Source organism: Tenacibaculum profundi, assembly GCF_057162725.1.
The window spans coordinates 922,747-980,417 of sequence record NZ_CM169894.1 but is presented as its reverse complement, the minus strand read 5'-3'; the positions used below and the strand labels follow the sequence as shown (position 1 = coordinate 980,417).

Below are 57,671 nucleotides of genomic sequence, written 5' to 3'. Positions count from 1 at the left end.
TCGCGCTTGTTTTTTGTGGTACAGGAACAATAATTGTTAATGAGCAATACGGAGCTAATTTAGGTTTGTTTGGGATTGCCTCAGCTTTTGGATTAATTGTTTGTGCTATGATTTATATTTTTGGAAGTTTTTCGGGAGCACATATAAATCCCTCTGTAACGATAGCTTTGGCCGTAGGAAAATTAATTTCAAAAAAGAAAGCATTATTTTATATTATTGCCCAGTTAACAGGAGCCTTTTTAGCTAGCGGTGTGTTAACATGTATATTCTCTAAGAATACAACATTAGGAGCTACAATTCCATCAGGGGATTTACTTTTATCATTTGTTTTAGAGTTTATTTTAACATTTTTCTTGATGTTAACAATATTAGGAGTAACATCGAAAAAAGAATATTCTAGTGTTGCAGGGCTTATAATAGGTTTAGTAGTTACGGGTATAATCCTAATGGCAGGGCCAATTTCAGGAGGGGCATTTAATCCAGCGAGAAGTTTAGCGCCAGCCTTTTTTTCTGGAAATATGAGTGCTATTTGGATTTATATTACAGCACCAACATTAGGAGCAATTTTAGCAATGTTAACCTGGAAAGGATTAAATAAAATTAATTAATAATGAAAGCAGTGCAATTTAAAACTTATGGAGAAGTAACAAAAAGTGTTGTTATTAACGAAGTAGATAAGCCTATTATTAAAGAAGATGAAGTATTAATTGAAGTTTATGCTTCAAGTGTAAATCCATTAGATTTAAAGGTCTTGGAAGGTACTATGAAAGACCTAATTAAGCTTAAATTACCTTCAACTTTAGGATATGACGTTAGTGGTGTTATTATAGAGAAAGGAAAAAATGTTATTGATTTTAAAGTAGGTGACGAGGTATACTCAAAAGTAATTAAACAAGGGACTTTTTCAGAATTTGTTGCTGTAAAACAGTCTATTGTAGGGTTGAAACCTAAAAATATAACATTTGAAGAAGCTGCGAGCTTACCTTTGGTTGGTTTAACAGCCATACAGTCTTTGAAAAAAGGAAAGTTAAAAAAGGGAGAAAAGATTTTAATTCATGCTGGTTCTGGAGGAGTAGGATCTTTTGCAATTCAGTATGCCAAATTGCTTGGAGCTTATGTATATACAACTACAAGTACAAAAAATATAAAATGGGTAAAAGAACTAGGAGCGGATATAGTTATTGATTATCGTAAAGAGAATTATAGAGAAAAAGTGAAAGACGTTGACGTAGTTTTAGATACACTTGGAAATAGATATACAGAAGAAGCCTTTGATGTGGTCAAAGTGGGAGGCAAAGTAATAACACTTGTTGGTCCTGTTGATAAAGAAACAGCAAAAAACATGAAACTTGGTATGTTGATTCGATTATATTTAGCATGGAAAAGAAGAAAGATAACTAAACAAATTAAAATTAAATCAGCTTATTACAGCTTAGTGCTTATGAGAGCTAAAGTGGCGGAACTAAATGAAATTAAAGATTTAGTTGAATCAGAAAAAATAAAAGTAATAATCGATAGGGTATTTGAATTAAAAGATAGTTTAAAAGCACTTCTTTATGTTAAAAAAGGACATACTAAAGGAAAAGTAGTGATTAATTTTAAATCATAAAAAAATAATAAAGTAAATATTTATTAGCAATAAAAGCTAAAGGAACCTCGTTAATCATCAATTCCTCTTTAAAATTTTTTTACTAATTGAATAATATTGATTGTTTAAAAAAAGGCAAGTTATTTCTAAAAAAACTTTTTAGAGAAGGAATTTCAAAATAGTAAGATTAATGATTAATAATATTTACTCGATGAATGAGCAATGGTCCAAAGAAAAAGCTAAATTTTTTATGATGACTAAACAAGCTAATTTGTTAAATCAAAATATAGCAAATGCATCAATTTGGTATAATACTTTGTTTTCTAAAGGTTTAAATCCAGGTGATGAAAATTATAATTTTGACCAAGAAAGAGTTCTTCTTGAGCAGCAAGCAATGTTAAAGAAGCACTTTTTAGCAATGGCTGTTTTGGGAGTTCAAGGTGGGGAACAGTTTAATAAAATAAAGAAAAAAGAAAATTATCAACCTATTGAAAATTTTAAACAAGAAGGTGTTTCAGCAAATCTCGCTACTTTGGCTTCCATAGGGGGACGATTTAATTATCGTTCAAAAGATGGGTCAGCTAATGAATTTAATACTTTTTTAATGGGAACCGATGATTTAGATACACTAAGAAGTTATGAAAATACATTTGGGGGTAATTTACCTACAACTTATATGGGAGCTTATAAACGAATAGGGACGCATTCTGAATCTTTTGATGGAGGAGAAATTATAGAGTTAGATAGAGCTTTAGGAGGAGTAGATGCTACAGGAATTGATATTCCTATTGGAGGTATCGGTCAAAGTTTATTCGATATTAAGGGAAGACCTGTTGTTACTGGATATCAAGGAGTTTCTTTTGCCGACCGAAGAAGTAATACACTAGGTGATAAACAGAAAAAATATCAAACAGGACATGTTTTTCATCGATTTGCATCGAGTAAGGATGGATTAAGAGCTCAAATTCTAATTTCATTTGAAGCCAGTGCTCCTAACATGGATAATATTTTTGGAGGGTCGCACAAGGTATTTGCAACGATCAATAAAAAAATTTTTGGAGGAATTTCTAAAAGAACATTAACAGGTCAAGATAAAAGACATAAATTAGGAATGCCTAATAAGATTGGTGGCATTAAAGCTGATATAACTAAACAAAAAGTAGAAATTCTTAAAAAAATATATTCATTACTAGATTCTTTTAAAAAGTCTAGTAATATAAATTTTAACCAATTAGAAAAAAAATATTATCAGCGTATTTTAATTTCAGAAACAGTTTATGAACGCAATAATATTTTCAATGAACTATTAGAAAAGAAATTGGTAGAACATAGTTAATGAATTAATTGTTTGTTGTAAAATTAAATTAAATAACACTATTTTAAGTTTGAAATAACCCAAATTAAGCGGTTCTTTTTATTTGAGAATATAAAAAAACGTAACCATAGATATTATTTAATTATGATTTTAAATACAAAATAGTGTTATGTTGACTTATTTAATGCTTTTATAAAGGTTAGATTAATTTTTATATAAATACTAATTTTAAAAGAAGATGGCTTTATTGAGAAACTTGAATACAATTATATTAAATATAAATAACAATAAACCTATTCTATTCTTTTCTAATTAATTGTTGTGTAACTAATTATAAAATTTATTCTAAATAAGTAATTGATATAGTAAAGGCAAGAAAATTAATTTAAAAACTGCGCATTAATCTATTCTTTTGTAGTTATAAGTTTGGTTAATACGCAGAGTATTTAAATCAATATAAAACTCTAATTATCCATTAAGACGGTTAACTAGTACTTAGCAAATGTAGTAATTTTTTTGATAAAAAAGAAATTAGTTTTTTGAAAGAATATACCCATAACGAAAAAAAGACTATCTTAATGACAGTCTTTATTCCCTGATTGTTTTGAAACAATCATCCCTTTTAATTCCCTTGACACAAAATTATATAGATTTTAAATATTTTCATAGATTTAATCATAGTTATATGTTATGTTGTAATAAAAAAAACAAATTGTTGATAATTGTATTATTTTATTTTTTTCGTATTGATAATTTATTTTTTGAATCGTTTTATTGGTATTTGTTTAGTATTAGAGGAGAGGGGAAGGAATTATAAAAATTCGTTAAGATGAAATTAGGCGTGTATAATCTTGTTAATTACTAAGAATATTAAAAGTAGCTTTAAAATATTTTGATTACAAAACTGCTTATGTTGTTGAAATTTAAATATATATACTAAGTAGTTTATGTAAAAAAAGATCCCAAAGAAGGTTAAGAAAAATAAAAAACAACTTTATTATACATTTAACAGATAAATGTTTCTAATGAGATAGCACAGTGATTTCACAATGATTTTAATGTTTAGTTAATTTACTTAGTTTTTTATTTGTTTAGTATTGAGTTTTTTATATAATTTTGAAGCTTCAAAATTTAAGCTTTAGAGTTGAATAAGCCAATAATCATTTTATTTTTTATGTAAATTACACTAATTTCCGTTGTGTCATTATACAATAAAAATCAATTTAAAGTTAGATATGCATAATTGAATTGTCTGATACGATTGTAGAGAAGAATAATAATTTTATTGAGTTTCTTTAAGCTTAATTTTGTTGAACAAATAATTTTTAGATCTGTGTTAAAGACTTTGTCAAAGTAAAATACTAGTTGCTATTTTAATATAAGTCTACAAAGGTCTTAATTACAAAAAAACAAATATAACAAGTAAAACAAATATTATGGCAAATACACCAAATGAAGCACAAGCTATTATTAATAAATTTAATGATAGCGGTTTATTAGTTAGAACCGCTCAACTTAACAATGCACATTTAGAATTTCAAGATGCAGGAGCACCGGCTTCTGAATTTTCAGGAGTAAAAGAAAAAAGATACGGTCCAAAACGAAATTGGTCTTTGATTCATAATAGACTTATTGCTGCCCCATATAAAATGGTAAGCACGGCTGAAGAAGAAGAGGAACTAAAAGATCTTCAGGCTAAAGGTCCTGCTGGAAAAGCGATGCTTGATAAAAAGTTTAGAAGTATAGGTTTATTAGCTGCTCCAGATGCAATTGGAAATGATAGGTTTTTGAAATTCAGTGAAGCAGATGCCTCAAGTAGCTCTACTATGACTGGGCAAGAAAAAACTTTTTCACCGGATCAATTTAAGTCTCAAATGGAAGGGTTACGTAATACGTTGTTGCAAAAACAAAAAGATTACAAAGGAAGATTGGATAATAGTGAAATACAAACTGTTGGTTTTAATACAGATGCAGTTAAAGCTCTTTTATTTAAACCAGGAGGTTTTAAAGATTGGGCCGAAGCTAAACCTAAATTTCAAGAAGTAGTAAAAAAGATTACCACAACAAATGATTTACCTGGATTTACTCCTTCAACATTAAAAGAAATTCAGATTTTTACATATAAAATTAATGAAACAGAAAAAACAACGACGTTAGAATATTTAGATACTCTTAAGGCTTAAGTAAGTTATTTTTTAGTTTCGAATAGTATAAAAAACACCTTAATTTAAGGTGTTTTTTTATACCTATGTTTTAGTATATGTATTATAAATATGAACAAATATATTAATGTAATTGAAAAAATAATTTTTAGGGTTAAACAACCTTTTCTTGTTGATAATAGAATATTGAAAAGTAATTCTTCTTACGTCTTAATTATTATCATGTGTTTTTAAACCTAAAGTTAAAAAACATGATAACATAGATTATTTAAGGTTACAGCAGAAGTATGACGAAAGTATAAAGTTAAAAATGTCTGATATTACTCATTGGGGTAGTAATAGTGATTTTAGATTTTTTAAAAAAAAAGAAATATGTAAAGTTATGATCGAATTAGAAAATGAAAAAAAAGCAATTGTGCTAGACCTCTATCTTACTACTGATAATAATTGTGTTGATAGTATTGCGGAGAAAACAGGTTTACCTTCACGAAAGGTAAGTGAGATTATAAATAAATATTTAAGGAGAAATGATAAATAATAAAGATTAAAAGATACGTATTTATTACAATACTAATTATTTTTATGAAATTAAGGGCAGATGTATTCATGATTAGATATGTTTATTCTGAGATGATTATTGAATATTGTACTTGTTAATTAACGAGTTCATTTAAGAGTAATATTGATGGAAATTTATAGATAAGGTATATAGAACATTAATTTTTGTTTTTCTTATTTCCTCTAAAATTGGTTATTAGATCTATTGTGAATTATTTTTTGCTTGAAATTAAGAAGAAAGAATTATCGATATCAGAAGTATAAATTTTTTTGATACGGTTAACTTTTTTGTTACTAGGTATAAAGGTGTTATTTCAAACTTAAGTCCTTGTTATAATGAATATTTGTATAAAGTCAAAAATAATTAGTTTTCGGTAATATTATGGAATAAATAATTTTAGCAATCGGAATTACAAGAGACATCTAATACTTTTTATTTTTGTGTTAAAGTTTGGTTAAAAAAACAAAGAAGTGTTAAAAATTAAATTAGTTTTATTTTGAAATATTTTTAATTGTGGCTTTCAGCAAAGTGACAAAGTAAAATCTCAATTAAATTAAAAAATTGATGAAGAATAAAAACCTAAAATCATTGCATATTTTTTTAACAAATTCTCAAAAGCTTAAAATAGTTCTCTTAAGTATATTATATATTTTTTGTTTTACCTCTTGTAAAACAGAAAATAAGTCGAAGAATAAAAATAATTTTAATTTAGATAAAAAGATAGCCAATATATTAGATGTTTATGATCATGCCTATCTATCTGAAGAAAATGAATTAATCGGCGTTACATATTATAAAAAAAATAATGATAGATATGTTAAATTGAAACTAAAAGGAATTGATGAATTAAATCTTCCTCTTATTAGTGCTGGTGCTAAATCAGGTGAATATAAAAAAGATAATTATGTTTGGTACTGGAAAAGGCATGAGGGACAATATAAAGCTGAATTTAATGATGGTAGCAAAGAATTTAAACTACTAGAAATAGATGAAGATGTATATTCTAATAAAAAATATAAACTACCCACAATAAATATTAAAGAAGGTTATCAGGTAATACCTTCAACAGTTGTACGAGTTAATTCAAGAGGCGTTTGGCCTTCATTTGACGAAAAATTAGGAACTGTTGAAGTATTTGATGATAAAGGAAATTTATTATCTGTTGAAGTATTATGGGCTGACGAAAAGTGGATAAAAAATGGGCCTGATATGTATTCTTGTTTTTTACAATTTGATGTAAAAGAACCAACAAAAGGAAAAATTGTAATTTCTAATAATTATAGAGACAAGAAAGATAAGAAAAGTATTGAAATACCTGTAATTTTAATAAATATTTAGTGTTTATTACCTCAAGGCATTATTTTAGAAAGATTGCTTTTTTAAGTAAAATACATAGCATTGTGTATTTTTTAATTGTCAATACGAAAAGATAAAATATCCCAAAAAACTACAATCTAGATTCATAACACACGAATGAAGCGATATAAAAACTCGTTTTTAACTCTTATTTTAGTCTCTTCTTTTCTATAGAGTTGCCAACTTCACAAAAAATAAGTGAAAAACAAAAAAATCTGAGGCATATAGGGAATATTGAAAAAACGATCAGATTTAAGAATTAGATTTCAAAGTTTGTAAAGGAGATGATAAAGCCTTTCAATATTTTAATTTAGGATCAGTTTACAGCGAAAAAAAGTTAAAAATTTTAAACACTTTTCAATCAAATTTCCAACCAATTACTTCCAAAAAAGAAAATGGACTTATTGAATACGGTTTATTGTAAACTACTAGGGAAAAGCAGGAAGGCTTTGAATTTTGCAATCAAACCAGAACTACTAAAAAAGAGAGATTTATAAATTAAAAATTTCTCAACTTATTAGATAATTAAACGAATTAAAAAGCTGGTGAGTTCTTAAAAGAAATGAATTAGTAGTTGATTGTTATACGTATTTAATATTCAAATTTCCATCTCTAAGCACATTTGCACAACCAAATTGCAAAACGCATAAATATTATAGAGATACTCTAAAATACAAAGTTTGTTTAAAGACAATGGAAATTAAGCCTTATTACTAGTTTAGTGAAGAATATCAAAATATTTTAGATGAATCAATTGAGATCGATCCAACTTTTCAGTATGCTTATTGGTCAAAATCTATAGCTTACCTAAAAAGTGGAGATTTCATGACTTGGAAAAAGTTAATCGATAGAACGGTTCTTTAAAATTCAATAAAAAAATTAGGATTCAGAGATCAGTATCGCTACCAATTCTTTAGAGATTATAAAGGAGCAATCAAAGATAATATAGAGAAGTTAGATAGTTTAGTAGATTAGAATATTGGGTATTCTCAAAATGGAGTATACCATTTAAATATGTACAAAAACTTGTTTTATAATACTGTAAGAAAGGTGTGAAAGCTTTTTAAATTATAGAAAATTTAGGTAAATGATTATTTTACACCTTGGAGTTTTTTATTTGTAAATTAAAAAAAAAATAAAAAGTCTTTCAGATATTTATGGAATAATTAAAAAATAATAACTGGTTTGAAAATTACTATTATTCAGCTTGTAACCTGCAATAAATTAAACGATCTAGAGAAACACAATTCTTGTTTGATAAAAACAAAGTTGCTTTACACTGAAGAAAAAAAACCAGATTCATAGTTAATTCCAATGTATAAAATATACTTATAAGCTATATAAAATGAAATAAAAATGACAAGCTATATTAGTTCATAGCTTACTTTGTTTATTGATTTTTTTAGAAAAAAATCCTTACTTAAAAATTTAATATTATTGATTAAGCTAGTATTCAAGCCTCCTAATAAACTTACTCGAACAGGTAAAAAATTATTACATAGCATCTTAGTTAATAACTTTTTTTATTGTCAATATTTAAGTAGTTAACTTAGAAAATAAGAGTAGTTTTGCGGGCTTGGAAATTCATAAAAACTAAAATATGAAACAATGTAATTTGCTTTTAGGAGTTTTAATTAGTTGCTCTTTATTTTCTTGTTCAGAAGATGATTTAGTAACTGAAAAAGAGGCTTCTTTTATGAAATATGATATAGCAACTGAGCAAAAAACAACATTCTTAAGGAGCAGAAGAGAATCTAATATTATACGATTTGAAGATTCTGAGTTTAAAAAAGCTTTAATTGATGAAAGCGTAGATAAAAATGATGATGGAGAAATTCAAAAAAACGAAGCAGAAGCTATTACGGAATTATATGTAGATGATTATAAAATTAAATCTTTAAAAGGAATAGAGTTTTTTACAAACCTTTTAAAACTAGATTGTTCTGAGAATGAGTTAGTAAATTTAGATATTTCTAAAAATATAAAATTAGAACAGTTATTATGTAAACGAAATCAACTAATAGCATTGGATCTTTCGGAAAACAGATTTCTTTCTAGAGTAAAATGTCAAGGTAATAAATTAACTTGCATTCAGGTAGCTGATATGAATAAAGTAGATAGGAAGTGGAGAAAGGACAGGAGTGCTTATTGGAATACAAATTGTAATGATGATGATGAAATTATTCAATTTGAAGATATTAATTTTAAAAAAGCTCTTGTTTCTGATGGAGTAGATAAAAATCAGGATGGAGAAATTCAAAAAGGTGAAGCAAAAGTGATAAAACGTTTGTATGTGGAGAATAAAGGTTTGAAATCCATAACAGAAGTAGAATTCTTTGTAAACCTTGAGAAGTTGTATTGTTTTAACAATCAATTGGCTATTTTAGATGTTTCTAAAAATCTAAAGCTTTTAGATTTAAGATGTAATCGAAATCAATTAACGAATTTAAATATTTCAAAAAATGCTAATCTTGAAGTTTTAACCTGCAGTGATAATCAATTAACGAATATAGATGTTTCAAAAAATAATAACCTGCAAATATTAGCCTGTAGTAATAATCGATTAACTAGTTTAGGTATTTCCAAAAATATTAAACTTCACAAGTTAAGTTGTTATGATAATCAAATAATTAGTTTGGATGTATCTAAAAATATTAATCTTATATCTTTAGATTGTAGTAGAAATCAACTTTCAAGCTTGGATGTTTCAAAAAGTACAGAGCTTAAATGGTTAGACTTAACGTATAATGAATTATTGAATTTGGATGTTTCAAAAAATATAAAACTCAATATTTTATACTGTGGAGGTAATGAATTATTGAGTTTAGATGTTTCAAAGAATCTGAACCTTAGAGTATTGTATTGCTTTAATAACCAGCTAACCAGTTTAGATATTTCCAAAAATTTAAATATTCAAACTGTATATTGTTATATGAATTCTAATTTAACCTGTATAAAGGTTCCTGATGTAGCATTAGCAAAGAGTAGTAAATGGAGAAAAGACAAATACGCTTCTTTTAGTATCAGCTGTTCTAATTAATATTTTTGGACTAGCATAAAAGATAAAAGATCTGATTTTATTGGATCAGGTCTTTTTTATAAAATAATTAAGTGCAAGCAATTTTTAAAATTCACAGATAATAATAAATAGATATTGAATTAATTTATAAATGAAGAACTGTTTTTGTATGTCAACTTATATCATTAGGTGTTTTTTGCTTGAATTCTTTATTTATTTCTTTTTTTAGAATTCACTATATATCAACTTTTGTTTTTAGAACTCTTTTAATTCTTTAAAAAAGTTGTAAAACAAGTAAATGTGAATACATTTCTTTAATTATGTTTTTATAAGATAAATTTAAAAGTATAAATAAGATCGAATTTTCTTTAGTATTAATAAAATAATTTTAGTATTTTTTATTTATGACTCTCATGTAAATGACATATTAAAACTATTTAAGTTTTGTTTTTTATAGTTTTTTAAAGAGTTGTTTTTAAAGTTGTACTTGTATCAGAAACATTTGTAATTTTGATATAATCAGAGAAAATAACGTTCATTTTTTTACCACAAAAGGATTCGGTTGGAGTTGTGCAAATCAAAGATAACTTTCAGATACTTAACTTTTTCCTCTTTCTTTAAAACGTTTTGGACGCTATTGATTTAAAAACATAATTTATGTATTAGTTAAAAAAATCATTTGCGATATTTTTATCAAAAAAAGAATCAAAATATACTATTAATAAAGGGGATAGCTTTTTTGATTCTTTTATTTGAGAAATAAAAGAAGCTTTAGTGCTTCTATTATTTATGAACAAAATTGATTTTGGTATATTTTTTCTCAGGAAACTTTTGTTTCTTTCATAAATTCTACTTGTAATGTTTTCAAGACTTCATCTTGAAGCGGTTGGTAAGTTTTGTTCATTTCTAGGGCTCCATAATCCATGCCAACTACGGTTCTTGTAGGTCTTTTTCCATGAGGCATGCTAGCTAAACTTAAATAAGTATCTACCACTTCTTGTGATTGAGGTGCTTCAGGTGATTTTAAAAATTGATCAAACTGATCTATCATTCCGTTCTTAATGGAATCCAATTGAGGATAATCAGTAAGTATTTCTTTGCGATCCTCCTCTTGAATAGAACCAAACAATCCAGTACCAAAAGGGCCAGGTTCTACTAAAACTATTTCAACACCTTGCCCAGCAACTTCATATTTTAAAGCTTGAGAATAACCTTCCACAGCAAATTTAGAAGCATTATAAGTACCACAGAAAGGCCACGCAACACGTCCAGCTACAGAAGTAGTGTTAATAATTAGTCCTTTACCAGCTTTACGCATAGATGGTAAAATTGCTTGACTAACTCTTATAATACCATAATAATTTGTATTCATTTGTTGGTGCGCCTGTTCAACACTGAAAGCTTCCGTAATACCAACATACATAATCCCTGCATTATTGATAAGTATATCAATATTAATAGCATCCTTGAGTATTAAATTTGCTGCATTTTTAACAGAAGTATCGCTAGTTACATCCATTTCTACAACTGTAATATCGGAAGAATGGTTTTCTAATTCAGTTTTTTTTTCTGCATTTTTACCCTCCGTATTTCGCATAGTAGCAAATACTTTATATCCGTTATCTGCAAAATCTTTTGCAGCTTTTAAACCAAAACCGTTACTACTGCCAGTTATCATGACTTTTTTTTTCATAATTTATACATTTAAAGTTACCATACAAAGTTCAAAAACATCTCTCTGTTTTAAATAAAACAAATTCAATTAACTATAATACTTTTTACAGGAGCTAAGAACTAGTTAACAATCACTTGTTCTTTTTATATTAATATTAGCAGTTTATAGATATGGATAGATTTAAAAATAGTATTATCTAGTTTAAAAAGTAAAATAGATATGATTAATAGAAATTTTAAGTGCGTTCTTTCTTTTTTATTGATTGTCAGTTCTTTTTTTAAAATCTAAATTGACCCACTGTCCTAGTTCCTGTCGAATTTTCAATGATGTATAATGTAAATCCGTTTTCATCCTCTATAATTTTAGATATGGTTCTGATTTTTGAAAAATCTCCGCTTGTATCTGTGTATGCTACGGTAGTATTTTTCTTTAGCTCCTTTTTTTGGAGATAAAAAACATTACTTTTATTGGTTTAACTTAATAGATTCTTCTGTTTATATTGTATCTACAAGTGTAATAAACCTTTTTAAATACCTTTTTTGTTCTTTCAAACTCTACAAGAGGACATTTATTTACGCCTAAAGTGTCCTAGATCCTTTTAGTACGAATAGGTTGTATATCGTATTCTTGTACTCTATATTTTTTTATGTCAGCTTCATTAATCATTTGAATAAAAAAGATTTTATCGTTTAGATACATAATACTATTTCCGCTCTTATAGATTTTGTTTTCATGAAATTCTTTGTTACGTATATAAAAGTGCATTTATGATTAAATTTTGAACTTAAAAATTCTTTTATTTAATGAATTGTAGTCACCTATAATTTTAAGCTTATCTAAATCTTTGTCGAGACCATATTAAAATAAAAAAGCAAGCTTTTATTTTATTTATTTAAGTTTTTAGTACTAAGATTATTGAGAGAAATTAGTAAGATAATAGTTTTTTTTAACTAAGATTTAGTAGTTGTCTAAAGCTGATTATTGCTAGTTTTGCCCCGTATTAACAGTTATACAGGGATCTCTTAATTATTATTTTTTTGTTCAGAAATGAACTTATTTTAAAAATACACATAAGTTGTTAATGGGTGTTTTCATGCTTTTAGTCTAATGCATGTATACTCGTAATTATCGGTATTTACAATTCAATTATTTGCTGTGAATAAATATTATTTTTTGATTTTAAAAGTTTTTTTGACTTTTAAATAAAGGATTTAAATTAAATATAAAAACAATTATCGAATATGTTAGATAATCTTAATATTCAATTAGGAGCGGAAGTGGCAAATGGACACTTAAATAATGCATATAAAGTTCAATTTCCATTTTCTATTGAAGATCGTCAATATTTTTATGGTCAAAGTCAAAGTACTTATGGCTGGTTTATACAAGAAATTTTGCCAGGAGGAAAGATGGGGGAAAAGACAGCAGAAGGTGTTTTTAACAATGCTTATGACGTACAATTTCCATTTTCTATTGATGGTCGTCATTTTTTTTATGGTCAAAACCAAAGTACCAATTATTGGTTTATTCAAGAGTTACTACCAGGAGGATTGATGGGAGAGGAGACTGCTAATGGTTTTATGAACAACGCTTATGGAGTACAATTTCCATTTTCTATTGATGGTCGTCATTTTTTTTATGGTCAAAATCAAAGTACCAACTATTGGTTTATTCAAGAGTTGCTACCAGGAGGATTGATGGGGGAGGAGACTGCTAATGGTTTTATGAACAACGCTTATGGAGTACAATTTCCATTTAGTATCAATGAATGTCATTATATTTACGCCCAAAATCAGAGCACTAATTATTGGTTTATTCAAGAATTACTACCAGGAGGATTGATGGGAGAGGAGACTTCAAATGGGTACTTGGACAGTGCTTATGGAGTTCAATTTTTATATCCAACAAAACTTTTTGGTCATCAATATTTCTATGGTCAAGACCAAAGTAGTAAACGATGGTTTGTTAGAGAACTATTGGAAGAAGGGAAAATGGGAGAAGAAGTTATGCAAGGGCATTGGGATAATGCTTACAGTGTACAGTTTTCTTTTGAAATAGGTGATATATCTTATTTCTTTGCACAAAATCAGAGTACTAATTATTGGTTTATTCAAGAATTACTTTCAAGCACAGAATATACAATTAAAAATTTACCAAGACTCAACTTACCTTCATTAGCAGCTAATCAAAGGCCTTCTGATAATTTTAAGTCATCTTACCCTGTAGGATGGTTGCCTTATCTTGCAGATTGGAAACGTTATGTTAAAGAAGGAGGGCCAATTTTTAAATACCATGATCCTGAAAGTATTGAAGGAGTAGGAGTATTATTACCCATGGTTAATGGAAAATTATATGGAAATCAGTTGAAACGACAAATAACAGAGGAATTGAAGTTGTATGCTCAAAGTGAAGGACATTATTCTTGGGTGTTAGTTCCTGGTGGAAAAATTTTGTATAAATGGAATTCTCAGTTAGCTCTTGATTCAAGAGATTATACGAGGCATAGCGATTTAAATGCAGGGCTTCCAGTTACATGTGCAGGCGAATTTTATTTAACACGAAAAACGTCATTTATTTTTTTAAATACACTTTATATTGAAATTAATGATAGCTCGGGACATTATAAACCAGATGGAAATGTTTGTTTTAGGTATGTTTTAGATCAATTTGCTGAACTGGGTATAAAACTTGATAATGTTATTGTAAAAACACGTGATGCTTAGTTTAATAGAATGAATATTGATTAATGTTTATAGTTTCATTTTAGTGTGAAATCACGTATTTAAATTTATTACTAAATTAAAAAAGCCTTACTTATTTAAGTAAGGCTTTATAATTATCTGTCCAGTTGGGGGATATATATCCAGGAAAAAGAGAATCATATATGGAGGGTGGATATATTTAAGGCTGTACAGATAAAATAAAACGTTTAAACATTATAAAATAAATTATGTTTGATTATTTTAAAATGAGTAAAATACTCTTAAAAAAAGAGTTTAATTGTATAAATAATTTTATGGAATATTTATGACGTTATTCTCTATGAGTTGTTTTTTTATTTCAGTAAATAATTTTTCATCCTCTTTTTTAACTAAATTATTCTTTTTTCTAAAGTAAATATATGCCAGTGTAGCTCTTTTAAGCTCTGATTGTAAGCTGTCTATATTAAGATCCTTATTTGTTTTTAAATGTAAAAGATAGTAAATGACTCTTTTTAAAAGTTTTTCAGTTTCTTTTTTATTATTAAGTTTTTCAAAAGTGTTAGCTAAGTTGTTGCAAGAAATAATATAAATTTGTACAAAGGCGGTTTTTAAACGAATACAGTCTGAAATATTATTATTCAATACTTCAGCTCTGTAAAGAGCATCTTTGTAACCTGATATCGCTTTTTTGTAATTTCCTTTTTTAAAGAAGTTATTACTTTCAGTAGTTAAGGCCTTCCAGTGTTCTTCTATATGATTCACACAAGTATCACTCATTACAATACTATATTTTTATTAGCAAAATCCCAGTTGACAATTTCCCAAAAACCTTCTACGAATTTTGGTCTTACATTTTTATAATCTATGTAATAAGCATGTTCCCAGACATCTAATGTGAGAATTGGTTTTTTGAGTTCAGTCAATGGAGTATGGGCGTCTTTCATAGCAAGTATTTCAAGTTTACCTTTTTCATTTTGAGCCAACCAAGTCCAACCTGCACCAAATAACTTAATGGCTGTCGATGAAAATTGCTCTTTGAATTGCTGAAAATTACCAAAATCACGAATTATTAATTCTTTAATCTTTCCCGATGGTTCTTTACCACCATTTGGCGAGAGACAATGCCAGAAAAAAGAATGATTCCAATGTTGCGCAGCATTATTAAAAAGACTATCGTTTTTTTCAATATATCCTTTTTGTATAATTTTTTCAATGCTAAATTCTTCTATTTCAGTATCTTTTACTAGGTTGTGAAGGTTGTTTACGTAAGCGGCATGATGCTTACTATAGTGATAGTCAAATGTTTGCTCTGTTATAATTGGATTTAGTGCTTTTTTGTCATATGGAAGTTCTGGAAGTGTATGTGTAATTTTCATTTTATGTTTTTGTTTTTAACAATTTTATTTGTCTTTTTAGTTTATCTATTTAAGTAAGTGATGTTTTATCAGAATACTATTATTACATATTTGATCAATTTAGTAATGTTTGTTTTTTAGATTTACAAAAATAATTTTTTAGACTTGTCTAAAAAAATAAAATGATAAAAAATAAAAAAAATGAATCAATATTTAAATTGTGAATTGATTTTAAAAGGGAGTAATCTTCTGATAATTAGTGTGAATTGGGTAATAAATGTTTAATCAAATATTTTACTTGAATTTTAATATTAGTTTAGATAAAGTCGTTATGTGGTGGGTATAATTTTCAAAGTCTTTAGACGTTAAAGATGTTGAATTAAAATAAAAAGAAGTCGTAAATTGTACTCCTAGAGTTATTTATGATGAAAAAATAACCATTGTAATATAATGATAGTTGATTACTCAAGATAATTTAGATATCTATAAGGCATTATATTTAGCTTTGGAAGTAAGCTATCTTTCCTTTTTTTTATAATCAATGTTATGCTCTTACCATATTTTGAAAAGAAAAATTTTATTTTCCATATGGTTGATTCTTTTTTATTTCTATATAGTTCTTAATGCAATATTTTATGTGTAAAAAGCATAAGGAAGTTTAAAGATTGTTATAAGTTGAGAATATTTAAATTTTATGCTAGTTTTTTTCTTTATGGTTTTAACAATTGCTTTTTGGAATGATAGAAAATCTAAAACTAATCTAAAAAAATAGAGTGTATACAATTTTTAATTTCAGTTTTAAAAAAACATTAAAGATGTTCTTATTGAGAAATAATGACTTAATTTAAAAAAGCGGAAAAATACAGAGTGCTTATCGGTAATCCCTAACTGTTTGGCGTTTTTAACAGATATCTTTACAATGTTGTTTTTTAACATGCAAATCAAAAAATAAAGTTTATTATTATGGGGAAATTTTTAATAAAAAAAACAAAATTATTTTTGGGTCGCTTAACATTTATTTTAGCCGAATTTGGCAAAGGAGCGAGTTACGCATTAAGACATTAAAAAACAAAGCTAACCAAACTTATTTTTATGAAAATCTCTTAGAGCTATATTGGTCTAAGAGATTTTTTTATCAGATCTATGTCAATTAAAATAGCCCAATTTTAAAAGGTTTAAATAGGTCAATTAACTTTTTATTTTTTTAAATTTGGTATATCGGCTATATTCAAATTTATTGATCAGTTTGCTTAAATAAGTATTTTAAACTGGTCTACTAAAACTCGAAAAAAATGACTTTTTCACTAAATATTTTAATTTTAATTATGCCAAAATGATAAAAAAAGGCTTGATAGTTATATTGTATACACTGCTAATATCATGTTCTAAAAATAATAATGAATTACGCTCTTTTAAAGATCCTATTATAGGGGTTTGGAAATTAGATAAGTATCTAGGAGATTTTTCTTTTGATGTTACCCCTGATTGTGTTAAGAATAATACTTTTATCGTTCACGATGATTTAACATTTGATCTTACAACATACGAAACCGACTCTCAGGGTAATTGTGTTGAGAAAGCTAGTAATAAAGGTGATATAAATAAAAAAGATGCAAATCTATATGAAGGAAGAAGAGCAGAAATGATTTTGTTAGATAATTCAACTTTAAAAATACAACCTTCACCAGCTTGGTTTATGATATTTAAAAAACAAAATTAACTCCGATTATTTTAAACCAGCACTGTGAATAGATAAATAAAAACAAGTTTCTTACATTAGAGACTTGTTTTCTATGACGTAAAGGATAGTAGTTGTAAGAAAAAAAGCCTTTTGAACTATTTTACTCGAATTTTTTCACTTTGCTAAATTAGTTGATTCTTTTTCATAATTCTTTGAAATTACTCAAATTATGACTTTTAGACAGCTAAAGAGATTTTTACGAGACCTTTAATTCTTATAATACACACTATTTAAATTATTATTTGGTGCTTTTAACGAATAATAATTAGTAATTTATTGGATCCCAATATTTCTCCTTCGTATATATTATGATATGGACCGTTTCTGTATGAAATTTGAAAAATTAAACTATTGAATGATAAGTTTTTTAAAAGAACCTTCGGTGGAAATGATTTTTTAAGTTTTCAATAATTTTATTGTACATATTAGATTTACTTTTGTAAATGATCTGTACCCTACAACTTATTCTGATAATATCTAAATTTCCTATTATTTTATTAATTGCTTTATATAATTTTATACAATAAATAATAAACATTAAATTACCTTTATTGTTTGTAATCTTATATTTCCATGGCAGACTTTAACAGCATTTTAATCATTAAACTAATTAGTTACAATAATAATATATAAAGAATTTACTTTACATATTATATGTTTTTGAATCAAGTAATTTAGTTATAATTTTATGGTATAAAACAAATGAGTTTTCAATGTTATTTTTCATAATATCTAAAATAAAGTTTTAAAATGAAGTATTTTAGAACACATATTAACCTTTTAATCTATACTTTCAAACATATTTATTTCATACTTTGAAAAATTACAGAAAGCCATACATAAAATATTAATATTTTGTGTTAAGAAAAAAACTTTACAGGTGTTGAATATGAGGTTAATTGAAAAACAATGAATTAAACTTCGATTAACTATAAGTTTATAGTAATATTTTTTTAGTGGTTTTAATTACAGAAATATTTATTGAATTGGGTAAATATCTTTGAATTATGTTAATACTGCGCATTAACTTCTTTCATGAAGTTGTGGGCTATAGATAGTAGAAAGTTTGGTTAACACGCAGTTAAATAACATGATATACGTAAAATTAAAACAATTATTTTGAATATAAAAATAATAATAAAGGAAAATATTAGGCATGTATAGGTTTGTTGTAAGTATAAAGTAATTTACCATAGGATATAGATTAAAGATAATCAAAATATGAAGTTTTGAAAAAGACTTATCGAACTTATTAACTATAGAAAACAGCATTTTTGTTAAATTAAATAGAAAAAACATATAGTATTTTTCTACTTATCTAGATTATTAAAAAGAACTAAGACAAGGAGAGTAAATTCGGGAGAGGTTTAATAAACTACATTTTTTTAAACTAAAATTTAGATAAATTATATTTTACAACGATTAAATATGGCTCCAAGAAATTAAAGACTGCCTAAACAGACAGTCTTTATTTTCTTAAAAAAATCTAAAGATATTTATTATTTATTTGATCTAAAGATACATGGAGGGAATATGTTTTTATTAAATTTTACATAATTAAAATTGATTTTAAAATAAGAAAAAACACTGTTTTAAGTATACTATAAATAATTACATGAAATTAATAGTGTATTTTATTAATAAAGTTACTTCGAATTATATATGGTATAGTTAGGTTTTGCAACAATATTGATGATGATTCAATTACTCTGATTTGTCATATTAGTTTTTGATTAAACAGTCTTTTTATTATTAGATTATAATTTCAAAGGCAGAAATATTTTATTCTAAATAAATAAGTTTTAATTTCAAGTTGTGATAAATAGTTTTATCTATGAAATTAGGTGAATCTTTAGGATACTTATCTTTTATTATCGTAGGTAAATCATTTTATAAGTCAGATTTCACTTTTATTTCAACTGTCTTTTCGAGATTACTTGCAATAAGGATTATCCGAGCAGCTTTCTAGAATAAAATTTTTGCTGTGATTAAGTGAAAAATTGTGTTATTCCGGATAGTTTAAACCTTATACCTATACAACTCTTTAAATTATGTTTTAAAAATTTTCAAAGGAGATAAGCAATAGTAAATATTCTATCCAATTAAATAAAAAAAGATTAGTAAGGCAGTGAAATAAAAATAGTTTATAAAAAATAATTTTTAGATAAAAAGTTCATGGTTTTTAGTTTCGTTAGAAAGAAGTTTAACATGAATTTCAATCTTACTCTTGAGCTTAAAAATGGTTATTATAGTTCAAATTCTTAAATTTTAGTACTGATAATACTATTTTTTTTATGAAAAATATAAGATATGCTCATTTTGACTATTAAACCATAAAAACGGTAGGCTGTAGTGATATTTACTAGGTTTTTTAAAAAATAAATATTTAAAAATGAAGTTGAAAATAGTTAACAAATACATAAAGCTTTGTTAAATGGATGATTAGAGCCTACAAAAAATAAATTAAGTACTAGTTTTGCATCATAAAATAAAATAAAAAATAAATGATTAGTAAATTTAGAGAGCTATCAACAAAATCGTTGGTAGTACTATCACTTGTAGCTACTTCTTGTAGCAATGATTTATCAGAAAATTCATTTGAAAATGAAAAAGCGACAGCTTTAAATGAGTTAAGTGCTAATAGAAATAAAATTAATGGTTGTGATGGTAAACCGGTACTAAAAGATAAAGACTACGATACTTTTTTCTCAATTGAGGACACTCCGAATTCTATATATGTAGGTGCTATTCTTAATCCTGAATCTATTAAAGAAGGTAACCCAACTGATGTGCCAATTTTTGATAATAAAAGAAATTCAATTACTGTTAGGATAGATGGACAAAGTGGGGTTCCCTTTAAAACAGAACGTGTAGTCCCGGCCCCAGGTCCAGCAAAAATAGGTGATGCTGTAAATGAAGTTTTACATAAATTTTATGAAGATGGTTCAGCTTTACCTGGTGAATTTGAAGTTTCAATCGAAGAAGTACATGGAACAGAACAATTACAAGCAGCATTAGATATTGGTTATTCTGGTCCAGTTAATAAGTTTTCATCAAGTCTAGGTGTTGATTTAAAAAGCGATAAAACCGCTGTAGCAGTAAAATTAAAACAAAAGTTTTATAGTGTATCGGTTACTCCAAAGTTAGGATTAATAGGAGAAGATGGTTGGTATTCAAATAAATTAGGTAAAAAAGAAGTGGTGAGGTTAATGAAGAAATATGCTGGCACTAAAGATCCTGTTTATGTAAATAAAGTAACTTATGGACGTCTTTATTCATTAGTATATCAATCAAGTAGTTCTGCAGCAGATTTAAAAGCAGCTTTAAATTATGCGTATAAAGGTGCGGTCGCTGGAGCTGATGCATCTCTTAAAGCAAAGTATCAACGTACACTTAATAATACAGAGGTTACAGTAAAGCAAATAGGAGGAAATAGTTCAGACGCATTCAAAACAGTTTTATTTGCTCATACAAAAGAAATTGATAAAATTATAAACGCTTTATCTAATCATTCAGACCCAGGTAAGAATAATCCAGGTGAAATAATTGGTTATCATACAAAAAGGATTAGTAATAATTCAGTGTATTCAATTAACACGACATATAATTCTGTAGAAAAAGGAAGGTGTCAAGAAATTGTTATTGATCCAACGACACTGTATTATAATGGAGGTGATCATGGTACTGGTGGATCTGAATTTTATGGAGATTTTATAGTAGAAGAATTAGACGTGGAAACCGGAGATTGGAATCCTATTAGTAATAGACTTAGGTGGGGATTTAATAATGATTTAAATATAAAAAGAGATCATTTTACATATGGTATAGATCATGAATATGCGAATGGTAATGACCTAGTTTTTAATATAACAAAGGAGGAAGGAAAAAGATTTAGAATTGTTTCTACGCTTGGTGAGTGTGATGATTTTTGTATAGACGAAACAAAAAATATAGTGTATGAATATGTTGCTAAGCAAGATAAATGGTTAGAACATAATTCTAATAACGCTATCGGAAAGGGTCGTAATAATAGAAATACAAATAAACTTGGTTATGTACAGAAAGATGATGATAACTATGTTTGTACTATAAAATTCGATACATATATACTGAATAAAGAAACGCCATAACAAATAGAAAAAATTATAAATATAAAAAAGTCATCAGTTTTAAACTGGTGACTTTTTTATTTAAGTTATTGATTCAGATAAACTAGTGTTAAGGAGAAGATTAATAAACTTTTGATTTGTAACATTATTTATTCTAATAATAAACGATCTACTTTTTTAACCTAAAAAGTAGACTACTATATTTTGTCTGAACTCCATTTTAAAGTGACATAAAGCTTCACTTTAAGCTAGCTTTAATAACTATTTTAGTTTTCTGTAATTTTAGGTGTGTTCCTATCAACTTTATGAGAGAATAAATTCGTTATAACATACCACTAAGATCAAAGCATTTCATATTATACGGATAAATTGAATTTAACGAACTTTTCATTAGTATTTGAATATTCTAAATGTTATGAGCTTTTAAATTATATATAGGTGTTTTTAATTTTTATAAATACAAGTGCTTTTAGAAAAGATATACAAAATAAAATGATGTTTAAATTACATATATTTTATTTCTCTTATGGTTTAATAACTTTAGAAAAGCTCCCTAAGGAGCGTATTTCTAAAGAGAAAGTGAATAATGAAGGTAAAAAAATCGTTTTAAGTACTACATATAATTAATACGATTAGTTAAAAAACGATTCATAAATTAAATAATATTCAAATTTATTTTTTTTGGAGAAAAATCAATTATTAATTTATGTGTAAAAGTTATGAAAAAGAGTAAAACTGCGCATTAACTCCTTACATGAAGTTATGGGTATAGATAGTAGAAGGTTTGGTTAACACGCAGTAACAAATTAAATCAGGCAAATATACTAATAATATTAGTCAGTGATCAAGGGAAACAGGGAAAGAATAATCGTTAGTAAAACTCTTTAATAGTTCTTATCTGAAAATTAAATACTTAAAAAAAAAATTTATCAAAATAAATTTTTTGACAATTTTAATTAAAGTTTCAAAATAAGGCCAACAGTTTGTTTTTAACAATAGCCATGGCTTTTATTGAATCATTTTACAATTCAAATACTGATTACGATAGTTCAGTATAATCTAGTTTCTAAAGAATCTTAATTATCAGAATTTTACATAGAAGTTATAATAATTTTTAGATTTTATATTAGAAAGTATGAGTGAATCAGTTAAGATAAATAGTATTTTAGAACTACATAATTTTTTAAAATTAGGTAAACCTTTACATCCTTATATATCATTAGTTAAATCGAGCGCTATTCAATCTGCCCTTGATAAAATAAAGATTCCTCATACTTTAAATTTATATCAAATCAGCTTAACGGATATTGATTTAAATACCATTGCTAAATACGGAGATTTTTTTGATGATTTAGAGGGAGGAATAATGTCTTTTCAAATGGTAAACAGAAAGATAAAAGAAATAAAAAAATTAGACCAAGATGAAGGATGGTACTTGTTTTTTCATCCAGATTTAATAAGAAAAGTAGAGTTAAGCTACAAGATTGATAGTTATCCTTTTTTCTCTTGTACTTTTGAAGGAAATCTTATGATTTATAAAGAGGAGAGACAAACAATTTCAACTATCGTAGAAAATATAAAAAATGAAATCGGGAAACTTACGGATGTACACACTCAAGTTTTAGTAGTATTAAATATAGAGTTATTGCTTAATTATTGTCTACGTTGTTACGACCGACAATTTTATACACTTACCAATAGAAAAAATAGTAAAGCTAATAAATTTAGAGAGTTGTTAGAAGATTATTATAAAACGGATAGGCAGTTAGATCAGGGAGTGCCAACAGTTCAATATTTAGCAGAGTTGATGAATGTGTCTTCTAAATATTTGAGCCATATATTACGAAAAGAAACTGGACAAGGAGCTCAAGATCATATTCATAATTATGTGCTTAAAATAGCTAAAAATAGACTTTTGCATTCAGACAAAAGCGTAAATACAATAGCATATGAATTAGGTTTTGAATATCCTCAGTATTTTAATAGAATGTTTAAAAAGAAAACAAAAGTTACTCCAAATAAATATAGATTGAGTTCAGTTTAATTTTTATAGTACTGGATTTTTGAATAAGATTTTTTGAGTTAAAATTAATGAAATAGAGGGGGTATAGAGAGCATTGAATGTTTTTTAGAAGTAAAAATAGGTTTATAAAGTGTTATTAACGAATAATAAATCTATGAAAATACTGTTAGTCCTTGTGTGAAATGCTAGCTGTAGATTATAAAGTAGTTTGAACAATTCTGATCTTTAGAAGAAATACAATAATTATTGAATAATAGACAATATTAAATCATATAAAATAAATAATTTGAAATTATGGCTAAATACAAACAAACATTTAACAACTCATGTGGAGCAGCATCATTAATGTGTGCTGCCATTGAATTAAAAAAAACAAAAATACCAGGTAATACAGAGAATCCTATCCATCCTTTATGGATTACTCCGCATGATATTAAAGAACCTAATGGTGATAAGCAATCAGAAGCAATGATTTATGCAATAACTTCTGGAGCTGAAGGAGCACCGAGTGATAAAAGTGGTTATTCTTTGCCCAGTAGAATAGGGAAGGTTGCTGCATTGTTGGGGATACATTCTATCGCATTTGTGCCAACTACTTTAAAAGGAAACCTGTTATTATACTTTTATAATACAGAGAAATTAGATGCGCAAAAAGAAGGAATGTTGTTAAAAAGAGAACAAGCTCCAGTTTTAAAAGAAGGTCAATTTCTACTAAAGATTTTAAGAGTTGGTGCTGCAGATACATGGGTTCCAGCAAAAAGCCTACATTATGTTTTGGAGCGATCGGATAAAACTATTATGGATCCAAGCGTGGGGCAAAACTTTCCCGATTTAAATCATTGTATTAAAGCATTGAATAAAGAGGGGGCATTTTATGAAGATACAGGTTTGGCTATTTTATTAGCATAACCCATTAAATAAATTTTGAGGATGTAAATTGAAATTTTAAATACTTTGTATGAATAATGGTGGAGTGTGGTATAATTAATTTATTTTCATCAGTGTAAAAAGCACTCTGCCATTATGATTAACAAGACTTGATAATTATATTACTCTTTATATATTTTGTTTTGTTAACACAAGTATTGTGCCTTATCAAAATATAGTATATTGAAAGCTTTTTCGTTAAAATAATCTTTATAAATATTTAATTTTTTGAAAAATTTTATCTTCATATACTTTGTCAGTGACAAGTTCAAAAAGAACTACTTTAAAAAAGTAAATAATAAAGTTATATTTTTGGTGTAAACGATTGCAATTGTTTGTCAGTATTTTACAATATTAAAAATAAGAACCATTGAAATCAAAACCTACCTTTATTATTGAAACTACTTTATTCGTTATAATAAGTAATTGAATATTTACTACAGGTAACTAGTTTGTGTATAATTAAAATATAGGTTTTGCTCATTGGTTTCGTTTGGCTAGCGTTACTTTTAAATTTTAATAAAGTATTTCCCAAAAATGAGCTTTGAAAAATAGTTTTTTATTGTTCTGCATAAGAATAATAGTTTTTATTAGGTTAAATATTTTTGATTTTATCTCATTGAGTTATTGAAATAACAGGGAGTATAGGGCTTTATATTAGTAGAAATAACTTTAACCATTTTTCTTTTTTATGTTGGTCTTCCTCTTTTATTCTTTTACCCTTCAATTCATGCTATAAATTTTATTAAGACGAGTTTAATTAGGCTTATATTAACTTTCTCAGAAGTAAAATTCATGAATTTTGGATATTTATTATTGGGTAATTTAACGTACACAGCATTTGGTGTTACAGTTTGACTTTAGTTTTATTACTAACATTAAATTAAGCCCTAAAAAAGAGAATAAAAAAATGAAAAAGGGAAGTTTAAAAACAAATGCTTCAAAAAATAAAAGAAGAAGCAACTTTTTAAAATTGCTTCTTCTTTTCAGACTATTAAAATAACAAAAAACGAAACATTAAATAATTTATTTAAAATTAATATTTATAAGTGTTTCTTTTTCTTTCTTTAGATAAAGTAACACTATCTTTCGATAGTTTTCATTTTTTTGTTAAAATGGGAAAAAGAATGAATTAAACAAGTTACTCTTCTTTAATAACTTTAGTTACTATTATATTCTTTTTACTGTCGATTAATTTGAGGATATATAAACCTGTTGATAAATGGCTTATGTTAATGCTATTGTTTGTTACTTTAGTATTTGGAACTATTTTTTCATTATTTTCATCTTCAATGGAGTAAGTTAAAATTGGATTTAGCGATGTGATATATAATATGTCTTTTGTTGGATTTGGATATATATTAAATTCATTTAATACTAAACTATAATCATCATTTTTAATAGAATTATTTATAATTTTAGTGCTAGCGTTTCTAAAGACTATAGGTTTATTTGTATTACATTTATGACAAGATATATTTTGTAAATCCCAAATTTTTCCTTTGTTTCCTATGTAATTAGAGCTTATAACTTGATTTTTTAATTTAATATTTTTAACACCATAGCCAACAGAAGCATCACTTGTAGCGATAGCGTTTTGATTTCCTCCCGTATCAAAATTAAAATTAGGCTTGTTACCTAATACATATTTCGCTTCAGTTTGGGTAAATTTAATACCATCAGCCTCATTTTCGATTTTTATTTTTACGGCTTTTGTATATCCTTGATTATAGGTTGCTACCCAAAATTCATTTCCACTAGATATAGTATTAGAAAGTTTTTTTGATATGATTGGAGTACCTCCAATATAGCTACCTTGCATAGCTACATCAATTGTTTTACCTCTTAAATAAGCTTTTATGTACTGTTTAGAGTTTCCACAATCGATTTCAGTCTCTGTTCCATTCAATATACCATCAGAACAAGTATTAGATGAAACTACATCGCATTTGTTGCAAATAGTATTTTTTAGATTCCATTTTTGTCCTTTGATACCTAAATAATCAGACGTTATGATTTGATTTTTTATTTTAATACTTTTAACACCATAGCCACCAGAAGCATCACTTGTAGCAATAGCATTTTGATTTCCTCCCGTATCAAAATTAAAATTAGGTTTGTTACCTAGTATATATTTCGCTTCAGTTTGGGTAAATTTAATACCATCAGCCTCATTTTCGATTTTTATTTTTACGGCCTTTGTATATCCTTGATTATAGGTTGCTACCCAAAATTCATTTCCACTAGATATAGTATTAGAAAGTTTTTTTGATATGATTGGAGTACCTCCAATATAGCTACCTTGCATAGCTACATCAATTGTTTTACCTCTTAAATAAGCTTTTATGTACTGTTTAGAGTTTCCACAATCGATTTCAGTCTCTGTTCCATTCAATATACCATCAGAACAAGTATTAGATGAAACTACATCGCATTTGTTGCAAATAGTATTTTTTAGATTCCATTTTTGTCCTTTGATACCTAAATAATCAGACGTTATAATTTGATTTTTTATTTTAATACTTTTAACACCATAGCCACCAGAAGCATCACTTGTAGCAACAGCATTTTGATTTCCTCCCGTATCAAAATTAAAATTAGGTTTGTTACCTAGTACATATTTCGCTTCAGTTTGGGTAAATTTAATACCATCTGCTTCATTTTCGATTTTTATTTTTACGGCTTTTGTATATCCTTGATTATAGGTTGCTACCCAAAATTCATTTCCACTAGATATAGTATTAGAAAGTTTTTTTGATATAATTGGAGTACCTCCAATATAGCTACCTTGTATAGCTACATCAATTGTTTTACCTCTTAAATAAGCTTTTATGTACTGTTTAGAGTTTCCACAATCGATTTCAGTCTCTGTTCCATTCAATATACCATCAGAACAAGTATTAGATGAAACTACATCGCATTTGCTGCAAATAGTATTTTTTAGATTCCATTTTTTCCCATTGTTACCTAAATATTCTGAAATAATTATTTGATTATCAATTTTAATACTTTTAACACCGTAACCAGTATCCGAGTCATTTACGGCAATATTTGTTGTACTTCCTTTTTTATCGAAGTTAAAATTAGGTTTGTTACCTAGTACATATTTCGCTTCAGTTTGGGTAAATTTAATACCATCTGCTTCATTTTCGATTTTTATTTTTACGGCCTTTGTATATCCTTGATTATAGGTTGCTACCCAAAATTCATTTCCACTAGATATAGTATTAGAAAGTTTTTTTGATATAATTGGAGTACCTCCAATATAGCTACCTTGTATAGCTACATCAATTGTTTTACCTCTTAAATAAGCTTTTATGTACTGTTTAGAGTTTCCACAATCGATTTCAGTCTCTGTTCCATTCAATATACCATCAGAACAAGTATTAGATGAAACTACATCGCATTTGCTGCAAATAGTATTTTTTAGATTCCATTTTTTCCCATTGTTACCTAAATATTCTGAAATAATTATTTGATTATCAATTTTAATACTTTTAACACCGTAACCAGTATCCGAGTCATTTACGGCAATATTTGTTGTACTTCCTTTTTTATCGAAGTTAAAATTAGGTTTGTTACCTAGTACATATTTCGCTTCAGTTTGGGTAAATTTAATACCATCTGCTTCATTTTCGATTTTTATTTTTACGGCCTTTGTATATCCTTGATTATAGGTTGCTACCCAAAATTCATTTCCACTAGATATAGTATTAGAAAGTTTTTTTGATATGATTGGAGTACCTCCAATATAGCTACCTTGCATAGCTACATCAATTGTTTTACCTCTTAAATAAGCTTTTATGTACTGTTTAGAATTTCCACAATCAATCTCAGTCTCTGTTCCATTCAATATACCATCATTACAAGAGATCTGCGTTGTACAATTATTGCCATTAATTTTTATGTCATTTAGTGTCATTGAATTAGCACCTTTTGAATCTGTTACGGTAAGTGTAACATTATATAAACCACTCTTATTGTAGGTTACAGAAGGTCTTTCAAGTGTTGATGAAGAAGGTGTTCCTCCAGGAAATGACCATTGATAGGTAGCGTCTAGTCCTGCTGCTGAATGATCTGCAAATGAGATGGTTTCTCCACATAAGCCTGACTTTTTATTTACAGCAATATTAGCAAGAGGGGAATAGGTGTTATACAAGTGATTTTCCCATATACCTGCATGAGTTCCTGCTCTTAATTTATTATGGGCATAGTTAATTTTTAGAAATCTAATAGCGCCAGACCTAAGAAGACTACCATATTTTTGCCAGCTATTTAAATTAGCGTCTCTATAATAAACCCCATTCTTTGTCCCTATGTAAACACCACCGTTTGAACCTTTTTGGTGGATCATACTATAAATGTAAAAGCCTTTTATTCCTGAGGAATATTTCTTCCATGATTTTCCTCCATTTGTTGTTTTGTATACCTCTGGGGTGTTCCCGTTATTTAGTGAAAGCCATGCAATATTAGGGTTTTTTGAGTCAATCTCTATATTTCTAAATTTGCCAGGGATATTAGGAGAAATATTATTCCATGTAGTCCCTCTATCAGAAGAGTAAAACACATTATTTACTTTGGGAGAAGATTCTGCTACATACAGTATATCTGGATTAGATAAACTCACTTTAACTTCAGCATAAGAAGAATAATGATCACTTAAGTCTAGCTTAAGGAGTGTTTCAAAAGATGTACCGTTATCATTACTTTTAACAACTCTTTTACCAATATAGTCGATGGCAAATAATTTATAATATTCATTTGGGTGAAATTGAACATTATTGAACTGTTTTAAATAGCCATTACCTAAATTAACTTCTAAACCTTTTTCTGTTGGATGTTTATGCGATGGTCCGTAATTAGGTCTTTTTTGAATTATACTCCTCGTTGCAGGTCTTGTATATAGCCAAAAATCATCTATTGGATTTATAGATGCGTTACTAGCATCACCGCCTCCTAAAGGTTTCCATTTGCCTTTGTATATCGCGTCATCTTTTACTACAACTCCATTGTGATCCATAGCTGAAACTATAACATCTTTTTTACCTTGGGTCATATCAAACCCTAGCACCATTGTAAGTGGTAAGCCATCAGCTCTTTCCACATAGGTTTTTCCTTTATTACTTGAATAAACCAAACCACCATCATTTGCAACCCATACATCATTACCTCTGATTACTATATCTTTAATATCGCCATGCATTGTTGTAGAACAACGAGATACTGGACTTTTTATATTTCTGGGGGCACCGTAATTATTTGATTTATCAGGAAACCAATACCAACTTTGCATTTGGTTGTATGAAGATCTAGGAGAGTAATTTGTAGCTGCAACTACAAAGTTAGCATCCGTATCAGAAATTTCAAATTTTGTAGCCCATCTAATTTGTACAGCCTCCATACCTTCACCAAAAAAATCTCGAGTATTAGAAGATTTATTAATACCAGAACCACCACAGCAAACTTTTGAAAAAGAAGATCCTTTGTCTGTTGATCTATAAAAACCGTAACCAAGTCCTTGAACGTGATAGTATATTGCAACAAGATCTGGCTGCGCTGATGATACAGCTAGCCGAGCTTTATTTTCGTAGTCTTTTGGATTGTTTTCTACAGGCAACCCATTGGTGATTAATGAAAAAGTTTTACCTGTATTAGTAGATTTATAAAATTCATAATGCTTGGTGGTATAATTTCTCACCAATGCATAAATGATGTTGGATTGAGTAGGATGAAAAAGAATATCGGTAGGGAAATGGTACTTTCCAAATGAGGTTTTAATCCAGTTTTGCCCGCCATCTTGAGAAACAGCGATTTTTCCAATCAAATCGTTAGGATTTATGTCTGTAGCAACAATTTTATTAGGATTATCATTAGCAACATCTAAAAAAAGGTATTCGTTTTTATAGCCGTCTCCAGCAAATGATAAATTTGGAAAATTAGCGCTATAGTTAATAGTGGTCATAGAAAAATTATTTCCACCATCAATACTTTTTATAACGCCAACATCGGTAGCAGCATATATAATGTTACTGTCGGATTTGGCAATTTCAATGTCATTAAAAACATTAATTAAAGGTAAGTTTTTTACTAAGCTTTCAGACCATGAAAGCCCCTTGTCTGTTGATTTCCATAAGTTTCCAGCCAAACTTGCAGCGAATACAATATTGTGATTGTTAGGGTCAACATCGATGGCACTTATAACTCCATTTTCACCTGTGTAATAACAATCATGTCTATCAATTTCCATTTTTAATTCTGACCATTCATTGTTAAGGTCATTATTCCTTGATCTTAATTGTTTTTTTTGATTTGAAGATTTTTGAAAATTTGATTTTTTTTGTCCATTTACTGCTACAGTAAATAAGAGTGAAAGAATAAAATAATAAAGGGGTCTCATATGTATTTAATTTATACCCATAAAAAAGCTATCAAAACATTATTAAGGGGAAATTGTTTATTGACAATTATGTTTTGATAGCTGTTATAGAAAGCTATTTGAGCTATCCAAAGAAGGGTTTTATAGACTCAAATATAGAGGGTTAAAGGTTAGGGGTATACATATGTAGTAATTATGACGTAGTAAAAAAAAGGAAAAATAGATGAAAATTATTGTATTGTCCAAAAAAGAAAACACTATTACGAAAAAGAGAAAGGAGTTAAAAACTCCTTTCGATTTAAAAAACGAATAAAAAACCCTTCTAAAATTTAATCGCTTTTAAATTACTCATAATAATGTTTTTAATTCATTTAAACTACTACGCACTAACTTTATAGAATGATATATGAAGTTATATTGATCGGTTAACACGTAGAATGTTTAAACGAGATGGCAAAAATGAAGAATAAAAATAAATAGACAAATAGAGGAAAACCCTAAAAGGAAATTGGTGTAAACCATTATAGATATGGTAAACTCACTAGGGTTTTTGTTAAAAAATAGCGCTAAAATAGTTTCGAATACGATATGGTATTAGAAGAAAAAAAATAAAAGGAATAGAACAGGTCTTTAAAATTATCTTTTTTTCAGTCGATTAGAATGCTTATTGAGAAGTAATGACTTGGGATAAGCATCAAAAAAGATAAGAAGCATTTTACCTAAAACACTTCTTATTTTTTAAAACAAACTAAACATAGAAAAATAAAGGAAAACTTATTTTTCATATTAAAGATAAATTTATTTAATGGCATAATACCATAAAGTTAGTCGAAATACTATAAAATGTAGACGGATGACATTGAGTAACTTATGTAAGTGAATAGAACTAAAGAGGAATTGTTTTTTTAGTAAACTATTTTTAAAAGTTACTATTGAAATTTTAAAGTATTGAAAAAAATACCAATAGTATTTTTTAGGAATTTTATAATATGAGTTAACGAAAATAGTTGTTGAAATGATATACCGATTCTATTAAATTAAAAAAGAAGCATTTTTATTAAAAATGCTTCTTTCTGAAACTAACTAAACAATAATTTAAAAATAAAACTATAGTTTAAAAATAATGGCAAGTACATTACTATTTTATTTTCTTAGTTTAAGTACTAGTTACAAACGACAAGTGGTTTGTTTTTAATAGATGAAATGTATTTGACTATAGTTTAGCTATATTTATTTAAAAATCAACCACCATATTTTTCTCCGTCTTCTTGATAGCTTCGTGAAGGTCGCTCTCGTTTCTTTTTTTGATTAAATCTATAGGTTAAACTTAAAGATATTTGTCTTTCTCTCCATTGAAAATCACCATTTACAATACTCGATGGACTCATTCTATCTCCATTGTAGGTTATATTCTCTCTTCTTCTACTATTCAGGAGATCTCGTATATTAAAAACGAGGGACGCTTTTTCTTTAAATAGGTCTTTACTAAACGACATGTCCGCAGAAAACATCCCTTTTCTATTTGATTGAGCCTCTTCCTGAGCTCCTCTGTACACCATTTTTGTTTGCCATTGAACATTTGTTGGCAGTGTAATTTGTGAATTAATTCTCATAAGCCAACTGTCACTTGAAACACCTAGAAGATGAGTTATAATTTCATTACCATTTGATCCAGTAAAAACATGATCAAACGCTACTCTTTTAAATTTAAAATAGTTGAAGGAAGTAGATAGCTTAGCCCATTTAGCAGCATTGTAATTTGAAGTAATTTCAAAACCATACCGTTTTTCACTATTTAAGTTGGTGGGTTGCCTGATAAAAACTCTCGTATTATTTCGATTTTCAATTACGGAAACCATTTGAATAATATCTGTAGAATATTGGTAGTAAATAGAAGTGCTTAAACTTAGTTTTTTAACTTTAGTTGTAAATCCTATATCTAAAGAATTTGTAAACATAGGGTCAATAGCTGGGTTACCTTTAAAAATATTAGTAGCAGAACTTCTAGATTCAAAAGGATTTAAAAACCAGAATCTAGGCCTTCGTATCCTTCTACTGTAACCTATTGTTAGGTTATTGGTGTCATTTAACTCGTATCCTAAATTAATAGTGGGAAACCACTCAGTGTAATTTTTATTTGAAAACTGATTGGTTGTCAGTACTCTTAAATCAATATCTGTTATTTCAGTTCTAAGGCCAAGCAAATAAGAAAATGAGTAAATCTTACTTCCGAATTGAGCGTAAAGTGCATGAATATTTTGTTTAAAATTAATAGCGTTAGATGGATCATAGTAAAAAGGAAGATTATTTGCATTCCGTACCCTAAAATCAGAATGTAAATCTTGAAAGGTTGATTTGTAACCTGTTTCAAACTGACTGTTTTTTTTAAGAGAATGAATATAATCTACTTGTACAAGTTGATCTGTAGACTGGGTAGTTTGAGAATTTTGTTCAATTAAAACATCGTTTTCTGTGATGGGAGCTAACTCTGTTTCATTACTATTGCTATATTGCAAATCCACTACTAATTTTTTGCCATTTTTATCAAAATTTTCGGTGTAATTCAAAGAAAACTGTTTATCTATTTTGTTTTCATTCTCATTTTCGATTCTTTTAATTCTATTTTTTAATAGTTGTTCTGGAATTAATAGCTCTGTTATGTTACTCGCGGTATCGTTTCCCTTTGATTTACGGTAAAAAAAAGATCCTGTAATAGTACTATATTTGCTAAGGTAATATTCCAGTCCTAAAGTTCCATTTAAGTTATTACTCTTTCTATCAAAAAGACGATCCTCTGTTCGAATACTATCCAAAATGGCATCTTTATTATAATATAAAAATTCTGAAAATGAATTTCCAGGCCCTTTTCGGTACGAATAACCCATATTAGAAAATAGATTTATTTTTTTGGTTCTGTAATTAATATTCGGTCCAATTTGAAGCAAAGAAGGATACCCTGTTGTTACATTGATAGCACCATTCACACCCAATACTTTACCTTTTCTTAAAATAATATTTAAAATTCCTGCTGTTCCCTCAGCATCATATCGTGCAGAGGGGGAGGTAATTACTTCTACTTTTTCAATAGCATCTGCAGGAAGATTTCTTAAGGCATCTGTTCCATTAAGTCCGATTATGGAAGATGGTTTTCCATCTATAAAAATTCTTACATTATCATTACCTCGTAAACTTACGCTTCCTTCCACATCAACAGTAACAGAAGGAACATTATCTAATACATCAGAGGCATTACCTCCTTTTAGGGTCATGTCTTTTCCAACGTTATATATTTTTTTATCCAAACGAATTTCAACAGTTGATTTTTCTGCTATAATTTCAACTTCATCAAGTTGTTCAGCATCTTCACGAAGTAAAATAGTTCCAAGGTTATAATTTTTAGTGTATGATGAGCTAGGAAATTGTTTGATTTTAAAACCAATATATTCAATACTAATTTTATAAGAACCTTTAGGAATCTGAATCGTAAATTTTCCTTTACTATTAGTAACTCCTCCAGAAATCATTTTATTGTTAACATCTTCAAGTAGGACCGTAGCATATTCTAAAGGGATTTTTTGAGTCGCTTCTAGTATAACTCCTGAAATAGTAACGGTAGAGGAATCCAAGTTTACATTTCTCTTTTGTGAAAATAAAGTGACACTAAAAAGAAGTAGTAGCAGCGTTTTTTTTTTCATGAAAACTGATTTTTAAAGTACATTTGACTTCGTATATCTTTACAAGTTTAATTACTTTCTGTTAAAGCTTTGTTAACTTAGCTGAATACAAACAAACTTACTAAATAGTATGATTCTTTCAGAGAAGAGCAAAGACAAAAGTGGCGTTTAAAAAAGTTTACTAAACTTTTTAATCGGTTTAAGTATTACTTTTAGCATAAAAAAGTGGTTTTCCCCAGTAAAAATGGCATAAAAAAACAAAAATATGCTTTCGACCTTTCCTTTTTCCTTTATATTTGAAAATAGGACAATAAATGAATAACATGAAAATATTAAAAGATCAAGCCAAACCTGTAACCACTCGGGAAATATAGCGTTTTAGATAAAAAATCAATTATTATTCTTAATAGACAGTTTCAAAAAGTTACAAATTAAGCTGTATTCCTACTATCGAATACTCAGATAAGCTACTATATGATTACATCAAATAACAAGTCCCAAAAAAGGGCATTTATTTTTCTTATTTCTTTATTTTTTCTTTGGGGGTTTATAACTGTATTGGTAGACTCTTTAATTCCAAGAATTCGTGATCTTTTTGAACTTACTTATTTTCAAGCGGGGCTTGTACAGTTTGCTTTTTTTGGAGCCTACTTTTTACTATCCATTCCAGCGGGCCACATTCTTGCAAAAATAGGATACAAAAAAGGAATTATTTTAGGATTGTATACAATGGCGGTAGGGTGTTTATTATTTTTTCCAGCAGCATCGTATCGTATTTTTGGTGTATTTATGTTTGCTTACTTTGTTTTAGCCGGAGGAATGACTATTCTTCAGGTGGCAGCCAATCCATATGTAGCCGCTTTGGGTTCAGAAGAAGGGGCTAGTAGCCGCTTAAATTTATCACAAGCATTCAATGCATTGGGCGCAGCCATTGCACCAGCAATTGGAGCAATGTTAATTTTAAGTGACAAAGTAAAGTCAAAAGAAGAAATTGCTAACTTATCTGAAATTGGAAAAACAGAATATTTTTTAGCAGAAGCAGAAGCGGTGCAAATTCCTTTTATAAGTATTGCCGCATTAATTATAGTGTTAGCTATGTTATTTGTTTTTGTAAAACTACCCCATTTAATTGAAAATGCGCCCAAAAGAGGTCATAGAAAATTATTAACTAATAAGCCTTTAATGCTAGGTGCTTTAGGTATGTTTTTGTATGTAGGAGCAGAAGTAGCTATTGGTAGTTACCTAGTAAGTTATTTTATGGATATGGAACTTTTTAGTATCATAAAAAACAATACTTTCATGAGAAGTATTGCAGAGGCTATTTTGAATACAAATCTAGCTGAGGTAGATAATAAAGCGATTGTTGGTGCATTTGTGATGTTTTATTGGTCAGGGTCTATGATAGGACGATTTGCAGGTGCGTATTTAACCAAAGTTATGGCTCCTAATAAGGTGTTGATGCGATTTGCTATTGCCGCTTTGGTACTAATCATAACATCAATAACTACCAATGGTTTTGTTGCAATGTGGTCTATTCTAGCGGTAGGGTTGTTTAATTCTATCATGTTTCCAACCATTTTTACCTTGGCAATTGATGGTTTAGAAGACTTAAAACCACAAGCTTCTGGTATTTTGTGTACCATGATTGTAGGTGGCGCAATTATTCCTCCTTTATATGGCTTATTGGCTGATATGATTGGCTTTAAGTTCGCTTTTACATTGGTTGTTTTTTGTTATGCTTATATTTTATGCTATGCCAAAATAAGAGAAAAGGTACTAAAATAAGGAATTTCAGAAAGAGAATTGTTTTTTTTAAAGCTGTTAATAAAAACTTAAAAAGTAAGCTTAATTTTTATCTAAAAAATTATATATTCGCGCCGATAAAAATTGAATCAAAAGATAATTATAAAAATAAATAATGAAAAAAATTGTAGCACCGTTAGCTATTTTAGCTTTTGTACTGTCCTTAGTAACTTTATTTCTTTCTCAAAACACTTCAGATTTGGTTTACGTAGATGTTAATAAACTAATTGAAGGATACAAACGAACAAAAGTAGTTCGTGGAGAATTTGAAAAAAAAGCCAACGTATTAAAATCAAATGTAGATAGTTTGGTTACGGACTGGCAAAAGGAATTAAAATTATATGAAAAAGAGCGTTCTAAATTTTCAAAAAAAGAATTAGAATTAAAACAAGAACTACTTAGTAATAAACAACAACAAATAAACAATTACCAGCAGGCGATTCAAAAGCAAATTCAGTCGGAAGATCAAAAGGCAACTCAAACCGTTGTGAATGATATCAATGATTATGTAAAAGAATTTGGAAAGAAACAAGGGTATAAAATTATTTTTGGTGCCAGTGGGGGAGGTAATATTATGTATGCAGATAAAACTGCTGACTTAACGGAGCAAGTTTTAGAAGGCTTGAATGCCGAATATCAAGGAAAAAAATAATAAAGTCGGATATATTTTCATTGTAAAAAGCTGGTTTAAAAAAGCAATGTTTTTATAAACTAAAAAATTCTGTTGAACAAACCTATGTTAATTATTAGGAGTGTGAACAAAGGCTTCTTAATACTATGAAAATAGTAAATATTATTGTATGAGTCGTTTTTTATGGGGCATAACCATACTATTTTTTCTTAGTTGTAATTCAAAATCATTTTCTTCAAAGGAAGCCCTGTGGCAGTTCCTTAAAGATGAAGATCAAGGCTATGTGCAAAGTAAAAATATTAATGGTTATGATTTTACTTTGATTTATAAGCCAACAGATGTATTGGTAGCACAAGAATTACAAGACACTGAGGATAAAAAACAAGTAGCAACTTTACGGGCTAAGTATCAAAAGTACTTGTACTTTAACTTATCGATGGGGAAAAATAATAAAGAACTTTTAAGTGTTACACCTAAAAACAGGCAAGAGTTTGGCGCTATGGTCAACCAATTGGCATTTGGAATGGGCGAAAAAGTACATTTATTATCGCCTCAGAAAGATACATTGGAATTGTTGGATTATGTATACCCAAGAATGTATGGCATGACCAATAGCACTTCTATGCTTTTTGTATATCCTAGGGATGAGAAGTTTTTAAAAGAAGATTACTTAACGGTTGTCATTGGAGATTTAGGAACTTATACAGGTGAGGTAAAATTTAAAGTACCCACCCAGTTGATAAAAAATGAACCAACCATACAGTTTTAGTAAAGAAAATTTACTTATAACCGTATAAGAGTTAAAACACCACAACAGCGGTATAGTGGTAAAAAAGAAAAATAAATAAAATAAATAAGAGTTATTTCGAACGTTTGTGAGAAGTTTCTCAAAAACATACAAGTATAAGATAATCATTATGATAAAGAACAAACGTACCCGAAAAACAATTGCTGTTTTCTTTTTACTCAATTTTTTGAGTAGCGTAGTACCTTATAATGCGATATTCGGACAATCAAATACGCCGAATGCTCCTGAAGCAGCATCTTTTGAGCCTGTAGATGCTACGGATATGGTAAATTTATCGACAGGTAGTTTTAGCTATGTTTTGCCACTACTCAATGTTCCCAGTCCAGAAGGAGGTTATCCGTTAGCTTTAAGCTATCATGCTGGAATTGCAATGGACCAAGAAGCATCTTGGATAGGACTAGGCTGGAATTTAAATCCAGGAGCTATAAATAGAAATGTAAATGGCTTTCCTGATGATTATGACTCAGATCTTTTTAACGAGTATTATTGGGATAAGGAACAAACCATTAGATCTTATCAAGCTTCAATTGGGATGTCATCTTTTGATGGTTCTACAATAGGTTTAAATCTTTCATGGGGTAGCCATAAAAGTTTAGGTGGACATATAAATATAGGAATAACTGAACTTTTAGATTTTAAATTAGGGGGAGAGAAAGGAGTTTCTGTTGGTCTGAATCTTGATTTACTTGGTTTGAGTAACCTATCTAGTAGTTTAACATTAGGAGCTAGTTTTGAGACAGGTGAAAAACCGGAGTTTAATCTAAAGTATAATACTAATAGTTTAGGATTAAAAGTTTCATCTCAAAGAGTTTCAATACTTATGAAACAATCTTCTTATTCTCCTAGGGTCACATTGTCTTCGTCAGGTGTAGGTTTAAACCTAAATATTCCTAATTCTACAGGAAGAAAATCTGTAGGAGCAGCTTTCTTTTCATCTGAAAGATCAAGTAAAATAGGCAATTATTCTATGAGGTCGAAGTCTTGGAGAATACCAATTATGATCCCATTTGGTGCTGGTTTTTTGAGTTTTTCTTTTGGAAAACAAGAGTTTAAGTTCTATAGAGATGAAAATAATTATAATTTTGTTAGCGGTCCATTGAATTTTTACAAGTTAGCACAAAATAAATGGAAAGCACATTGTCCTCGATTAGTTATCAATAATTCAGAAATTAGAGAAGAATGGACAAAGATAGTAGATACTCAAGCAGAAGCGAATGAGCTTTGCAAAAAATGTTCAACTGACTGCAAAGTATCAAGAGTAAAGGATAATTCAGTACATGATATTTATGAACTACCTATTGTTGAAGGAGACTTTTCTGAAAAAGAAAATTTAACTGTAGCCAATCCAAATTTACCTAATTATGATAAGTATAGTGTTCAAGCACAGGGACTTTCTGGGGCTATAGCTCCAAGAATATTAGAAAATGGAGCACTTTATGGTTTTTCGGGAAATAAAGATACTGAAAATAGAATTTTAGATTATCATGTAAATGATGATAATGGATCTGCAAATAAGTTTAAATTTAAAAGCAGACCAAATTTTTATTTTGAAAGTCAAATTTCTAGTTATTTGAGAGTTCCTGTTCCTAAGTTAGATGTAAATATATTAAAAGGTCATAACGTTAAATCTAATACAACAAGTCTCCCAAGAAGAAAAATGGCTAGTTATATTGAATACTATACGAATAACGAAATATTAAAAGATAGTGCTCGATTAAAGTCCGAGGGCTTTATAAATACAAAAGCTACAGGATTTGATAGAAGTAAAGCTATTGCTAGTGGTATTGGAGGTTTTAAAATAACTGCAATAGATGGAAAAACGTATCATTATTCATTACCGGTCTATAATCATGAAGTTATTCATAGAACTTATGGAATTAGTAAGTATTTTAAAAGTAATCAAGTTCGCCCAGAAAAAGAGGCATATTTCGAGAAAAACCAAATGGCACCTTATGCTACGCATTGGTTATTGACTGCGATAACAGGTCATGATTTTATTGATGTAAATAATAATGGTATACCAGATAAAAATGATTTTGGCTATTGGGTCGATTTTGAATATGGAAAATATTCAGAAGCTTTTATTTGGAATGGAGCTTACGGAAAAGATTTTTTTGAAAATCCAAAAGATAAAAGCGTTAAGTCATGGGTAAAAGGTCGTAAAGAACTGTACTATCTCGATAAAGTCAAAACAAGAACGCATACAGCAATTTTTATAAAGTCTAAAAGAAAAGATGGTCTGTCAAAAGTATTTAGTTATGGATATGCAGATGATAAAAATACATATGTTGAAAATGCATTTACAATACCTGAACAATCTCCATTAAAACTTGATAAAATAGTCCTATTTAAAGGAGATTTACGTTTGGATAAAAGCTCAGGAAATAATTCAGAAAAAGAAGTTAGTTTATTTTATAAAAATGGAGGATATAAAAGAGATAAAGCTAAATTTGATTTGTTAAAAAATATTATTGACAAAGATGATAAAATATCGTTATCAAATAGTAGAATAATTAAGTCAATAGAATTAAACAACAATCATTACGATTTAGTAAAAGGAACACCAAATAGCAGTGTTAATGGAAGACTTACGCTTCGAGGAGTTAGTTTTAAAGGAAAAAAAGAAAAAACAGTTCTTCCTAGCTACAATTTTAAGTATTATAATTCAGAAGATAATTTTGATATTAATGATAAAGACGATTTTGGTTACAAGAAAAAAAATAATAAAATTTGGTCTTTGAATGAAATAGAAACACCTGAAGGATCAAAAATTAAAATTGAATATGAATCGCATAAATTTAAACCGGTGTTAAAATCAGAGTTTATGATTTATTCTAGTTCTTTTTATGATATTCAAAATTTGACAGGAAATAGGTATAAAATTACATCTAGGAAAGAAGACTTTAAATTAGATGAAATCAATATTTCTTTTCGAAAGGGCGATGAATTAACTATTGAGGAAAAACAATGGGAAACCCTAAATGGAGTAGGTAGGCTTAATACGTGCACTAAAAAAACAAAAGTTGTTGTTGATCAAGTGGTCAATCCTCGTGAGATAATAGTAAGCGCAAAGGATGATATAAAGTGTAAAGCTGCATTTTCAGGGACAACACCAATATCTACAATTAATCTATATTACATAGTTAAAAATCCACTAACCTTAGGAGGCATTAGGGTTAAAAGAATTTCTACCGTAAGTGAAACAGGACGTTATAATTCTATGAAATACACTTATGGTGAGAAAGGAAATGGTATTGGTTTTATAACTTACCTGCCATATGCTCCAGAATTAGCTAAAGAATTGCCATATAGTTCCGAGTTACCACCTCCACAAATTATGTATGACTTTGTGAGAACGAGTACAGAAATAAGTTCTAATGGTAAGAATTATAAGAATATTGGTATAGAAAATGAATATTCTTTTAATGTATTAAAAGAAAAGGAAGAGGGAAAAATAAAATTTGGTAATTTTTATGAATTAATATCAAATCAAGAGTATGGTAATACAAGTTCTTTAAATCAATTACATAGTTTTAAAATTAAAGATAACCTAAATTCCATAGGTCAATTGTTAGGAGTTAAAACATTTGGTTTTAAAAATGAAACACTTAATATTTTAAAGAATACTTATTTTGATAAAAATTCAATACCAGATCAAATAGGGGTAACTCAAGAATCTTTTCAAACATATAAGAAAATATCCAGTGGGCATAATGTTAAGAAGTTGGGAATAACAACAACAAGAATAACATATCCAAGTATAATAAAATCTTCTTCTGAAGAAAAAAAAGGTCAAAGCACTATTACAGAATTTAAAGATTTAGATCCGATTACGGGAAGTGCTAGAGAAGTATATTCATATTCAAGTACTGGTGTTAAATTGAGAAAAATAGTATTAAAAGCCTACATGAAATATTCTCAAATGGGTTCCAAAGTAGATAATATTAATAATAAGAATATGCTAAGTCAAACTGCTGGAGAGTATTCTTATATACTTAAAAATAACACATGGAAGGAAGTTGGAGCAGGTATCACGACATGGAAAAGTGACTGGGCGTACCAATTAAATGATAGAAAACCTGTTAGTACTAATGATGTTTGGCGTAAGCACAAAACCTATGTTTGGAATGGAGGCGTTGATGACGAGGGAATGTACACCAATTTTACCGACTTTAATTTTGCTAAAGAAGCATCCAATACAAAATGGAAAAAAACGAGTGAAGTAACAAAGTACAATCAATTTTCACAACCCCTAGAAACAAAGGATGTGAACGGAAGTTATGTGTCTAGTAAAATGGGAGATAATTATAGCAAGGTCATCGCTACTGCTAACGCCAATTATAATGAAATGCACTACAGTGGGGCAGAGTATGTTGAAGGAAATTATTTTGATGGAGGCATAAAATCATTAGGGCATAAGCCAACAACAGATGCGCATACAGGTGACAGAATAGTACAAATAGATAGAGGGCAGCATGCTTTTGAGGTGGTAGTTCCATCAAGAGCAACGCGTAAACCGATTGAAAATCGTTTTAAAGTATCTGTTTGGGTAAAGAAAGGTCAAGAAAATAGAGTAAAAATTAAACTCAATGCAGACACTCATAACTTTACGATGGCTGAAAAAGTTATTGCGGGGAACTGGGTTATGTTAACAGGTTACATTACTTTACCTTCTACTTCTAATGTAAACAATACAGTTGCTATAACCAGTACGAATGGAATCGTTCAATTGGATGATTTTAGGTTGCACCCGGCAGTATCAAGCATGACCAGTTATGTATATAATAAATGGGATGAAGTTAGTTACATTATAGGAGCCAATGGGTTGGCTACCAAATATATTTATGATGATGCGGGCCGTTTAAAAGAAACCTGGGTTGAGGTTGTTGATAATCCAGCAGCAGGCATTAAAGGAGGTTTTAAAAGAGTAACTACCCATGGGTATAATTATAAAAGAAATAACTAAGCTATGATAAAAATGAATTTTTTAGGAAAACTTTTAATTGTATTGTTGTTGTTTATCGTAAAGTTGGGAGTTGCTCAAGTAACTCCTATCAAAAAGCAACAGTTTGAAAATAGCTTGTTAATATCACCGGAATCATCTAAAATAAATAATTTGCTTGATCCTTCGAATCGTGTAAATAACAAACATAATTTTTCTCCAGGGATTAAGATGTGTAATACTATGGCAAGTGTTGAAAAAAATGAAATCATAGAGTTACCGAAAGAGAAAAGTGAATATAGGTTTACTATTGAAAGTTATTGTGAACCATTTCTAAGGCCTATAACAATAAGGCATGTAACAATAAACTGTAACGGGTCAGAAATTATTTCTGACCCAACAGAAGCCTATATTAATAACGAAGACCTATTGACAGGAATACTTACTGATGAAGAAATGAGGGTAGCGGGTATCACGTATACTTCTACTACTAATAAATATGTAAAAGATCCTCATCAACCTAATATTTTTTCAACAAACCCGTTTCCAGGCAATTCAGAAGTTATTTATAAAACTACAGTAGTTTTAACTTTAGAAAACAATGTCAATAAACCCGAAAGATCCTTTCAGGTTTTTATATCAGGAGCAAATGGTCTTTCAATATCAAATTATCATGCTAAACCAGAAGCCTACGTATTGTTTGATTCCTTTATTATTAAGCAAAAAGGAAGTCCTAATTATCAGTATTATTTTAAAGACAGTGATGGAGATGGTTTTGGAGACTGTGAAGAAGAACCACAAATAAGCAATCGTCCTGTGCGAGGCAAAGTAACCAATAATTTAGACAAATGTCCTTCTGAATTTAGCAAAGGAAATAATGGTTGTTTGGAAACGAAGGAAGTACGCAATTATACAACTGAAAAGGGGTATGATATTAAGGGTAAATTGATAGGAAGCTCTAAAAAATATTTTAACGATTTAGGAAAGCTTGAGCAGTCACAAAATTATGATACCAAAGAAAAAAGAATTTTTGCTTCTCATGTAATTTACGATTCGCAAGGAAGACCAGCTTTACAAACTATGGGAGCGCCTTTAACTGATAAAAACCAAACAGAGGGTTTTAAGTTTGTTGAGAAACTAATTAAAAAAGAAAACGGAACCGTTTTAACAAGTAACGATCTTGAACGTTTAAGTATTGAAAATTCTCCTAAAATACAACGTTCTTCTCGTTTAGGAAAGTACTATTATAACAATGCGGAAGAGACTTTGCAAGATAACACTGAACGCCCATATACCAGATCAGTATATAGTACTTTAAACCCAGGAGCTGTGAAGCAGACTGTAGGAGGGAATAAAATGAATGGTACATGGAAGCAAGGTTATAGTTTTACAATGCCAGCAGCACAAGAAATGTATTATGCCCTTGGGTATAATGCTTTTCCTTCAAAACCAGCCGTGGCAACAACTTATTCAGGAATCAGCGCTACGCTTAATGATTCTTCCAAAAAAATTGCTTGGTTAAAGGCTTCAAAAACTGTGGTTCAAGATGTTTCTGGAACAAGAGAATCTGTGGTATTTACCGATGCTGATGGTAAAACTTTAGGAGCAGCCCGATCAGGAGGTACACCATACAATGTGCTATCACTAATTGGAGAACAGAAGTTTATTGACATTCATATACCAGTAGGTTGCGAAAATACAGCTCGCTTTTTAGGGGGGGCAGTAAATTATGAAGTGTATGATTTAAAAGAGGAAAAATTAATAACTCCTACACCAAATACCTTATCAAGTGGTTTTTACCGTATAGAATATGTTGGGAGAACCAAACTTTCAAAAGAGCATCAGTTAACTTTTATAGACATTAGAGATAAAAAAATTCAACCCGTAAAAAATGCCGCTGCAGGTATTCGTTATCAAGTAAATTATCATAGCTTTAGTTTAAACGAGTATAATGATGCGGGACAACTAGTGACTACTTTACAACCGCTAGGCTTTAACAATAGTAGTTTTAACCAATTAAATGCTACTGTAAATCACAATTCAAAATTAAAAAGTTATTTCAAATACAACAGTCTTGGGCAGTTAATACATACCAGTAGTCCTGATGAAGGCCATGCATGGTTTGTATATCGAAATGATGGGCAAATACGTTTTTCAGTAAATAGCAAACAATGGAAAGCAAAAGAATTGTCATTTACCCAATACGATGATCTTGCACGCCCGAAAGAAAGTGGCGTATACAAAGACAATGCTTTAGCTTATTTAAAATCGTTTGTAGGTATGGACAATCTAAATATGCAAACAGACCCTTTTAAACCAACGATTAAAAATGTATTAGAGGTAAAAGATGGCGATATTCCGACGACAAGACGAGAAGAGCAACACTTTACAGAATATGATTATTTAAGTACAGTAAGTCAAAATAAATTAAATGGTTTAGTCAGTACAGCTTACAGAACGCCAACATTCCTTTCAGGGAATGTAGCCAAAACGTACAATAAAGATACTTCTGGAACCAATATATCAGAAACGTATTATAGTTATGATGTTCATGGTCGTGTTACGTGGATTGTTCAAAATTTAAAAGATTTAGGCGTTAAAACCATTGATTATGAGTACGACCCTATAACAAGTCAGGTAGCTAAAGTATATTACCAGAAAGGAAAAGCTGACCAGTTTATCCATCAATATACTTATGATTCGGACGATCAAAGTTTGGTAAAAGTAGCAACTTCTACCAACGACTCAAATTATACAACACATGCTGAGTATAGTTATTACAATACTACAGGGGCTTTAAAAAGAACGACTATTGCAGGAGGCATTCAAGAGATAGACTATGTATACAATTTGGCAGGACAGCTAAAATCAATCAATCATCCGAGTTTAGCAAAGGATCCCAATATTAATCCGCATGGAAGAGATTTGTTTGGATTAACTTTAGATTATTACAACCAAGATTACAAAAGAAATAGTAACTTTACGTTCAATGATCAGTTAACTGTGGAAAATCAATATTCAGGAAATATCAAAGCCATGACATGGAATAGCAAGCAAAATAAAGCTGAGCAACATGATCCTGTATTGTATGAATATGAGTATGATGAGCGTAATTTTTTAAAGAAAGCAAATTTTAATGGACTTAATGCAGAGCAAAGAAGTTATCCGTCAACTATCGTTTTGGCTGAAGATCTTTTTGTAACAAAGCATGCAAAAGCTACAAACGCCATAACACTCAAACCTGGTTTTCATGTATTAGGTACAAAATCAGTTACTTTTTCTGCAAAAATTGTTGCTGACAATGCAAACGGGCAATACCAATCAGAAGATTATGATGTGAGTAATTTGAGGTATGATGCTAATGGAAATATCGAGTCTTTAAAAAGGAATAAAAATACCGAACAAGACTCCAATTTAATGGATAACTTAATTTATCATTATAAGGCAGACAAACCCAATCAATTAAAAAGAGTTGAAGATAGGGTAGTAACGGATACCCATGCGAACGATATCAAAACACAAACTACAACTGATAACTATAAATATAACAGTATTGGACAGTTAACTGATAATATTGATGAGCATGTAAGGTATGAATACAATGCCAGTGGTTTGGTTACCAAAGTTTTTTATAACAACAAATTACGCGTGCATTTTTATTATAACGACAAAGGTTTTAGAACCAAAAAACTAAGTTATAAAAATGACGGGACTAAGGATAAAACAACCGATTATGTTTTAGATGCTTCAGGATCTGTAATGGCAATATATGAAGATCAGCAACTAAAAGAGCTACCTATTTATGGAGCCTCACGTTTGGGAATGTATAACAAAGCATCAGGAACCAGTGTTTATCAATTAACCGACCATTTAGGAAATGTACGAGCAGTAATTGCAAAAAATGGAAATCAAGCAATTGCTACAACAACAACAGATTACTATCCTGGCGGGATGGCGATGCCTAACAGGAAAATCGTAAATGGTGAGCCATACAGATATGGTTATCAGGGTGAATATGCAGAAACTGATCCAGAGACTGGAAAACCTGCGTTCCAATTACGTTTATACGACCAACGTATTAATAGATGGTTAACGGTCGACCCTTATGGACAGTATCCTTCTCCGTATATGTCAATGGGGAATAGTTGGAATAATAAAGTTGATCCTGATGGAGGTTGTACGAAAGGTGATCCATGTTATGAGTTAGATGAAGTTGTTATTACAGGAAAAGGCGGAGGAGGGTTACAACCTAGTGGAATTGCTGATTTTGGAACTTTAAATTACTTTTCAGCGTCTTTAACTTGGGCTTGGGCTGTTAGAGATTTTGAATATAGACCAAATGTAAGAGCATTAGAGCAGTATCGTTATGCAGATAGAGCAACTCGAACAGCTGCAAGTAGGCAAAGAAATGCCTATACTGAAGCTGCTAGAAATAAACTTACACCAGAATTAAAAGCATTTTCTAAAGTTAAAAAAGGAAACTTCAAAGTTAATCCTGATGGTTCTTTTTGGAAACCCAATAAGGGAGTAATGAGAACAGCTAGAGTCGGAGGAGCTTTAGGTGTTGCTGGATTAGCCTATGGAGGATATCAATCTTATGAATATATAAATAATGCTAATAATAAAACTCATGCAGCTGTACATGAAGCTTCTAGTTGGGCAGGTTCATTAGGAGGTGGTTATGCAGGTGCTTTGGCAGGAGTAAAAATGGGAGCTGTTATAGGTTCGTTTTTTGGTCCAGTTGTTGGTAGTGCAATAGGAAGTGTAGTTGGAGGAATAGTAGGGGGTGCTTATGGAAGTTATTATGGAGGGCAAGCAGGAAGTAATTTTGCTAGAAAACAAGGTTATTCAGGTTATTAATTGATTATGTGGTTTAAAAATTTAATAATAAGAAGAAAAATACATGTTTTTTTAAAAGAGAGGTTGAAATCAAAATTTTTACCTTTTAAAAAAGGCTTTGTTTTTTTATTTCAAAATTTAGCAAAAAATGGTTTTTCGATTTTTGGCATTAGAGAATTTTATGATATTGCTATGATACCATATACTGAAGATGGGTTTGATAAAGTTTGTGAAATTTTACAGAAAAGAGCTCCTTTTAACATAAAAGAATCTAAAGAGTTTAATATAGAAAACGATTATATCAATGTTTCAGCTTTTAAACAAAATAGGGAATTGTTTTTTTTAGTAGATAATTCTGCTGTAACAGATATATTACTAAATGATAAATTTAAGATTATAAAAACAGATGAAGAGTATTTTAATAGCTTTGAAAAAAAAGAGAATATTTTTAAATAGGAATAATATGTATAAGTTTAGTGTGCTGTTTTTTTTGTTAATACATTTAACAGGTTGTTCACAGGAAAAGTTAATAGATTATAAAAGTACTCAAGATGGCTTTTCTTTTTCATATGATGACTCATGGGAGAAAAAAATAATACGAAGTCGTTCTGTTTTTTTAACTAAAGGAGATGAAAAAGATGGGACTAATTTTAGGAATAATTTAAATGTAATTGTTCAAGATTTATCTCAAAACCTAATGAGTTTAGAGGATTACCACAATCTTACATTACAGCAAATGCAACAGGCTCTTGGAGAAAATACAGTTACAAGTGATAAAGATGTTACAATAGGAGGTGTTAACGCCAAAGAGCTTATTTACACAATCCCAAAAGATATAAGTAAGGGAAATTTTTTAGAACTTAAATTAAAGCAGGTATATTTAATAAAAAATAGTAAAGCATATTTAATTACATACACAGCAAAATCTAAAGACTTTGCGAAATATTTAAAGTCGGCTAACTTCTTTTTTACAACTTTTAAACTATTGTAGATTAAGCCAACTTATCCTGCAAGGTATTATCCCCTGTTAGCGCTCGTTTGTAACGAGTGCCGAGTAAGAGTAAGCAAACCATAAATAAAAAAGCTACTTTACATTATTTTGTGAGGTAGTTTTTTGGTTAATAAAAAAATAAGAATAAAATAAAAATGGCTACCAATTCAAATGGTAACCTGCAACAAGCAATGGATAAAATGAATTAGAAAAAAATGGATGACTTTGGAATTAATTATGTCGGCTTAACAATTAGATATCTATATATAAAGTATTTTTTAAAAAGAACTGTAAATTATAAAGAGTTATATAAAAAAACAAAGTATGGAAAGAATTTAAGATATATTAAAACATCAAATCATAATTTAGGAGTAATAACTTCTATTGTTTTAGCTATTTTAATTTTGTTAATTTATAAGGTAGCTCAATACATTAACATTTAGCGTTAGCCTAATAGCAAGTTTTTTTAAGAAAAATAATTAAAAACGAAAAGATAAAAGCCATTTGCAATGGTTAACAAAAAGCATCAATAGGTACAATAATGGAACTTTTTTGTATTTTAGTTTTGTTATGAGTAAAGGAACAACAAGTTACAGGAGTTTTAAAAAATAGTTTTTTTGAATATTAAAATACGTGTAAATGGAATCATCGAAAATAGAGAGAATATCAGCAGTATTTTTTGTTATCGCTATGTTTGGGTTTATAGGCTATCATTCTGTAACAAAAAGTAAAGACTTATTAGAGAACGGTGTTGTTACTGAGGGGGAAATTGTTGATGGTTATTATTCTGGAGGTAAATTTTATATTAAGTATATTTTTTTTGTTGGAGAAAAGAGGTTTGAAAGTGAGAGGAGAGTTGCGGTTTTCAAATGTGACGATGGAAGTACATCTTGTATAGGTAAAAAGGTGAAGGTTTTTTACTCCGAGAAAAATCCAAAAAATTCAGATATTAATTTAGGAAAATATAATAAATATAAAAGGGGTAAAAGATTATATGAGTTTTTTGAAGACTCTCCAAGCACTCGATAGTACGGACTTGTCCCCGCGCTAGTGCTCGTTTGTAGCGAGTTCATAACAAAGAAGGTTTATATTTTGTAAGTTTTGCCACGATAAATTGGATAGATGTATTTATAAGACAGGTGTATTTTGATGTTTTAGCAGAAAGCGTAAGTTATTGCAGAAAAGAAAAAGGACTAGAATTATGTAGTTGGGTAATAATGAGTAATCATATTCATTTGGTAGCAAGGGCAAAAGAAGGTTACAAAATGACAGCTATACTAAGAGATATGAAAAAGTTTACAAGTAAAAGAATAGTAAAAGAAATAAAAGAAAGTTCGGAAAGTAGAAGAGACTGGTTGTTGCTAGTTATGAAAAATGCAGCAGCACAAAACAGTAAACAGCAAAACTATCAGTTATGGCGTAATGATAACCATCCTATTATTTTATATTCGAATGCTGTTATTAAACAAAAGGTGTATTATATACATCAAAATCCAGTAGTATCAGGATTGGTTTTTAAAGCTGAAGATTACGTATATAGTAGTGCTGTAGATTATTCAGGAGAAAGAGGTTTACTACCTATAACTTTAGTAAATAATTAGATTATTGTTGTGTTTCTTAAAAGTTGGGTAGATAGTATTAGAGTTCATTTAATAAATCATAAAAATCTAAATATTAAAATAGAATAATGAATATTTTAGAAGTTATTTTTATAGCAATTTCAAAACTTTATATAAAAAGATCAGGTAAAAACGAAGATTGGTTTTACTTACCTCTCCTTATTATTTCTTTTATTATTGGTTTAGATATTTATGTAATTACATCCTGCTAGCGCTCGTTTGTAACGAGTGCCGTCAACGATAATAACAAGAAACTATACTATAAAAGTGTAGTTTTTTGTATTTTAGATTTATGAGTAGAAAGTATAAATTTCATAACAAAGCAGGTTTATATTTTGTAAGTTTTGCTACGATAAATTGGATAGATGTATTTACAAGACAGGTGTATTTTGATGTTTTAACAGAAAGCGTTAGTTATTGCAGAAAAGAAAAAGGACTAGAATTGTATTGTTATTGCTTTATGCCTAGTCACGTTCATTTTATATTCAGAAGTGTTAATGAACAACCTATGGAGTTATTAAGAAGTTTTAAACGACATACATCAAAAAAAGTTATAGAAGCTATTGAGAATAACCCACAAGAAAGTAGAAAAGAATGGTTGTTATGGATGTTTGAGCGAGCAGGAAAGAAACAAGGAAATATTACAAAACATCAATTTTGGCAACATCATAACAAATCAATAGAGTTATGGAGCGAAAAAGTAATCAAACAGAAAATAGATTATATTCATAATAATCCAATAGAAAGCGGTTTTGTAACCAATGCAGTAGATTGGAAATATTCCAGTGCAAGAAATTTTCAAGATGACATTACTATTATAGAAATAGATGAAGTTGGGTTTTTAGAATAGTTCTTTGTCTTTATAAGATAGATTGTATTTTAAGTTTAGCAATAAAGCCCTTCGCACGAGGCTACCGTACTGCCAGTTCCGTTATATAGAAGATCCTTTCGTGTGGTGAATAAGAGCAAGCAAAACAATAAATTAAAAAAAGCTATTTTACATTAGGTTGTAAGGTCGTTTTTAGTAATAAAGTTGGGTAGTTTCAGGTTTTTCTTTTCACAAGTATTTTCATCAAAAATAAACTCGTTACATGATAGTACTACCCATTATTGTCTATGGAAAGCAAGTTACGAGTGATATAAAATTAGCAATATAAAAAAACAAAGAACAACCTAATACTAAGTGTCCTTTGTTTATGTAATAATTGTGAAACGTATAGGGTTTATTTACCCCAGAAATTATCTTCAACAACTTGATCATCAGAGAATAGCCATACTTCGGTAACTTTCCCATCAACAACTTTGAATAAGTCAATACCAGCCATATCAATTTTTCTGTTTTCAATTTCTCCACTAAAACGAACAGGCATAACAACTAAGTCATTATTTTCCATTATATTACCATTGGGTTTTAAGGCAAATGTACCCTTGGAGATATCCATCATTTGAGAAAACATTTCACCAACTCCATTGGGACCATTTTTGGTTCCTGAGAATTTATTGCTTCCTGGTTGGTGCCATTTAATTTCATTACTAAAATATGAAAAAGCTGTTGGTATATCTCCTTTTCCAAGGGCTTCTGCGTATGCTATAACTACTTCTTTTGGTGTCATTTTACTATTTGTTTTTTTAATTTTTAAATTATTTTTGTGTTGAGCTTGTGTAACTGCTAGTCCAGTAAATACGCACAAGACTCCAACAATTAATGATTTTATTTGCATGTAATTTATTTATTATTCTAAAATCTTGTACAAAGATAAGTTTTTACTTACTTTTGTACAAGTACTTACTTTTTTGTGTAGTACTTACTTTTTTGTTTAAAATGTTGATTATAAAGGGAAATGAGTCAAAAAAAAATTATGCAATCAGATGAAAATTGTCCTGTAAGAAAGTCTTTAGGCATACTCAATGGCAAATGGACATTGCTAATATTGTTTCAAATTAACGAGCGAAACATACGGTATGGTGAATTAAAAAGAAGCATACCAGGAATTAGCGAAAAAATGTTAATTCAATCATTAAAATCGTTGGTAGAAAATAAACTTGTATCTAAAAAATCGTATCCTGAAATCCCTCCAAAAGTTGAGTATAGTTTAACAAAAATAGGTTTGAAAACGTTACCAATTATTGACAAGTTGGCTCAATTTGGATTAGAAAATTTAAAATAGCCTACCTAGTAGGTAAAACTACATCGTTTGAGTCTATGAAAATAGGAGAAACAAAATGGTATAGAAAAGACTGTCAATAAAGACAGTCTTTTCATTTGTGGGTTCAACTAGAACTATGTATTACTCGTTCTAGAAACTATTTGGTCGTAAAATAAAATGCATCTTACACTCAAATTAATTTTTTTATTTTGCAACAAGTAAAAGTTTTATATTATGAAGATTAAAGATTTCGGTTTAGAGCGTTATTTTGCCCAACATGAGTTTACAGCTAAGTATTTGCTGTCTAGTTCTGACTGTGATGCCTATGAATTAAACTATCTTCTAGAAAATGCTTCTGAAGAAGATTTAACTATGTGGAATAATTTAAAACTAGGCTATACCGAAAGTCAAGGAAACCCCATATTAAGGGAAGTAATACTTACTCACTATAAAACGAACAATATTAATAATGTAGTGGTAGCAACTCCGGGTGAATTAAGTTTTATGAGTATGAATGTATTGTTGGATGCAAAAGATCATGCCATAACTGTTTATCCTTGTTATCAATCATTGTATGAAGTTGCGAATTCAATTGGATGTGAACTTTCTTTTTGGAAACCTAGCGAGGATGACTGGATATTTGACACCAATGAATTAGAAAAATTAGTTCGTAAAAATACCAAACTTATTATTTTAAACTTTCCACACAATCCTACGGGGAGTTATTTGACAAAAAAGCAATTAGATACTATTATAGCCATCGCTAGAAAGCACGATTTATATATTTTTTCTGACGAAATGTATCATAAATTAATAATTGATGCTACAGAGGAGCTACCACCGATTTGTGATGGTTATGAAAAAGGAATAAGCCTTTGGGGTACCTCTAAAACTTTTGGACTGGCAGGTTTGAGAACGGGTTGGTTGGTCAGTAAAGACCATGAGTTTCTTAAAAAGGTTTTAGCGTTTAAAGATTACTTGAGTATTTGCAGCAGTGCACCAAGTGAAATTTTATCGATAATTGCTTTGAATAACATCAATTTATTTTTAGATCAAAATATCAAAAAAATAAAAAATAATATTTCAATTTTTAAAGAGTTTTCTAAAAAGCAAGGTATAATTTCAAATTTTATACCTCCAAAGGCTGGTTCAACAGCATTTGTTCGTTTAAATATTGCCTGCTCGGCTTTAGAATTTAGTGACCAACTAGTAAAGAAAACTGGGATTATGACACTGCCAGCAGAAACATTTGAGTACCAAGGGAAATATATTAGAATAGGGTTTGGGAGAGCTGGACTTTCTGAAGCATTGGAGGTATTTACTACCTATTTAGAAAAAGATAAATGCTAGTTAAATACTCACAAAAATTTTTGAAGAATATTCGGATACATCAATTACTGTTGTAAAATAGCATATGAATACATATCATACATTACGTAGAAAGTAGTATTGATGGGTATTACTAAGAGGTTAAATATTGTTAAATTTGTGAATAAAACGAATATGCAGTTTACTCAAAATATTAAAGTAGCTGTTGATGCTGTAGTGTACGGTTACTCTAATAATAAGCTACAAATACTACTAATTCAGCAGAAGTTTGGCATTGAAAAGAATAAATGGGCACTTCCTGGAGGGTTTGTTAAAGATAATGAAACGCTAGATCAAGCTGTAATAAGAGAATTAAAAGAAGAAACGGGAGTAGAGGTTAATTATCTTGAACAATTATATAGCTTTGGTGAAATTGATAGAGATAAAAGAGAACGAGTTATTTCAATAGCTTATTTAGCATTGATAAATCCAGAAAATGTTATTTTAAAGGCTGCTACAGATGCGAAAGATGCAAAGTGGTTTGATGTACATACAATACCAGATTTAGCATTTGATCATAATGAAATAGTGAAAACAGGGATGACACGACTTCAGAATAAAATAAATTACCAACCTATTGGTTTCGAGTTGCTAAATAAAGAGTTTCCTTTTTCGGAAATAGAAAATTTATACCAAACTTTGTTAAATAAGAAAATAGATAGAAGAAATTTTAGAAAAAAAATAATGAGTTTCGGAATTTTAGAAGATACTGGAAAAATATATAAACCTTCTAATGGACGTCCAGCTAAAATGTTTAGATTCAATCACGCAAAATATAAAGAGTTTGAGAGTAAAGGATTTCATTTTGAGATTAGATTTGCTTAAAAACATTTTTTAGTTATTACAAAAAAAACTAACTTTGTGTAAAATATACACAATATGGTTTTAAATTTAGATACAGGTTTTAAGCCTTATCCCCATCAGCAAGAAATTGAATTTGACTTTTTTATATTTTCAGGAGGGGAGCCCCATATTAAAATTACATCCAACCTTTCTTCTGTTAAAGAAGTTAATATTAACCATCGCATTCAATCCTTTAATGACTTAGGAGTGTTATTTTTAGCGGTAAATGCTTTAAAAAATATGGGTATTGAGAAAATGAACCTGTTTTTACCGTATTTTCCAGGAGCTAGGCAAGATCGATTGATGGTTGAAGGGGAAGCATTGTCGGTAAAGGTGTATGCAGCATTATTAAATAGTCAAAATTTTAATACAGTAAAAATATACGACCCACATTCGGAAGTAACTCCGGCTTTATTAAATAATTGCAAAGTTATAGACAACCACAAATTTATAGAGCAAATTACAAAGGAGCTTTCAAATGACTTATTACTAATTTCACCAGATGGAGGAGCACTAAAGAAAATATACAAAGTAGCGTCATATTTAAAATCGTATGCGGTTGTTGAATGTTCTAAATCTAGAGATGTTAAAACAGGAAAATTAGACGGTTTTAAAGTGTATTCTGATGATTTAGAAGGGAAAGATTGCTTAATTGTAGATGACATTTGTGATGGTGGTGGTACATTTTTAGGGCTAGCTAAAGAGTTAAAAGCAAAAAACGCAGGAAAATTATATTTAGCTGTAAGTCACGGTATTTTCAGCAAAGGTTTTGATTCTTTAGAAAAATATTTTGACCGTATTTATACCACAGATTCTTTTAAAACGATCAATGGAGAAACAAGGGTCACACAAATAAAATTATCTAATGGACTATTATCTTAATAATACTCACTCTTATAATCGACTTAAAGAAGAATATTTTAAATATAAAAGTTTAACTATTGCTTTTGATTTTGATGATACTGTTTATGATTTTCATAAAAAAGGAAGGGAATATAACCATGTAATTTTACTCTTAAGAGAACTAAAAGCGATTGGTTGTTATTTGATCTGTTGGACAGGCCAACAAAATTTAGCATTTGTTGAAAATTATTTAAACGAATATAAAATCCCTTTTGATACCATTAACGATAATCCTCCTTATTATAAATCAAATAGTAGAAAAATATATGCCAATGCATACCTAGATGATAGAGCTGGTTTAAAACAAGTGTATAATCAATTATCTAAATTAATAAACGAATTAAAACAATAAACGATGAACCCTTTATTATATACCGACGGTTATAAAGTAGATCACAGAAGACAGTATCCTGAAGGTACTACTTTAGTATATTCAAATTGGACACCAAGAAAAAGTAGAATTAGTGGAATTGATAAAGTTGTATTTTTTGGCTTACAATACTTTATTAAAAAATATATTATTCAAGATTTTCAAAACAATTTCTTCAATCAACCAAAAGAGCAAGTTTGTAAAAAATATAGTAGAAGAATAAATAATTATTTAGGCGAAAATGCTGTTGGGGTAAAGCATATAGAAGCTTTACATGATTTAGGATACATACCTATGGTTATAAAAGCTTTACCAGAGGGGGCTTCAGTACCTATAAGAGTGCCTATGTTTACGATGTATAATACGTTACCTGATTTTTTTTGGTTAACCAATTATTTTGAAACATTATTGTCTACAACCGTTTGGATGCCTTGTAATTCCGCAACCGTAGCTAAAGAATATCGAAAAATATTAGATCAATATGCAAAAGAAACATCATCAATGCCTGAATTTGTAGATTGGCAAGGTCATGATTTCTCAATGAGAGGGATGGCTGGTTTAGAGGCAGCTATGATGAGTTCGGCAGGGCACTTATTAAGCTTTACAGGGACAGATACCATTCCATCAATAGATTTTTTTGAAGAGTATTATAATGCGAATTCAGATAAAGAACTTATCGGAGGGTCTGTAGCTGCTACGGAACATTCGGTGATGTGTATGGGAACCAATAGCGGAGAAGAAGAAACATTTAAGCGTTTAATTACAGAAGTGTATCCAAAGGGAGTGGTTTCTGTAGTTTCAGATACTTGGGACTTATGGAAAGTTCTCACAGAATATTTACCAAATTTGAAAGAAGAAGTTTTGGCACGTGATGGTAAATTGGTTATTAGACCCGATAGCGGAGATCCGGTTGATATTATTTGTGGAAATACCCATGGTAAAACTTCAGAAGAAACGAAAGGAGTAGTAGAGCTTCTTTGGGAAACTTTTGGCGGTAGCATTAATAAAAAGGGGTATAAAGAACTTACTTCTCATATTGGAGCGATTTATGGCGATAGTATTACGTTGGATAGAGCGAAACAGATTTGCGAGCGCTTAAAAGAGAAAGGATTTGCTTCGACTAATGTAGTTCTTGGAATAGGTTCTTTTACCTATCAATATAATACAAGAGATACTTTTGGGTTTGCCATGAAAGCTACTTATGGAGAGGTAAATGGCAATGGTCGTGAAATATTTAAAGATCCAATAACTGATGATGGTACAAAAAAATCAGCAAAAGGACTTCTTAAAATAACATTTGAAGATGGAGCGTACAAGTTGCATGATCAGGTAAGCTGGGAGGAAGAAAAAAAGGGTGAATTGAAAGAAGTTTTTAAAAATGGAAAATTATTGAAAGACATAACTTTGAAAGAAATTCGGTCTCAAATTCGTAGAAATACTTTGCAAGAAATTGAAAGTTAGTTATTATTCGCAGAAGATTTAAACGCAATAATTCTTTTTAAAAAACACCTTTTAAGGTGTTTTTTAAATGTTTAAGCATACAATTATACTTAATATTTGAAATTACAGTAAAGAAAAAGAAAGAATTTTATTTAGATAAAGAAAAAAAGTAAGTTACAACTGAAACTGATGCCTTTTATTATGCTGAAATAAATAGAGTAAAGAAATTTTTATTGTGGTAATTTAAAATATAAAATGGGATCAGTAAAAAAAATACGTATTAATAACTAGAAGGATTAGATATAGGGGAAATTTTATTAATACGTACTTGTAATTTCAGGCAATATCAAGATATTAAGTGGAGATTTAGTTATTAAAAAAGGGGT

At 29.0% G+C, this 57,671-nt stretch carries 34 protein-coding genes and 1 pseudogene (1 of these 35 running past the window's edge); 29 read left to right on the top strand and 6 right to left on the bottom strand.

The window, feature by feature from the left end; translation table 11 throughout:
• The 7 genes from AC2GW8_RS03955 to AC2GW8_RS03925 form a co-directional block, all read left to right on the top strand.
• Positions 1–608: the 3' portion of an MIP/aquaporin family protein gene (locus AC2GW8_RS03955; protein WP_440881492.1), read on the top strand. Its footprint begins 34 nt before the window's first position; 608 of the gene's 642 nt are visible here — the last part of the coding sequence; the start codon falls outside the window, past its left edge; it ends in the stop codon at positions 606–608.
• A 2-nt stretch (positions 609–610) separates the two neighbouring features.
• A complete protein-coding gene (locus AC2GW8_RS03950) occupies positions 611–1,609 on the top strand; it encodes an NADP-dependent oxidoreductase (RefSeq protein ID WP_440881491.1) in 999 nt (332 codons plus the stop codon).
• Positions 1,610–1,778: 169 nt separating this feature from the next.
• Positions 1,779–2,924, top strand: coding sequence for a hypothetical protein (locus tag AC2GW8_RS03945; RefSeq protein ID WP_440881490.1), 1,146 nt, complete (start codon positions 1,779–1,781; stop codon positions 2,922–2,924).
• Between the two features lie 1,415 nt (positions 2,925–4,339).
• Positions 4,340–5,086, top strand: a complete 747-nt coding sequence (locus tag AC2GW8_RS03940) for a hypothetical protein (RefSeq protein WP_440881489.1) — start codon at positions 4,340–4,342, stop codon at positions 5,084–5,086.
• 289 nt (positions 5,087–5,375) lie between these two features.
• Entirely contained in the window at positions 5,376–5,603 is a 228-nt protein-coding gene (locus AC2GW8_RS03935) for a hypothetical protein (protein WP_440881488.1), read from the top strand.
• A gap of 585 nt (positions 5,604–6,188) precedes the next feature.
• Entirely contained in the window at positions 6,189–6,962 is a 774-nt protein-coding gene (locus AC2GW8_RS03930; protein ID WP_440881487.1) for a hypothetical protein, read from the top strand.
• A gap of 1,618 nt (positions 6,963–8,580) precedes the next feature.
• Entirely contained in the window at positions 8,581–10,020 is a 1,440-nt protein-coding gene (locus AC2GW8_RS03925; protein WP_440881486.1) for a leucine-rich repeat domain-containing protein, read from the top strand.
• Positions 10,021–10,819: 799 nt separating this feature from the next.
• Here AC2GW8_RS03925 and AC2GW8_RS03920 read toward each other — a convergent pair.
• A complete protein-coding gene (locus tag AC2GW8_RS03920; RefSeq protein WP_440881485.1) occupies positions 10,820–11,692 on the bottom strand; it encodes an SDR family oxidoreductase in 873 nt (290 codons plus the stop codon).
• Between the two features lie 1,223 nt (positions 11,693–12,915).
• Here AC2GW8_RS03920 and AC2GW8_RS03915 point away from each other — a divergent pair.
• Positions 12,916–14,397, top strand: coding sequence for a hypothetical protein (locus AC2GW8_RS03915; RefSeq protein WP_440881484.1), 1,482 nt, complete (start codon positions 12,916–12,918; stop codon positions 14,395–14,397).
• A 291-nt stretch (positions 14,398–14,688) separates the two neighbouring features.
• On the opposite strand, the gene AC2GW8_RS03910 is transcribed toward AC2GW8_RS03915, so the two are convergent.
• Both AC2GW8_RS03910 and AC2GW8_RS03905 read right to left on the bottom strand, forming a co-directional pair.
• The gene (locus AC2GW8_RS03910) at positions 14,689–15,153 is read right to left on the bottom strand and encodes a DUF2753 family protein (protein ID WP_440881483.1); all 465 of its coding nucleotides are present in this window, start codon (positions 15,151–15,153) and stop codon (positions 14,689–14,691) included.
• Entirely contained in the window at positions 15,153–15,752 is a 600-nt protein-coding gene (locus AC2GW8_RS03905) for a superoxide dismutase (RefSeq protein WP_440881482.1), read from the bottom strand. The genes AC2GW8_RS03910 and AC2GW8_RS03905 overlap by 1 nt, the downstream gene beginning before the upstream one ends.
• A gap of 1,312 nt (positions 15,753–17,064) precedes the next feature.
• Here AC2GW8_RS03905 and AC2GW8_RS03900 point away from each other — a divergent pair.
• From AC2GW8_RS03900 to AC2GW8_RS03885, 4 genes are all read left to right on the top strand, one after another.
• The gene (locus AC2GW8_RS03900) at positions 17,065–17,451 is read left to right on the top strand and encodes a hypothetical protein (protein ID WP_440881481.1); all 387 of its coding nucleotides are present in this window, start codon (positions 17,065–17,067) and stop codon (positions 17,449–17,451) included.
• A 2,525-nt stretch (positions 17,452–19,976) separates the two neighbouring features.
• Complete coding sequence (locus AC2GW8_RS03895) at positions 19,977–21,602, top strand: thiol-activated cytolysin family protein (RefSeq protein ID WP_440881480.1); 1,626 nt, start codon at positions 19,977–19,979, stop codon at positions 21,600–21,602.
• Positions 21,603–22,716: 1,114 nt separating this feature from the next.
• Positions 22,717–23,625, top strand: coding sequence for a helix-turn-helix domain-containing protein (locus tag AC2GW8_RS03890; protein WP_440881479.1), 909 nt, complete (start codon positions 22,717–22,719; stop codon positions 23,623–23,625).
• A gap of 273 nt (positions 23,626–23,898) precedes the next feature.
• Positions 23,899–24,513, top strand: coding sequence for a T3SS effector IpaJ family cysteine protease (locus AC2GW8_RS03885; protein WP_440881478.1), 615 nt, complete (start codon positions 23,899–23,901; stop codon positions 24,511–24,513).
• A gap of 1,159 nt (positions 24,514–25,672) precedes the next feature.
• Here the strand turns inward: AC2GW8_RS03885 and AC2GW8_RS03880 are convergent.
• Both AC2GW8_RS03880 and AC2GW8_RS03875 read right to left on the bottom strand, forming a co-directional pair.
• The gene (locus AC2GW8_RS03880; RefSeq protein ID WP_440881477.1) at positions 25,673–30,928 is read right to left on the bottom strand and encodes a PKD domain-containing protein; all 5,256 of its coding nucleotides are present in this window, start codon (positions 30,926–30,928) and stop codon (positions 25,673–25,675) included.
• Positions 30,929–32,148: 1,220 nt separating this feature from the next.
• Positions 32,149–34,602 carry a TonB-dependent receptor gene (locus tag AC2GW8_RS03875; RefSeq protein ID WP_440881476.1) on the bottom strand — a complete coding sequence of 818 codons (2,454 nt, stop codon included), beginning with the start codon at positions 34,600–34,602 and terminating at the stop codon, positions 32,149–32,151.
• A 453-nt stretch (positions 34,603–35,055) separates the two neighbouring features.
• On the opposite strand from AC2GW8_RS03875, the gene AC2GW8_RS03870 reads away from it, so the two are divergent.
• The 11 genes and pseudogenes from AC2GW8_RS03870 to AC2GW8_RS03820 all read left to right on the top strand — a co-directional run bounded on the left by AC2GW8_RS03870 (position 35,056) and on the right by AC2GW8_RS03820 (position 51,064).
• Complete coding sequence (locus AC2GW8_RS03870) at positions 35,056–36,366, top strand: sugar MFS transporter (protein ID WP_440881475.1); 1,311 nt, start codon at positions 35,056–35,058, stop codon at positions 36,364–36,366.
• A gap of 133 nt (positions 36,367–36,499) precedes the next feature.
• Positions 36,500–37,036: an OmpH/Skp family outer membrane protein gene (locus AC2GW8_RS03865; RefSeq protein ID WP_440881474.1), complete on the top strand. Its 537-nt coding sequence runs from the start codon at positions 36,500–36,502 to the stop codon at positions 37,034–37,036.
• A gap of 148 nt (positions 37,037–37,184) precedes the next feature.
• Complete coding sequence (locus tag AC2GW8_RS03860) at positions 37,185–37,784, top strand: hypothetical protein (protein WP_440881473.1); 600 nt, start codon at positions 37,185–37,187, stop codon at positions 37,782–37,784.
• A gap of 148 nt (positions 37,785–37,932) precedes the next feature.
• Positions 37,933–42,789: a hypothetical protein gene (locus AC2GW8_RS03855; RefSeq protein ID WP_440881472.1), complete on the top strand. Its 4,857-nt coding sequence runs from the start codon at positions 37,933–37,935 to the stop codon at positions 42,787–42,789.
• A 12-nt stretch (positions 42,790–42,801) separates the two neighbouring features.
• The gene (locus AC2GW8_RS03850) at positions 42,802–47,625 is read left to right on the top strand and encodes an RHS repeat domain-containing protein (RefSeq protein WP_440881471.1); all 4,824 of its coding nucleotides are present in this window, start codon (positions 42,802–42,804) and stop codon (positions 47,623–47,625) included.
• 63 nt (positions 47,626–47,688) lie between these two features.
• Complete coding sequence (locus AC2GW8_RS03845; protein WP_440881470.1) at positions 47,689–48,060, top strand: hypothetical protein; 372 nt, start codon at positions 47,689–47,691, stop codon at positions 48,058–48,060.
• Positions 48,061–48,067: 7 nt separating this feature from the next.
• Positions 48,068–48,595, top strand: coding sequence for a PsbP-related protein (locus AC2GW8_RS03840; protein ID WP_440881469.1), 528 nt, complete (start codon positions 48,068–48,070; stop codon positions 48,593–48,595).
• A 639-nt stretch (positions 48,596–49,234) separates the two neighbouring features.
• A complete protein-coding gene (locus tag AC2GW8_RS03835; protein WP_440881468.1) occupies positions 49,235–49,624 on the top strand; it encodes a hypothetical protein in 390 nt (129 codons plus the stop codon).
• A 47-nt stretch (positions 49,625–49,671) separates the two neighbouring features.
• Positions 49,672–50,196 (top strand): annotated as a pseudogene (locus tag AC2GW8_RS03830) (REP-associated tyrosine transposase); the annotation flags it as partial.
• A gap of 86 nt (positions 50,197–50,282) precedes the next feature.
• Positions 50,283–50,426 (top strand): hypothetical protein, encoded by a 144-nt coding sequence (locus AC2GW8_RS03825; RefSeq protein WP_440881467.1) that lies wholly within the window; start codon positions 50,283–50,285, stop codon positions 50,424–50,426.
• Between the two features lie 80 nt (positions 50,427–50,506).
• The gene (locus AC2GW8_RS03820) at positions 50,507–51,064 is read left to right on the top strand and encodes an REP-associated tyrosine transposase (RefSeq protein ID WP_440881466.1); all 558 of its coding nucleotides are present in this window, start codon (positions 50,507–50,509) and stop codon (positions 51,062–51,064) included.
• A gap of 373 nt (positions 51,065–51,437) precedes the next feature.
• Here AC2GW8_RS03820 and AC2GW8_RS03815 read toward each other — a convergent pair whose 3' ends face one another.
• Positions 51,438–51,935, bottom strand: a complete 498-nt coding sequence (locus AC2GW8_RS03815) for a nuclear transport factor 2 family protein (RefSeq protein ID WP_440881465.1) — start codon at positions 51,933–51,935, stop codon at positions 51,438–51,440.
• A 120-nt stretch (positions 51,936–52,055) separates the two neighbouring features.
• On the opposite strand from AC2GW8_RS03815, the gene AC2GW8_RS03810 reads away from it, so the two are divergent.
• From AC2GW8_RS03810 to AC2GW8_RS03785, 6 genes are all read left to right on the top strand, one after another.
• Positions 52,056–52,382: a winged helix-turn-helix transcriptional regulator gene (locus AC2GW8_RS03810; RefSeq protein WP_440881464.1), complete on the top strand. Its 327-nt coding sequence runs from the start codon at positions 52,056–52,058 to the stop codon at positions 52,380–52,382.
• Positions 52,383–52,595: 213 nt separating this feature from the next.
• Positions 52,596–53,711, top strand: coding sequence for an aminotransferase class I/II-fold pyridoxal phosphate-dependent enzyme (locus tag AC2GW8_RS03805; RefSeq protein ID WP_440881463.1), 1,116 nt, complete (start codon positions 52,596–52,598; stop codon positions 53,709–53,711).
• A gap of 153 nt (positions 53,712–53,864) precedes the next feature.
• Positions 53,865–54,554 carry an NUDIX hydrolase gene (locus AC2GW8_RS03800; protein WP_440882179.1) on the top strand — a complete coding sequence of 230 codons (690 nt, stop codon included), beginning with the start codon at positions 53,865–53,867 and terminating at the stop codon, positions 54,552–54,554.
• A gap of 54 nt (positions 54,555–54,608) precedes the next feature.
• Positions 54,609–55,454, top strand: coding sequence for a ribose-phosphate diphosphokinase (prs, locus tag AC2GW8_RS03795; RefSeq protein WP_440881462.1), 846 nt, complete (start codon positions 54,609–54,611; stop codon positions 55,452–55,454).
• A complete protein-coding gene (locus AC2GW8_RS03790) occupies positions 55,438–55,827 on the top strand; it encodes a hypothetical protein (protein ID WP_440881461.1) in 390 nt (129 codons plus the stop codon). Before prs ends, AC2GW8_RS03790 begins: the two co-directional genes overlap by 17 nt.
• A 3-nt stretch (positions 55,828–55,830) precedes the next feature.
• Positions 55,831–57,306 (top strand): nicotinate phosphoribosyltransferase, encoded by a 1,476-nt coding sequence (locus AC2GW8_RS03785; RefSeq protein ID WP_440881460.1) that lies wholly within the window; start codon positions 55,831–55,833, stop codon positions 57,304–57,306.
• Positions 57,307–57,671: the final 365 nt, after the last annotated feature.

Excerpts from the sequence above, each read along its gene's own strand:
- AC2GW8_RS03950 (WP_440881491.1), top strand. The coding sequence starts at position 611 with ATGAAAGCAGTGCAATTTAAAACTTATGGAGAAGTAACAAAAAGTGTT.
- AC2GW8_RS03945 (WP_440881490.1), top strand. The coding sequence starts at position 1,779 with ATGATTAATAATATTTACTCGATGAATGAGCAATGGTCCAAAGAAAAA.
- AC2GW8_RS03940 (WP_440881489.1), top strand. The coding sequence starts at position 4,340 with ATGGCAAATACACCAAATGAAGCACAAGCTATTATTAATAAATTTAAT.
- AC2GW8_RS03935 (WP_440881488.1), top strand. The coding sequence starts at position 5,376 with ATGTCTGATATTACTCATTGGGGTAGTAATAGTGATTTTAGATTTTTT.
- AC2GW8_RS03930 (WP_440881487.1), top strand. The coding sequence starts at position 6,189 with ATGAAGAATAAAAACCTAAAATCATTGCATATTTTTTTAACAAATTCT.
- AC2GW8_RS03925 (WP_440881486.1), top strand. The coding sequence starts at position 8,581 with ATGAAACAATGTAATTTGCTTTTAGGAGTTTTAATTAGTTGCTCTTTA.
- AC2GW8_RS03920 (WP_440881485.1), bottom strand. The coding sequence starts at position 11,692 with ATGAAAAAAAAAGTCATGATAACTGGCAGTAGTAACGGTTTTGGTTTA.
- AC2GW8_RS03915 (WP_440881484.1), top strand. The coding sequence starts at position 12,916 with ATGTTAGATAATCTTAATATTCAATTAGGAGCGGAAGTGGCAAATGGA.
- AC2GW8_RS03910 (WP_440881483.1), bottom strand. The coding sequence starts at position 15,153 with ATGAGTGATACTTGTGTGAATCATATAGAAGAACACTGGAAGGCCTTA.
- AC2GW8_RS03905 (WP_440881482.1), bottom strand. The coding sequence starts at position 15,752 with ATGAAAATTACACATACACTTCCAGAACTTCCATATGACAAAAAAGCA.
- AC2GW8_RS03900 (WP_440881481.1), top strand. The coding sequence starts at position 17,065 with ATGATAAAAAAAGGCTTGATAGTTATATTGTATACACTGCTAATATCA.
- AC2GW8_RS03895 (WP_440881480.1), top strand. The coding sequence starts at position 19,977 with ATGATTAGTAAATTTAGAGAGCTATCAACAAAATCGTTGGTAGTACTA.
- AC2GW8_RS03890 (WP_440881479.1), top strand. The coding sequence starts at position 22,717 with ATGAGTGAATCAGTTAAGATAAATAGTATTTTAGAACTACATAATTTT.
- AC2GW8_RS03885 (WP_440881478.1), top strand. The coding sequence starts at position 23,899 with ATGGCTAAATACAAACAAACATTTAACAACTCATGTGGAGCAGCATCA.
- AC2GW8_RS03880 (WP_440881477.1), bottom strand. The coding sequence starts at position 30,928 with ATGAGACCCCTTTATTATTTTATTCTTTCACTCTTATTTACTGTAGCA.
- AC2GW8_RS03875 (WP_440881476.1), bottom strand. The coding sequence starts at position 34,602 with ATGAAAAAAAAAACGCTGCTACTACTTCTTTTTAGTGTCACTTTATTT.
- AC2GW8_RS03870 (WP_440881475.1), top strand. The coding sequence starts at position 35,056 with ATGATTACATCAAATAACAAGTCCCAAAAAAGGGCATTTATTTTTCTT.
- AC2GW8_RS03865 (WP_440881474.1), top strand. The coding sequence starts at position 36,500 with ATGAAAAAAATTGTAGCACCGTTAGCTATTTTAGCTTTTGTACTGTCC.
- AC2GW8_RS03860 (WP_440881473.1), top strand. The coding sequence starts at position 37,185 with ATGAGTCGTTTTTTATGGGGCATAACCATACTATTTTTTCTTAGTTGT.
- AC2GW8_RS03855 (WP_440881472.1), top strand. The coding sequence starts at position 37,933 with ATGATAAAGAACAAACGTACCCGAAAAACAATTGCTGTTTTCTTTTTA.
- AC2GW8_RS03850 (WP_440881471.1), top strand. The coding sequence starts at position 42,802 with ATGAATTTTTTAGGAAAACTTTTAATTGTATTGTTGTTGTTTATCGTA.
- AC2GW8_RS03840 (WP_440881469.1), top strand. The coding sequence starts at position 48,068 with ATGTATAAGTTTAGTGTGCTGTTTTTTTTGTTAATACATTTAACAGGT.
- AC2GW8_RS03835 (WP_440881468.1), top strand. The coding sequence starts at position 49,235 with ATGGAATCATCGAAAATAGAGAGAATATCAGCAGTATTTTTTGTTATC.
- AC2GW8_RS03825 (WP_440881467.1), top strand. The coding sequence starts at position 50,283 with ATGAATATTTTAGAAGTTATTTTTATAGCAATTTCAAAACTTTATATA.
- AC2GW8_RS03820 (WP_440881466.1), top strand. The coding sequence starts at position 50,507 with ATGAGTAGAAAGTATAAATTTCATAACAAAGCAGGTTTATATTTTGTA.
- AC2GW8_RS03815 (WP_440881465.1), bottom strand. The coding sequence starts at position 51,935 with ATGCAAATAAAATCATTAATTGTTGGAGTCTTGTGCGTATTTACTGGA.
- AC2GW8_RS03810 (WP_440881464.1), top strand. The coding sequence starts at position 52,056 with ATGAGTCAAAAAAAAATTATGCAATCAGATGAAAATTGTCCTGTAAGA.
- AC2GW8_RS03805 (WP_440881463.1), top strand. The coding sequence starts at position 52,596 with ATGAAGATTAAAGATTTCGGTTTAGAGCGTTATTTTGCCCAACATGAG.
- AC2GW8_RS03800 (WP_440882179.1), top strand. The coding sequence starts at position 53,865 with ATGCAGTTTACTCAAAATATTAAAGTAGCTGTTGATGCTGTAGTGTAC.
- prs (WP_440881462.1), top strand. The coding sequence starts at position 54,609 with ATGGTTTTAAATTTAGATACAGGTTTTAAGCCTTATCCCCATCAGCAA.
- AC2GW8_RS03790 (WP_440881461.1), top strand. The coding sequence starts at position 55,438 with ATGGACTATTATCTTAATAATACTCACTCTTATAATCGACTTAAAGAA.
- AC2GW8_RS03785 (WP_440881460.1), top strand. The coding sequence starts at position 55,831 with ATGAACCCTTTATTATATACCGACGGTTATAAAGTAGATCACAGAAGA.